The 53003-nt window shown below is 69.4% G+C and carries 63 protein-coding genes (1 of these 63 running past the window's edge); 27 read left to right on the forward strand and 36 right to left on the reverse strand.

What is annotated here, in order from left to right; genetic code table 11:
- Positions 1-580: amidase family protein (locus VKQ35_RS09445; RefSeq protein ID WP_324360876.1), on the reverse strand; the 580-nt coding region annotated here is incomplete at its 3' end.
- Positions 581-735: 155 nt separating this feature from the next.
- Between VKQ35_RS09445 and VKQ35_RS09450 the strand changes: the two genes are divergently transcribed.
- Positions 736-1020: a DUF2061 domain-containing protein gene (locus tag VKQ35_RS09450; RefSeq protein WP_324360878.1), complete on the forward strand. Its 285-nt coding sequence runs from the start codon at positions 736-738 to the stop codon at positions 1018-1020.
- Positions 1021-1024: 4 nt separating this feature from the next.
- On the opposite strand, the gene rsfS is transcribed toward VKQ35_RS09450, so the two are convergent.
- The 3 genes from rsfS to VKQ35_RS09465 are packed head-to-tail and all read right to left on the reverse strand — an operon-like array spanning position 1025 to position 3428.
- Positions 1025-1456, reverse strand: a complete 432-nt coding sequence (gene rsfS / locus VKQ35_RS09455; RefSeq protein ID WP_414692330.1) for a ribosome silencing factor — start codon at positions 1454-1456, stop codon at positions 1025-1027.
- Between the two features lie 54 nt (positions 1457-1510).
- Positions 1511-2098: a nicotinate-nucleotide adenylyltransferase gene (locus tag VKQ35_RS09460; RefSeq protein ID WP_414692331.1), complete on the reverse strand. Its 588-nt coding sequence runs from the start codon at positions 2096-2098 to the stop codon at positions 1511-1513.
- Positions 2099-2135: 37 nt separating this feature from the next.
- Entirely contained in the window at positions 2136-3428 is a 1293-nt protein-coding gene (locus VKQ35_RS09465) for a glutamate-5-semialdehyde dehydrogenase (protein WP_324360884.1), read from the reverse strand.
- Positions 3429-3571: 143 nt separating this feature from the next.
- On the opposite strand from VKQ35_RS09465, the gene VKQ35_RS09470 reads away from it, so the two are divergent.
- From VKQ35_RS09470 to VKQ35_RS09480, 3 genes are all read left to right on the forward strand, one after another.
- Positions 3572-4456 (forward strand): NAD(P)-dependent oxidoreductase, encoded by an 885-nt coding sequence (locus VKQ35_RS09470; RefSeq protein WP_324360886.1) that lies wholly within the window; start codon positions 3572-3574, stop codon positions 4454-4456.
- 69 nt (positions 4457-4525) lie between these two features.
- Positions 4526-5551 carry a phosphotransferase gene (locus VKQ35_RS09475; RefSeq protein ID WP_324360889.1) on the forward strand — a complete coding sequence of 342 codons (1026 nt, stop codon included), beginning with the start codon at positions 4526-4528 and terminating at the stop codon, positions 5549-5551.
- 52 nt (positions 5552-5603) lie between these two features.
- On the forward strand, positions 5604-6911 hold the full coding sequence (locus VKQ35_RS09480; protein ID WP_324360891.1) for a dipeptidase: 1308 nt from the start codon (positions 5604-5606) through the stop codon (positions 6909-6911).
- Here VKQ35_RS09480 and VKQ35_RS09485 read toward each other — a convergent pair.
- The 7 genes from VKQ35_RS09485 to VKQ35_RS09515 form a co-directional block, all read right to left on the reverse strand.
- Positions 6908-8584 carry an MFS transporter gene (locus VKQ35_RS09485; RefSeq protein ID WP_324360893.1) on the reverse strand — a complete coding sequence of 559 codons (1677 nt, stop codon included), beginning with the start codon at positions 8582-8584 and terminating at the stop codon, positions 6908-6910. The genes VKQ35_RS09480 and VKQ35_RS09485 overlap by 4 nt on opposite strands.
- Positions 8585-8661: 77 nt before the next feature.
- Complete coding sequence (locus VKQ35_RS09490) at positions 8662-9585, reverse strand: cytochrome c (RefSeq protein ID WP_324360895.1); 924 nt, start codon at positions 9583-9585, stop codon at positions 8662-8664.
- Between the two features lie 34 nt (positions 9586-9619).
- Positions 9620-10072 (reverse strand): cytochrome c, encoded by a 453-nt coding sequence (locus VKQ35_RS09495; RefSeq protein WP_324360897.1) that lies wholly within the window; start codon positions 10070-10072, stop codon positions 9620-9622.
- Positions 10073-10206: 134 nt separating this feature from the next.
- Positions 10207-10578 carry a c-type cytochrome gene (locus VKQ35_RS09500; RefSeq protein WP_324360899.1) on the reverse strand — a complete coding sequence of 124 codons (372 nt, stop codon included), beginning with the start codon at positions 10576-10578 and terminating at the stop codon, positions 10207-10209.
- Positions 10579-10644: 66 nt separating this feature from the next.
- On the reverse strand, positions 10645-12993 hold the full coding sequence (locus VKQ35_RS09505) for an ATP-binding protein (protein ID WP_324360900.1): 2349 nt from the start codon (positions 12991-12993) through the stop codon (positions 10645-10647).
- Positions 12994-13090: 97 nt separating this feature from the next.
- Positions 13091-14281, reverse strand: a complete 1191-nt coding sequence (locus VKQ35_RS09510; protein ID WP_324360902.1) for an acyl-CoA dehydrogenase — start codon at positions 14279-14281, stop codon at positions 13091-13093.
- Between the two features lie 42 nt (positions 14282-14323).
- Entirely contained in the window at positions 14324-15187 is an 864-nt protein-coding gene (locus VKQ35_RS09515; RefSeq protein WP_324360904.1) for an enoyl-CoA hydratase/isomerase family protein, read from the reverse strand.
- Between the two features lie 121 nt (positions 15188-15308).
- Here VKQ35_RS09515 and VKQ35_RS09520 point away from each other — a divergent pair, with 121 nt between their 5' ends.
- From VKQ35_RS09520 to VKQ35_RS09530, 3 genes are all read left to right on the forward strand, one after another.
- Positions 15309-17810 carry a TonB-dependent receptor gene (locus VKQ35_RS09520; RefSeq protein WP_324360906.1) on the forward strand — a complete coding sequence of 834 codons (2502 nt, stop codon included), beginning with the start codon at positions 15309-15311 and terminating at the stop codon, positions 17808-17810.
- A 2-nt stretch (positions 17811-17812) separates the two neighbouring features.
- On the forward strand, positions 17813-18490 hold the full coding sequence (locus VKQ35_RS09525; RefSeq protein ID WP_324360909.1) for a Fe2+-dependent dioxygenase: 678 nt from the start codon (positions 17813-17815) through the stop codon (positions 18488-18490).
- Between the two features lie 96 nt (positions 18491-18586).
- A complete protein-coding gene (locus VKQ35_RS09530) occupies positions 18587-18841 on the forward strand; it encodes a hypothetical protein (protein ID WP_324360911.1) in 255 nt (84 codons plus the stop codon).
- A 7-nt stretch (positions 18842-18848) separates the two neighbouring features.
- Here the strand turns inward: VKQ35_RS09530 and cysQ are convergent, their stop codons facing one another.
- Positions 18849-19607: a 3'(2'),5'-bisphosphate nucleotidase CysQ gene (cysQ, locus tag VKQ35_RS09535; protein WP_324360912.1), complete on the reverse strand. Its 759-nt coding sequence runs from the start codon at positions 19605-19607 to the stop codon at positions 18849-18851.
- Between the two features lie 117 nt (positions 19608-19724).
- Between cysQ and chpT the strand changes: the two genes are divergently transcribed.
- Positions 19725-20375 (forward strand): histidine phosphotransferase ChpT, encoded by a 651-nt coding sequence (gene chpT, locus VKQ35_RS09540; protein WP_324360914.1) that lies wholly within the window; start codon positions 19725-19727, stop codon positions 20373-20375.
- A 19-nt stretch (positions 20376-20394) separates the two neighbouring features.
- On the opposite strand, the gene VKQ35_RS09545 is transcribed toward chpT, so the two are convergent.
- From VKQ35_RS09545 to VKQ35_RS09560, 4 genes are read right to left on the reverse strand one after another with little or no spacing between them, the layout of a single operon-like run.
- Complete coding sequence (locus VKQ35_RS09545) at positions 20395-20919, reverse strand: hypothetical protein (protein ID WP_324360916.1); 525 nt, start codon at positions 20917-20919, stop codon at positions 20395-20397.
- A 41-nt stretch (positions 20920-20960) separates the two neighbouring features.
- Positions 20961-21905, reverse strand: a complete 945-nt coding sequence (locus VKQ35_RS09550; RefSeq protein WP_324360918.1) for a hypothetical protein — start codon at positions 21903-21905, stop codon at positions 20961-20963.
- Positions 21906-21909: 4 nt separating this feature from the next.
- Positions 21910-22839, reverse strand: coding sequence for a hypothetical protein (locus VKQ35_RS09555; protein ID WP_324360920.1), 930 nt, complete (start codon positions 22837-22839; stop codon positions 21910-21912).
- Positions 22836-23837, reverse strand: a complete 1002-nt coding sequence (locus VKQ35_RS09560) for a hypothetical protein (RefSeq protein WP_324360922.1) — start codon at positions 23835-23837, stop codon at positions 22836-22838. The genes VKQ35_RS09555 and VKQ35_RS09560 overlap by 4 nt, the downstream gene beginning before the upstream one ends.
- A 143-nt stretch (positions 23838-23980) precedes the next feature.
- Between VKQ35_RS09560 and VKQ35_RS09565 the strand changes: the two genes are divergently transcribed.
- On the forward strand, positions 23981-24373 hold the full coding sequence (locus VKQ35_RS09565; protein WP_324360923.1) for a response regulator: 393 nt from the start codon (positions 23981-23983) through the stop codon (positions 24371-24373).
- Positions 24370-25176, forward strand: a complete 807-nt coding sequence (locus VKQ35_RS09570; RefSeq protein ID WP_324360925.1) for a protein-glutamate O-methyltransferase CheR — start codon at positions 24370-24372, stop codon at positions 25174-25176. Before VKQ35_RS09565 ends, VKQ35_RS09570 begins: the two co-directional genes overlap by 4 nt.
- Positions 25177-25241: 65 nt before the next feature.
- Here VKQ35_RS09570 and VKQ35_RS09575 read toward each other — a convergent pair whose 3' ends face one another.
- Genes VKQ35_RS09575 through VKQ35_RS09590 form a run of 4 tightly spaced genes read right to left on the reverse strand, consistent with a single transcriptional unit; the run spans position 25242 to position 27994 of the window.
- Positions 25242-25379: an entericidin A/B family lipoprotein gene (locus tag VKQ35_RS09575; protein WP_324360927.1), complete on the reverse strand. Its 138-nt coding sequence runs from the start codon at positions 25377-25379 to the stop codon at positions 25242-25244.
- Positions 25380-25420: 41 nt separating this feature from the next.
- Positions 25421-27163 (reverse strand): sensor histidine kinase, encoded by a 1743-nt coding sequence (locus VKQ35_RS09580; RefSeq protein WP_324360929.1) that lies wholly within the window; start codon positions 27161-27163, stop codon positions 25421-25423.
- Positions 27164-27200: 37 nt separating this feature from the next.
- Positions 27201-27806, reverse strand: coding sequence for a sigma-70 family RNA polymerase sigma factor (locus VKQ35_RS09585; protein WP_324360930.1), 606 nt, complete (start codon positions 27804-27806; stop codon positions 27201-27203).
- Entirely contained in the window at positions 27806-27994 is a 189-nt protein-coding gene (locus VKQ35_RS09590) for a NepR family anti-sigma factor (RefSeq protein ID WP_324361367.1), read from the reverse strand. Before VKQ35_RS09590 ends, VKQ35_RS09585 begins: the two co-directional genes overlap by 1 nt.
- A 260-nt stretch (positions 27995-28254) precedes the next feature.
- Here VKQ35_RS09590 and VKQ35_RS09595 point away from each other — a divergent pair, with 260 nt between their 5' ends.
- Together VKQ35_RS09595 and VKQ35_RS09600 are read left to right on the forward strand one after the other, a co-directional pair.
- Complete coding sequence (locus VKQ35_RS09595; RefSeq protein WP_324360931.1) at positions 28255-29055, forward strand: response regulator; 801 nt, start codon at positions 28255-28257, stop codon at positions 29053-29055.
- 79 nt (positions 29056-29134) lie between these two features.
- Complete coding sequence (locus tag VKQ35_RS09600) at positions 29135-29308, forward strand: DUF1328 domain-containing protein (protein WP_324360932.1); 174 nt, start codon at positions 29135-29137, stop codon at positions 29306-29308.
- A 74-nt stretch (positions 29309-29382) separates the two neighbouring features.
- On the opposite strand, the gene VKQ35_RS09605 is transcribed toward VKQ35_RS09600, so the two are convergent.
- From VKQ35_RS09605 to VKQ35_RS09620, 4 genes are all read right to left on the reverse strand, one after another.
- Positions 29383-29550 (reverse strand): hypothetical protein, encoded by a 168-nt coding sequence (locus tag VKQ35_RS09605; RefSeq protein WP_324360933.1) that lies wholly within the window; start codon positions 29548-29550, stop codon positions 29383-29385.
- A gap of 13 nt (positions 29551-29563) precedes the next feature.
- Positions 29564-29767 carry a hypothetical protein gene (locus VKQ35_RS09610; RefSeq protein WP_324360934.1) on the reverse strand — a complete coding sequence of 68 codons (204 nt, stop codon included), beginning with the start codon at positions 29765-29767 and terminating at the stop codon, positions 29564-29566.
- A gap of 456 nt (positions 29768-30223) precedes the next feature.
- Positions 30224-30685 carry an OmpA family protein gene (locus VKQ35_RS09615; protein WP_324360935.1) on the reverse strand — a complete coding sequence of 154 codons (462 nt, stop codon included), beginning with the start codon at positions 30683-30685 and terminating at the stop codon, positions 30224-30226.
- A 79-nt stretch (positions 30686-30764) separates the two neighbouring features.
- Positions 30765-31106, reverse strand: coding sequence for a YMGG-like glycine zipper-containing protein (locus VKQ35_RS09620; protein WP_324361369.1), 342 nt, complete (start codon positions 31104-31106; stop codon positions 30765-30767).
- Positions 31107-31264: 158 nt separating this feature from the next.
- On the opposite strand from VKQ35_RS09620, the gene VKQ35_RS09625 reads away from it, so the two are divergent.
- From VKQ35_RS09625 to VKQ35_RS09635, 3 genes are read left to right on the forward strand one after another with little or no spacing between them, the layout of a single operon-like run.
- Entirely contained in the window at positions 31265-31639 is a 375-nt protein-coding gene (locus tag VKQ35_RS09625; protein ID WP_324360936.1) for a hypothetical protein, read from the forward strand.
- A 10-nt stretch (positions 31640-31649) separates the two neighbouring features.
- The gene (locus tag VKQ35_RS09630; protein WP_324360938.1) at positions 31650-32540 is read left to right on the forward strand and encodes a diacylglycerol/lipid kinase family protein; all 891 of its coding nucleotides are present in this window, start codon (positions 31650-31652) and stop codon (positions 32538-32540) included.
- Positions 32537-33331, forward strand: coding sequence for a metallophosphoesterase (locus VKQ35_RS09635; RefSeq protein ID WP_324360940.1), 795 nt, complete (start codon positions 32537-32539; stop codon positions 33329-33331). The genes VKQ35_RS09630 and VKQ35_RS09635 overlap by 4 nt, the downstream gene beginning before the upstream one ends.
- An 18-nt stretch (positions 33332-33349) precedes the next feature.
- Here the strand turns inward: VKQ35_RS09635 and VKQ35_RS09640 are convergent, their stop codons facing one another.
- From VKQ35_RS09640 to VKQ35_RS09650, 3 genes are all read right to left on the reverse strand, one after another.
- Positions 33350-33529, reverse strand: coding sequence for a DUF1328 domain-containing protein (locus VKQ35_RS09640; RefSeq protein WP_324360942.1), 180 nt, complete (start codon positions 33527-33529; stop codon positions 33350-33352).
- A gap of 74 nt (positions 33530-33603) precedes the next feature.
- A complete protein-coding gene (locus tag VKQ35_RS09645; RefSeq protein ID WP_324360944.1) occupies positions 33604-33981 on the reverse strand; it encodes a hypothetical protein in 378 nt (125 codons plus the stop codon).
- Between the two features lie 46 nt (positions 33982-34027).
- The gene (locus VKQ35_RS09650) at positions 34028-34357 is read right to left on the reverse strand and encodes a DUF883 C-terminal domain-containing protein (protein ID WP_324360946.1); all 330 of its coding nucleotides are present in this window, start codon (positions 34355-34357) and stop codon (positions 34028-34030) included.
- 182 nt (positions 34358-34539) lie between these two features.
- Between VKQ35_RS09650 and VKQ35_RS09655 the strand changes: the two genes are divergently transcribed.
- Positions 34540-35961: an HWE histidine kinase domain-containing protein gene (locus tag VKQ35_RS09655; RefSeq protein WP_324360948.1), complete on the forward strand. Its 1422-nt coding sequence runs from the start codon at positions 34540-34542 to the stop codon at positions 35959-35961.
- 217 nt (positions 35962-36178) lie between these two features.
- Here VKQ35_RS09655 and VKQ35_RS09660 read toward each other — a convergent pair whose 3' ends face one another.
- Positions 36179-37384, reverse strand: coding sequence for a CaiB/BaiF CoA-transferase family protein (locus VKQ35_RS09660; RefSeq protein ID WP_324360950.1), 1206 nt, complete (start codon positions 37382-37384; stop codon positions 36179-36181).
- A 130-nt stretch (positions 37385-37514) separates the two neighbouring features.
- Between VKQ35_RS09660 and ggt the strand changes: the two genes are divergently transcribed.
- From ggt to VKQ35_RS09690, 6 genes are all read left to right on the forward strand, one after another.
- The gene (gene ggt / locus VKQ35_RS09665) at positions 37515-39200 is read left to right on the forward strand and encodes a gamma-glutamyltransferase (RefSeq protein WP_324360952.1); all 1686 of its coding nucleotides are present in this window, start codon (positions 37515-37517) and stop codon (positions 39198-39200) included.
- Between the two features lie 40 nt (positions 39201-39240).
- Positions 39241-39921: a fumarylacetoacetate hydrolase family protein gene (locus tag VKQ35_RS09670; RefSeq protein ID WP_324360954.1), complete on the forward strand. Its 681-nt coding sequence runs from the start codon at positions 39241-39243 to the stop codon at positions 39919-39921.
- A complete protein-coding gene (gene maiA / locus VKQ35_RS09675; RefSeq protein WP_324360956.1) occupies positions 39921-40565 on the forward strand; it encodes a maleylacetoacetate isomerase in 645 nt (214 codons plus the stop codon). The genes VKQ35_RS09670 and maiA overlap by 1 nt, the downstream gene beginning before the upstream one ends.
- A 15-nt stretch (positions 40566-40580) precedes the next feature.
- Positions 40581-41201, forward strand: a complete 621-nt coding sequence (locus tag VKQ35_RS09680) for a carbonic anhydrase (protein ID WP_324360958.1) — start codon at positions 40581-40583, stop codon at positions 41199-41201.
- A 136-nt stretch (positions 41202-41337) separates the two neighbouring features.
- Positions 41338-42732 carry a TadE/TadG family type IV pilus assembly protein gene (locus VKQ35_RS09685; protein WP_324360960.1) on the forward strand — a complete coding sequence of 465 codons (1395 nt, stop codon included), beginning with the start codon at positions 41338-41340 and terminating at the stop codon, positions 42730-42732.
- 79 nt (positions 42733-42811) lie between these two features.
- The gene (locus VKQ35_RS09690; RefSeq protein ID WP_324360962.1) at positions 42812-43654 is read left to right on the forward strand and encodes an enoyl-CoA hydratase/isomerase family protein; all 843 of its coding nucleotides are present in this window, start codon (positions 42812-42814) and stop codon (positions 43652-43654) included.
- A gap of 52 nt (positions 43655-43706) precedes the next feature.
- On the opposite strand, the gene VKQ35_RS09695 is transcribed toward VKQ35_RS09690, so the two are convergent.
- The 3 genes from VKQ35_RS09695 to VKQ35_RS09705 form a co-directional block, all read right to left on the reverse strand.
- A complete protein-coding gene (locus VKQ35_RS09695) occupies positions 43707-44594 on the reverse strand; it encodes a sulfotransferase (RefSeq protein WP_324360964.1) in 888 nt (295 codons plus the stop codon).
- A 161-nt stretch (positions 44595-44755) separates the two neighbouring features.
- Positions 44756-45064: a UBP-type zinc finger domain-containing protein gene (locus tag VKQ35_RS09700; RefSeq protein WP_324360966.1), complete on the reverse strand. Its 309-nt coding sequence runs from the start codon at positions 45062-45064 to the stop codon at positions 44756-44758.
- 11 nt (positions 45065-45075) lie between these two features.
- Positions 45076-45738, reverse strand: a complete 663-nt coding sequence (locus tag VKQ35_RS09705) for a nitroreductase (protein WP_324360968.1) — start codon at positions 45736-45738, stop codon at positions 45076-45078.
- A gap of 167 nt (positions 45739-45905) precedes the next feature.
- Between VKQ35_RS09705 and mtgA the strand changes: the two genes are divergently transcribed.
- Complete coding sequence (gene mtgA / locus VKQ35_RS09710; RefSeq protein WP_324361371.1) at positions 45906-46565, forward strand: monofunctional biosynthetic peptidoglycan transglycosylase; 660 nt, start codon at positions 45906-45908, stop codon at positions 46563-46565.
- Between the two features lie 111 nt (positions 46566-46676).
- Positions 46677-47375, forward strand: a complete 699-nt coding sequence (locus VKQ35_RS09715; protein ID WP_324360970.1) for a PEPxxWA-CTERM sorting domain-containing protein — start codon at positions 46677-46679, stop codon at positions 47373-47375.
- 70 nt (positions 47376-47445) lie between these two features.
- On the opposite strand, the gene VKQ35_RS09720 is transcribed toward VKQ35_RS09715, so the two are convergent.
- Positions 47446-48126, reverse strand: a complete 681-nt coding sequence (locus VKQ35_RS09720; protein ID WP_324360972.1) for a lysoplasmalogenase family protein — start codon at positions 48124-48126, stop codon at positions 47446-47448.
- A 128-nt stretch (positions 48127-48254) separates the two neighbouring features.
- Between VKQ35_RS09720 and ald the strand changes: the two genes are divergently transcribed.
- The gene (gene ald, locus VKQ35_RS09725; RefSeq protein ID WP_324360973.1) at positions 48255-49367 is read left to right on the forward strand and encodes an alanine dehydrogenase; all 1113 of its coding nucleotides are present in this window, start codon (positions 48255-48257) and stop codon (positions 49365-49367) included.
- A gap of 203 nt (positions 49368-49570) precedes the next feature.
- Here the strand turns inward: ald and VKQ35_RS09730 are convergent, their stop codons facing one another.
- Together VKQ35_RS09730 and VKQ35_RS09735 are read right to left on the reverse strand one after the other, a co-directional pair.
- Positions 49571-49930 (reverse strand): hypothetical protein, encoded by a 360-nt coding sequence (locus VKQ35_RS09730; protein ID WP_324360975.1) that lies wholly within the window; start codon positions 49928-49930, stop codon positions 49571-49573.
- Positions 49927-50196 (reverse strand): DUF2312 domain-containing protein, encoded by a 270-nt coding sequence (locus VKQ35_RS09735; protein ID WP_293371969.1) that lies wholly within the window; start codon positions 50194-50196, stop codon positions 49927-49929. The genes VKQ35_RS09730 and VKQ35_RS09735 overlap by 4 nt, the downstream gene beginning before the upstream one ends.
- Before the next feature lie 142 nt (positions 50197-50338).
- On the opposite strand from VKQ35_RS09735, the gene folE reads away from it, so the two are divergent.
- Entirely contained in the window at positions 50339-50926 is a 588-nt protein-coding gene (gene folE / locus VKQ35_RS09740) for a GTP cyclohydrolase I FolE (RefSeq protein ID WP_324360978.1), read from the forward strand.
- 1 nt (position 50927) lies between these two features.
- Here the strand turns inward: folE and VKQ35_RS09745 are convergent, their stop codons facing one another.
- Positions 50928-51530, reverse strand: a complete 603-nt coding sequence (locus tag VKQ35_RS09745) for an HAD family phosphatase (RefSeq protein WP_324360980.1) — start codon at positions 51528-51530, stop codon at positions 50928-50930.
- A gap of 22 nt (positions 51531-51552) precedes the next feature.
- The gene (ykgO, locus tag VKQ35_RS09750) at positions 51553-51678 is read right to left on the reverse strand and encodes a type B 50S ribosomal protein L36 (RefSeq protein WP_056735996.1); all 126 of its coding nucleotides are present in this window, start codon (positions 51676-51678) and stop codon (positions 51553-51555) included.
- A 144-nt stretch (positions 51679-51822) separates the two neighbouring features.
- On the opposite strand from ykgO, the gene VKQ35_RS09755 reads away from it, so the two are divergent.
- Positions 51823-53003: the 5' portion of a lytic murein transglycosylase gene (locus VKQ35_RS09755; protein ID WP_324360984.1), read on the forward strand. The gene runs 208 nt beyond the window's last position; only the first 1181 of its 1389 coding nucleotides appear in the window; it begins with the start codon at positions 51823-51825; the stop codon falls past the right edge of the window.

Consider the following 53003-nt stretch of genomic DNA (forward strand, 5'->3'; position numbering starts at 1 on the left):
AGACCCCGCAGAAATGCGCCGGATTGCGGATCGAGCCGCCGATGTCCGACCCGAATTCCAGAGGGATCATCCCGGCGGCCAGCGCCGCGGCCCCGCCGCCGGATGAACCGCCGGGCGTTCGGCTGGCGTCCCACGGATTGACCGTGCGGCCGTAAATCGGGTTCCCGCTCTGGAAGTCGCCCAGCCAGGGCGGCACGTTGGTCTTGCCCAGGATCACCGCGCCGGCGCCCTTCAGCCGCGTGACGCCGACGGAATCGGCCGGCGCGATCCAATCCTTGAAGCCTTCGAAGCCCCAGGTGGTCGCAAGACCTGCGATGTTGTGGCTTTCCTTGACCGTCATCGGCAGGCCGAGCAGCGGGCGGCGCTCGCCGCGGGCCAGGGCCGCGTCGGCGGCGCGGGCGGCCTCGCGGGCCCGCTCGAAGTCGCGCACCACCACCGCGTTGATGGCCTTGTCGCGGGCCTCGATGCGTCCGATGGCCTCCTCGGCCAGCTCCAGCGCGCTGACGCGGCGGGCCGCCAGCGCGGCTGTCAGGTCGGTCGCCGAGGCGTCCAGGGTGTCGCGGCTCAGAGTCTCGGACATGCTCAAATCTCCATTCTCCGACAAGGGGAGCATCCGCGCGGCGGCCTGTCCATGACCGCGATTGCTTAGAAAACCTATCGGCGTGGTCGCGATGATTTGACTGCGGGGACAGCCGCGCCCGTGCCTATGGTGGCGGGCAACAAGGGACGAGACCGATGTTATTCCGCGCGCCCGAAGCTCATTCGCGCTCGTTCATCAAGGCTGTCAGCTGGCGCATGGTCGGCAGCATCGACACCTTCGTGATCAGCTATTTCGTCACCGGCCGGCTGGTGTTCGCCGCGTCCATCGCCTCGGTGGAGACCTTCACCAAGGTGGTGCTGTTCTATGGCCACGAGCGCATCTGGGCCGCGGTGCCCTGGGGCCGCGCCGACAAGATCGCGCAGGCGCCCGCCCTCGAACCTTCGGTGATCGAACCGGCGGTGGCCGAGCAGGCGGCCTAGCGCCTCAGACGACCTGACCGGCGGCCTGGGTGCGGTGCGGGCTGTCGACCGACCAGATCTTCTCGATGTTGTAGAAGCTGCGCACCTCGGGGCGGAAGAGGTGGATGATCACGTCGCCCGTGTCGATCAGCACCCAGTCGCAGGCGGGCAGGCCCTCGACGCGCGCGCGGCCGTAGCCCTCGTCCTTCAGAGCGCGCAGCAGGTGGTCGGCCATGGCCCCGACATGGCGGTGCGACCGCCCGGAGGCGACCACCAGACCGTCGGCGACGGCGGATTTGCCCTTGAGGTCGATGAACACGACGTCCTGCGCCTTGTCGTCGTCGAGACGCGCCAGGATCATGTCTTCCAGGGCGCTGATGCGGGCCTGGATACGCTTCGATGGGTCTTCGGAAGGCGTCTTGCCTCCCCGCGCACGGGGCGCAGCTTCACGGGCCAGCGGGGTGCTCCTTTATCCTCGCAAGGCTCTCCCTAGCACGCCGAAGGCCTCCAGTCAGCCGGCGAGCCGCTTCAGCCGTTCACGAAGCGCCGTGGAGCTCTGGAAATTGAAGCGGCCGAACAGGAAGATCCAGGCTGGCGGCCGGGTGTCCGCCAGGCGCAGCGCCGCGGTCGACGGCAGGCGGAAGCGCGCGAATCGCTGGGCGGCGGGCGAAAACCGGCTCTTCAGCGAAATCCACGGCCGCGAGACGATAGCGACCGGCACCTCGCGCATGATCTGGGTCCAGCCGCGCCAGCGGTGGAAGCTCGCCAGGCTATCGGCGCCCATGATCCAGACGAACTTCACGCCCGGATTGCGCGCCTTCAAAGCCCGGATCGTGTCGATGGTGTAGGCGCTGCCGAGCAGGGTCTCGACGTCGGAGACGATCATGCCCGGCCCCTTGGCCAGGGAGCGCGCGCCGGCCATCCGCTCGGCCAGGTCGGCGGTCTCGTCGCGCGACTTCAGCGGATTCTGCGGCGAGACCAGCCAGATCACCCGATCGAGCCGCAGGCGCCGCTTGGCGGTTTCGGCCACGTGGGCGTGGCCTTCGTGGGCGGGATTGAAGGATCCGCCATAGAGGCCGACGCGCAGGCCGGGACTCAGATGGAATCCGGGCCTGAGCGCGCCTGGGCGTCCCCCCTCAGGGACGCGTCTGGCCGGTCCCGCGGACCACATATTTGTAGGTTGTGAGCTGTTCCGCGCCCACCGGCCCGCGCGCGTGCAGGCGGTCGGTGGCGATGCCGATCTCGGCGCCGAAGCCGAACTCGCCGCCGTCCGCGAACTGGGTCGAGGCGTTGATCAGCACGATGGCGCTGTCGACCAGGGCGGCGAACCGCTCGGCGGCCGCGCCATCCTCGGCGACGATGGCGTCGGTGTGCGCCGAGCCGTACTTGGCGATGTGAGCCGCCGCGCCCTCCACGCCATCCACCACTGCGACGCTGAGGATCGGGGCGAGGTATTCGGTGCGCCAGTCCTCCTCGGTGGCCTCGGCCATGCCCGGGACCAGCGCGCGGGCCCGGGCGTCGCCGCGCAGGGCGCAACCGGCCTCGCGCAGCGCGTTCGCCACCGGCGGCAGCAGGCGCTGGGCGTCGGCGCTGTCGACCAGCAGGGTCTCGGCGGCGCCGCAGACCGAGACGCGGCGCATCTTGGCGTTGACCGCGATGGCGGTCGCCTTCGCCAGATCGGCGCTGGCGTGCAGGAAGACGTGCACCAGCCCCTCCAGGTGACCCAGCACCGCGACGCCCCGCGCCTCGTCGCGCACCCGCGCCACCAGCCCCTTGCCGCCGCGCGGGATCAACAGGTCGATGGCGCCCTCCAGTCCCGTCAGCATCAGGCCCACCGCGGCGCGGTCGGCGGTGCGCACGATCTGCACGCAGGTCTCCGGCAGGCCGGCCGCCGCCAGGCCCTTGGCCACCGCCGCGTGGATGGCGAGGTTGGTCGCCAGGCACTCCGAGCCGCCGCGCAGGATCACCGCATTGCCGGACCGCAGGCAGAGCGCGGCGGCGTCGGCGGTCACGTTGGGCCGGCTCTCGTAGATGATGCCGATCACCCCGATGGGCGTGCGGATACGGGCGATGTCGAGGCCGTTGGGCCGGTCCCAGCGGTCGAGTTCGGCGCCGAGCGGATCGCGGATCGCCGCCACGGTCTCGACGCCCCTGGCCATGGCCTCGATGCGGGCCGCGTCCAACAGCAGGCGGTCGACCATGGCGCCCGCCATGCCCGATGCCGTCGCGTCGGCCACGTCGCGGGCGTTGGCGGCGAGGATCTCGGGCGCGCCGGCGCGGATGGCGGCGGCCATGGCCTTGAGCGCCGCGGTGCGCGTCGCCGCATCGCCCAGACGCAGGACCGCGGCGGCTTCGCGGGCCCCGCGTCCCATTGCGCTCATCTGCCCTGTCAAGCTTGCAGGTGGCAAGCTCGCGCCCGCATCGTCCATTGGTCAGGAGCCCATATGCTCAATCTGAGCCTTACCTAGCCGCATTGCCGGGCGCAGGGCCAGAGCCGATGCGTCGGATGCGCCGTGAACGGAGCGTGGGACGGAGCGTGGCCACGCCCGCCGACGCGGCGTAAAAGCCCGCCATGGACGCCTTCCCCGCCTTCTTCCCGCTGTCCGGCAAGACCGTGGTCATCGCCGGCGCGGGCGAGGCGGCGCAGGCGAAGGTCCGGCTGTTCGAGGGGTCGCCCGCGACCATCCGGCGGCTGGACGGGGCGCAGGCCTTGGACCCGCAGGCCTACGCCGGCGCGGCGCTCGCCTTCATCGCCAGCCCTGACGACGCCTTCGCGGCGTCCGCGGCCGGCGCGGCGCGAGCGGCCGGCGTGCCGGTCAATGTCGTCGACCGCCCGGCGCTCTGCGACTTTACGACCCCGGCCGTCATCGACCGCGGCGAGGTGGTGGCGGCCATCGGCACCGGCGGCGCCTCGCCCATGCTGGCGACCCTGCTGCGCCACGACATCGAGGCCCGGGTGCCGGAGGGCGCCGGGCGGATCGCCGCCCTGTTCGCCAGCTTGCAGGACGAGGTTCGCGCGGCGCTTCCCGATCCGCACCGCCGCCGCGCCTTCCTCCGCGCCGCGCTCACCGGCCCCGCCGCCGAGGCCGCGGCGCGCGGCGACAAGGCCGGCGCGGCCAAGCTGCTGCTGGCGGCGCTGGCTCGCGACGAGCCGGGCGCGGGCATGGTGCAGTTCGTCGACGCGCGCGGCCCCGCCGACCTCCTGACCCTGCGGGCGGCGCGGACGCTCGCCTCGGCCGATGTGCTGGTCTGCGACGAGGCCGCCCACGCCGACGTCCTGGCGCTGGCGCGGCGCGACGCGGAACGCACCGGCCCGCAGAGCGTCGAGCACCTGGCGGCGCTGGCTGCCCAGGGCCTGCGCGTGGCGCGCCTGGTCACCAACCCGGCCTGGCGGAACGAACAGGCGGCGCTGGAGACCGCCGGGGTCGAGACCGAGGTCCTGCCGATCGCCCGGTGATTTTTACCCGGGCAATATTGACGGAAGGTTTTATCCGGGTAAAAGAGCGGCCCGCGTCCGGAGCCGCCCATGTCCAATCCCATTCCCGAGGTCTTGCGGCCCGCGGTGGACCGCGCGCTGCGGGCGGCGTTCGGCACGGCGGAGCTCGACAGCGCCACACCGCTCTCCGGCGGCCTGAGCGGGGCCGGCCTCTGGCGCATCCGCGTCGGCGGCATCCCCTATGTGCTGAAGATCGAGGCGGGTCAGCACGCGGTCATTGACCCGGCCCGCAGCTACGCCTGCATGCGTATCGCCGCTCAGGCGTGCCTCGCCCCGCGCGTGCGTTACGCCGAGCCCGCCGACGGCGTGGCGGTCATCGACCACGTGACGCCCGTCCCGCTGCAGGAATACCCGGCCGCCGGTCACGCCCTGATCGTCGAACTGGCCCAAAGCGCGCGGCTTCTGCATCAGACGCCGGCCTTCCCGCCGCTGGCCGACTATCTCGACGGTCTGAACGACATGGTCGGCCAGTTCCTGGCTCTGGACGTCCTGGAGACCTTGGCCACCGGCGAGCTGTTCGCCCGCTTCGCCGACCTGCGCGGCGCCTATCGCACGCGGCCGGGAGACCTGGTCTCCAGCCACAACGACCTCAATCCCGGCAACGTCGTCTACGACGGGCGACGCCTGTGGCTGGTCGACTGGGACGCCGCCTTCCTGGCGGACCGCTACGTGGACCTGGCGACGCTTGCCAACTGGTTCACCCGCGATGCGGCCGGCGAGGAAAAGTTGCTCACCACCTATTTTCGCCGCTCCCCGGAGCCGCAGGAGCGCGCCCGGTTCGAGGTGATGCGGCTGGTGAACCACGTCTTCACCGGCGTGATCTTCCTGGCCACCGCCGCCGCCGAGCGGCCCGGCGAAAGCCTCGCCGACCGCACCCTGGCGGGCCCCAGCCTGCCGGACCTGCACGAAAGGCTGCGCACCGGCCGGTTCGCCATGCTCGAATGGGAGAACCGGGTGACCTACGGCAAGGCCCGCCTGGCCGCCGCGCTCGAAGGCCTGCGGGCGCCCAAATTCGCCGCCGCGCTCACGCAACTGGCCGCCGGACCACAAGGCTGATTGACGGCGCCCGCCGCGCGGGCATTGTCCGTCCACGGTTGGGGAGATGGCGATGCGCGGATATCGGGTGCTCGGCTTGGCGGTTGGCGTGGCTCTGATGGCGGGGTCGGCCGCGCTCGCCCAACCCACCGAGACGCAGCTTAAGGCCCGCGTCGCCGCGGTGCTGGCGAAGACCCCGCTCATCGACGGCCACAACGACTTCCCGTGGGAGGTGCGCGAGCGCTTCGCCCAGAAGACCGGCGTCTTCGACATGAAGTCCGACCTTAGCCATGCTGCGCCGGTCCCCGGCGGCGAGAGCCAGGGCGGCTTGATGACCGATATCCCCCGCCTGCACGCCGGCGGCGTCGGCGGCCAGTTCTGGAGCGTCTACATCCCGGTCAGCATCACGGGCCCGGCCGCGGTGCAGACCACCATCGAGCAGATCGACATCGTCAAGCGGCTGGCCGCCCGCTATCCGGGCGATCTTGGCATGGCCTACACCGCCGACGACATCGTGCGCCTGCACAAGGAGGGCCGCGTCGCCTCCCTGATCGGGGTGGAGGGCGGCCACCAGATCGACGACTCCATGGCGGTGCTACGCGCCTACTATGCGCTGGGCGCGCGCTACATGACGCTCGCGCACTTCACCGACAACCACTTCGCCGATTCCGCCACCGACGATCCGCTGCACCACGGGCTTTCGCCCTACGGCAAGGCCGTGGTGGGCGAGATGAACCGGCTGGGGATGCTGGTCGATTTGAGCCACGTCTCGGCCGAGACCATGCGCGACGCCATCACGGTCAGCCAGGCGCCGGTGATCTTCTCGCACTCCGGCGCGCGGGCGCTCAGCGACCATCCGCGCAATGTGCCGGACGACGTCCTGGCGCTCGTGGCCAGGAACCACGGCGTGGTGATGGCCAATTTCGCCACCGGCTATGTTTCGGACGCGCGGCGGCGCTGGAACGCCGACCAGGCCGCCGAGACGGCGCGCGAGGCGAGCCTGTTCACCGGCCAGCCCGACCGGCGCAAGGCCGCCATGGCCGCCTGGGAGGCCGCGCACCCGAAGCCGCGGGTGACGCTCGCCCAGGTCGCCGACCATATCGAGCAGATCCGCAAGGCCTGCGGCGTCGATTGCGTCGGCATCGGCTCCGACTTCGACGGCGTCCCCGATACGCCGGACGGCCTCGATGGCGTCGACAAATACCCAGTCCTGCTGGTCGAACTGGCCCGCCGCGGCTGGAGCGACGAGGACCTGGGCAAGCTCGCCGGCGGCAACCTGCTGCGGGCCTTGCGAGAAACCGAGGCCGTGGCCAAACGCCTACAGACCACGCAGCCCTCGGAAGCGACGATCGCCGAGCTGGACGGCGTTGCCAAGCGCTAGTCGTGCAGCGACCGGCGCCTTGTCTCCGGCAGCAGGAAGATCGTCACCACCGCAGCGAGCAGGGTGAAGGCGAACGGATACCAGAGGCCGGAATAGATATCGCCCTTGGCCGCCACGATAGCGAAGGCGGTGAAAGGGACGAAGCCGCCGACCCAGCCGGTGCCGATGTGATAGGGGAGCGACAGCGCCGTGTAGCGGATGCGGGTCGGGAACAGCTCCACCAGGCAGGCGGCGATCGGTCCGAACAACGCGGTCGAGGCGACCACGAAGACCATCAATATGCCGATCGCGGCGGGGAAATTGATCCGCTTGGGATCGGCCTTGGCCGGATAAGCGGCGCGGACCAGGGCCTCCTTGATCTTCACCTCGACGCTGGTCTTGATCGCCTTGGCGACGTCCTTGGGCAGGTTGCGGGCGTCGAGGGAATCGACCGTGGCGTATCCCACCCGCACCATGGCCGCCTGCCCCGGCGTCCCGGCCTGGTTGATGTAGGAGACCCCGGCGTTGGCCAGCACGCTCTTGGCGATGTCGCAGGACGAGGTGAACGACGCCTTGCCCACAGGATCGAACTGCAGGGAGCAGTCGGCGGGGTCGGCGATCACCGTGGCCGGCGAGGCCGCCGTCGCCTCCGCCAGCGCCGGATTGAGCGCGCTCGCCAGCATGTGGAAGCCGGGGAAGTAGGCGAGCAGCATCAGGACCATGCCGAACAGCAGGATCGGCTTTCGCCCAACCTTGTCGGAGAGCCAGCCGAAGAAGACGTAGAACGGCGCGGAGAGCGCCACGATGACCATCATCAAGAGGTTGATGGTCGCCGGTTCGACCTTGAGGAATTTCTCCATGAAGGTCTGGACGTAAAAGAAGGCCGTGTACCAGACGGCGCCCTGGGCAAACATGATGCCGACCAGGGCGATCAGCACGACCTTGAGGTATTTCCATTGCCCGAAGGCCTCGGCGAACGGCGCCGTCGACTGGCCGCCTTCCGCCTTCATGGCCGCGAACTCGGGGCTCTCGGTCAGCTTCATGCGCATGAAGACGGAGACCGCCAGCAGGGCCGACGACAGCAGGAACGGGATCCGCCAGCCCCAGGCGTCGAAGGCCGTCGGGCCGAACAGCTTGCCCAGCGAAAGGCGGGTGACCAGGATCACCAGAAGCGCCCCGAAGAGGCCGAAGGCGGCGGCGGTCTGCACCCAGCTGGTCGAACGGCCCCGCGCGTCGGCGGGGGCGTGCTCGCAAACATAGGTCGCCGCCCCGCCGTATTCACCGCCCAGCGCGAAGCCCTGCAGGATGCGCATGAGCAGCAGGAGGATCGGCGCGGTGATCCCGACCGTCGCGTAACTGGGCAGAAGGCCGATGGCGACCGTCGCGCCGCCCATCAGGGCCACGGTCACCAGGAAGGCGCCCTTGCGCCCCACCCGGTCGCCGATCCGGCCGAAGACCAGCGCGCCGACCGGGCGGAACGCGAAGCCCGCGCCGAACAGCGCCAGGGCGGCGATATAGCCGGCGGTGTCGTTGAGGCCGGAGAAGAAGGTCTTGGAGATGACCTGGGTCAGGCTGCCGAAGACAAAGAAATCGTACCACTCGAAGGTGGCCCCGGTGGCGGAGGCGGCGACGACGGTGCGCAGGCTGGCGGAACTGGCCGGGACCGGAACCCCATCCACCGCGATCTCCGCCATGCCGTCATCTCCCCCGGTTCGTGTGGGGATGGATTAGCACTCGTTGCCGAGCGGTTGGAAGAGTTCGGACCTATCCCTCAGCAGGTCTTGTGCTTGGGGTTGCCGGCGACGGCGGGGAGGGCGTGGATGTATTCGCCGATGGCGGCGTTGTCCGCGTCGGGCAGCTTCGAGGTCGAGGCGATGACCTCCTTCATCCCGTCCGGCTCGTTGAAGCACTTGTCGGTCCCCGACTTCAGGAAGTCGGCGATGTCCTGGGCGCTCCAGTCGCCAAGTCCGTCCTTGTGCGGGGTGATGTTGGAGGCGAAGCGCCCGCCGGCCTCGAGGTTCGGCGCGCCGGCGTAGAGCTTGTCGGTCTCCATGCCGCCCAGCGCATTGCGCGGCGTATGGCACTCGGCGCAGTGCGAGGGGCCCTCGGCCAGGTACATGCCCCGGTTCCAGGCCGCCGACTTCTTCGGATCGGCGGCGAATTCGTGCGGATGGAAATAGAGCAGCTTCCAGCCGCCGACCGCGAGCCGGATGTTGAAGGGGAACTTCAGCTCATGCGGCGCGGTCGGCCTGGCGACGGCCGGCAGGGTCTTCAGATAGGCGAAGAGATCGCGCACGTCCGACGTCTTCATCAGGCTGTAGGACGCGTAGGGGAAGGCCGGATAGAGGTGCTCGCCGTGGCGACCCGTGCCGCGCTTCATGGCGTTGAGGAACTCGGCCTCCGTCCAGCCGCCGATGCCGAACTTCGGGTCCGGCGAAATGTTGGGCGTGACGAACGTCCCGAACGGCGACTTCAGCTTCAGGCCGCCGGCCAGCTGGGTGCGGTCGGTCTGGCCGGGCGCGGTGTGGCAGGCCGAGCAGTTGCCGGCGGTGAACATCAGCTGGCCGTTGGCGACGTCGGGGTGATAGCCGGCGGCGAGCTCGGAGGCGGGCAGTTTCTGCGGCCGGGTGATGAACAGACCGGCGCAAACGCCGACCACCACCAGCACGATGAGCCAGATCAGAATCCGCCGCATGATCGTCCCCCTTTGGGCCGCCGTCGCCTAAGGCTCAGGACTTCTTCTTCATGCGATAGACGTCGTGGCAGCTCTTGCAGGTCGCGCCGACCGCCGCATAGGCCGGCTTGAAGGCGGCGGCGTCGGCCGCCTTGCCGGCGGTGGACGCAAGCGTCGCCATCTCGGTCAGGCGCTTGTCGAAGTCGGCCTTGTTTTCCCAGACCTTCGGGTCGGCCTCGGTCTTCGGGTCCGCGCCGCTGCCGGCCGGATAGAGGCCGTGCAGCTTCTTGGCGTTGGCGGCGACGCCATCCATCAGGGCCTTGGCCTTGGCCGCGTCGAAGGTCGCCGGCGTGTTGATCGCCGCGGCTTCCTTCATCGACTGGCCCACCGCCTTCATCGTGGCCTGGCGGTCTTCCACGGGATTGCCGGCCGAGACAGCCGAGAAAGCCATGCTCAGCGCCAGGCAGGCGCCGCTCGCGGCCAAAAGAACAGTCGAAGCGCGCGTCATCCCAAAGCTCCCAGCAACATGAGTTATTCCGCTATGTCAGCGACCTACCGCGACCGCGCGGACGCGACAAGGGGCTTGGCCTAGCGGAAGCGGGCCGTACCGAAAATTCGAAAATGCCGACGCGCGAGGCCTTCTCAGGGCTTCAGGGTCATCAGGTAGTCTGCGATCTGCTTGGCGGTGGCCGCGTCGGCGCCGGAATAGTCCATCTTGTTGTTGGGGATGGATTTGTTGGGATCGGTGATGAAGGCGGTCAGCGTGTCGGCGTTCCAGACGATCGTCGAATTCTTCATGGCGTCGGAATAGTCGAAATCCTTGGCCGTCCCGGCCTTGCGCCCGCCGACCGCGAAAAGGTTCGGGCCCACCGACGGCGCGGCGCCGGCGGTGCTTTCGTGACAGGCTTGGCAGACCGCGAACAGCGGCGGGGCGGCGGCCGGTTGCGCGGCGGCGGCCGAGGCCAGCGAAGCGGCGGTGAAGAGGACAGCGGCGGCGGCGATTCGATTCAGCATGGGAACTCCGGCATGGGTCGCCGGAACCACTAGCATCGCTCACCGTCGGCCTGGAAGGCGCCTTCGCTAGGCGACCTGCGCGACCTCGGCCTCGCCCGGCGCCGGCGCGCTCAGGCGGGCGATCTCGCGCAGCAGGGTGCCGGGCGAGATCGGCTTGCCGACCACCCCGTCCATGCCCGCGTCCAGGTAGGACCGCCGCTGGTGGGCCAGCACATTGGCGGTCAAGGCCACGATCGGGGTCTCGGCCGCGGCGCCGCCCAGCGCGCGGATGCGGCGCGCCGCCTCCAGCCCGTCGATTCCCGGCATCTGCACGTCCATCAGGATCAGGTGGAAGTCGCCGGTCTGCGCGGCCTCGACGCCAAGATACCCATCCGCCGCCGTGGCGACCTGCGCCCCAAGGCTTTCCAGAAGCTTGGTGGCGATCATCCGGTTGGTGGCGTTGTCCTCGACCACCAGCACGCGCAGGCCGTCGAGCACCGGCTCCAGGCTTTCATAGGTCTCGGCCACCGCCTCGGTGACCGGCGCCTCGATCTCCAGCCAGAAGTTGGAGCCCAGGCCTTCCTCGGAGGAGAAGCCCACGGCGCCGGACATCATCTCGGCCAGCTTCTTGGTGATCGCCAGGCCGAGGCCCGAGCCGCCGAACTTGCGGGTGGTGGACGCGTCCCCCTGGTCGAAGCGCTGGAAGATGCGGTCCTGGGCCTCCGCCGGAATGCCGACCCCGGTGTCGATCACCTCGAAGCGCAGGAAGCCCGCGCGGGGGCTCGTGCAGCGCACCGTCACCGAGCCGCGCTCGGTGAACTTCACCGCATTGCCCACCAGGTTGAACAGCGCCTGGCGCAACCGCACCGGGTCGGAGCGCACCCAGCCCAGGTTCGCGTCGGCGTCGAGGCGCAGCAGCAGGCCCTTGGCGTCGGCCTGCGGTCGCAACAGGCGCACCACGCCCTCGACGACGCCGCGCGGATCCAGCGGCTCGTCGGCCAGCTCCAGGCGCCCGGCCTCGATCTTGGAGAAGTCGATGACGTCGTTCAGCAGCTCGGCCAGCATCTGGCCACAGGAGAGCGCCTCCTCCAGCATGTGGCGGCCCTCCTCGGTGAGCTTCTCGCCCTTGAGCAGGTGCAGCACGCCCATCACCCCGTTCATCGGGGTGCGGATTTCGTGGCTCATATTGGCCAGGAAGGCCGACTTGGCCTCGCCCGCGGCCTCGGCGGCGCGCTGCGCCTCCAGGAGCGCGATCTCCTGGCGCTTGCGTTCGTCGAAGTCCTGGATCAGGCCCACCGCCTTCAGCCAGCGGCCGTTGCGGCCCACCTTCAGGTGGTGCGAGATGCGGACCCAGCGGGTCTCGCCGTCGGCGCGCACGATGCGCGCGTCGAAGGCGCCGGCCTGGCTATTGCCGGTGTGCAGCCGGCGGAACGACTCGCGGACGTGGTCGAGGTCGTCGGGGTGGAAGCCCGGGAAGCGCAGCTGTGTGGCTTCCTGATAGGTGGCGTTGTCCTGGCCGGTGATCTTCACGAATTCCGGCGAGGCCCAGAAGCTCTTCGACACGTGGTCGATCTCATAGACCCCGGCCTCGGCGGCTTCGAGGGCGACGGCGAGGCGCTGGGCGTTGGCCTCGGCGTCGCGCTGGGCCTTCTTCATCTTCAGCTCGCCGCGCCGGGCGGCGTCGCGGGCGGTGGCGAGCTCGGTGATCTCTTCGGAGATGCCCTTGAGCGCGAACACCCCGCCGGCGCGCGGCAGGGTGCGGAAGGTGGCGCGCCAGTGCGTCCAGCGGCCGCCCACCTTCATCCGGTGCTCGAGCGTCGTCCCCTCGCCGGTCATGACGGCGTGGGCCATCAGGGCGCGGGTGTGCTCGCGGTCGCGCGGGTGGACCCGCGAATAGAACTTCTCGGGAGCGTCGATGTCCTCGATGTCGAAGCCGGTGAGGCCGAGCAGGTCCTGAGACCACTCGATACGGTCGTCCAGCGGCTCGTAGAGCCAGGTGCCGATGCCGGCCGATTCCGAAAGCTCGCGGCGCAGGCGCCGCGTCTCCTCCAACTCTTCGCTGCGGGCGCGCTCCTCGGTGGCGTCGCGCATGGTCACGATAAGTTCGCCGTCGGGCATCTTCTGGGTGCGCGAGGCGAACCAGCCCCAGGTCTCGTCTCGGCGCCGCACCCGCATGGGATTTTCGGCCACCTCGCCGGGCGCGAGCCCGCGGATGTGGTCGCGCACGACCGCGATGTCCTCGGGATGCAGGAAGTCCAGCGCGCGCTCGCCGATCAGGTCGGCCTCATCCCAGTCGGTGAGCACCTTCCACGCGCCATTGACGAGCTTGAAGCGGCCATCGGCGCCGATGACCTGCATGAGATCGCGGCTGTTCTCGAACAGCCAGCGGATCATCTCAGCCTTGTTGGCCGCGCCTGACGCGCTTTTTCCGGCCATGTACGGTTCCCCCCGAGGGCGAGCGGACCGTAACGGCCAGTCGTAAACATTCCCTTGGCCGCTGCGGCGGCCGGATGACGCGGTTCGGTGGGCGCTTCTAGAAGGCGTTTTCGCCGGTGATGGCGCGACCGAGGATCAGGGCGTGGACGTCGTGGGCGCCCTCGTAGGTGTTGACCGTCTCCAGGTTCGCCGCGTGGCGCATCACGTGGTACTCGCCCGAGATGCCGTTGCCGCCGTGCATGTCGCGGGCCTCGCGGGCGATGGCGAGCGCCTTGCCGCAATTGTTGCGCTTCATCATCGAGATGGCTTCCGGCACCCAGGCGCCCTCGTCGATCATCCGGCCGAGCGCCAGGGCGCCTTCGAAGCCGAGCGCGATCTCCGTCGACATGTCGGCGAGCTTCTTCTGCACCAGCTGGCGCGAAGCGAGCGTCCGGCCGAACAGCTTGCGGCTGGAGGTGTAGTCGCGGGCCGCGTGCATGCAGAACTCGGCCGCGCCCATGGCGCCCCAGGCGATGCCGTAGCGCGCCTTGTTCAGGCAGGAGAACGGGCCGCGCAGGCCACTGACGTTGGGCAGCATCATGTCCTCGGGCACGAAGACGTCGTCCAACGCGATCTCGCCGGTGACCGAGGCCCGTAGGCTGAGCTTGTTCTGGATCTTCGGCGTCTCGAAGCCCTTGGCGCCGCGCTCCACCAGGAAGCCGCGGATCACGCCGTCGAGCTTGGCCCAGACCAGCGCCACGTCGCTGACCGGCGAATTGGTGATCCACATCTTGGCGCCCGACAGCGAATAGCCGCCGGCGACCTTCTTGGCGGTCGTGCGCATCGAGGCCGGGTCGGAGCCGCCGTCGGGCTCGGTCAGGCCGAAGCAGCCGATGATCTCGCCCTTGGCCATGCCGGGCAGGAACTTCATCCGCTGCTCTTCCGAGCCAAAGGCGTAGATCGGGTACATGACCAGCGACGACTGCACGCTCATCGCCGAGCGGTAGCCGCTGTCGACCGCCTCGATCTCACGCGCGATCAGGCCGTAGGCCACGTGGTTGACCTCGGCGCAGCCGTACTTCTCCGGCAGTGTGGGACCTAAGAACCCCAGCGCGCCCATCTCGGTCATGATCTCGCGGTCGAACCGCTCCTCGGCATAGGCCGAGACCACGCGGGGCAGCAGCTTGTCGCGGGCATAGGCGCGGGCCGCCTCCCAGATCATCCGCTCGTCCTCCGACAGGCGCGAGGAGAGGTCGAAGGGGTCTTCCCAGCGGTAGGTCTTCTGCTCGGCGGCGGTGTCGAGGGCCATGAAAATGTCTCCAGAAAGAATGCCGGGGCTTATGGCCGGATTTCAGGTGCCTGTGTAGACGCCATCGCGCTTCTCCATGAACGAGGCGCGGGACTCCTTGACGTCGTTGGGCGCGCGCCGGGCGTAATAGAGGCCGGCGGTCTCGTAGCGCAGCGCCGCCTCCAGCTCGGCCTCGGTGTTGTGCTGCAGCACCCGCTTGGCGGCGCGCATGGCGATCGGCGGCCAGCGGGTCATCTCGTTCGCATAGGCGACCGCGGCGTCGATCAGCTCGGCCGCGGGGACGAGGCGGTTGAGCAGGCCCAGCGTCTTGGCCTCCTCGGCGCCGACCGCGCGCGAGGTGAAGATCAGGTCGGCGGCGGCGGCGTAGCCCACGATGCGCGGCAGGAAGAAGCTCATGCCGCTGTCCGGCGACAGCGAGCGCTCGATGAAGACAGTCTTGAAGCGGGCGTGCTCGGAGCCGATGCGGACGTCGCAGGCGAGCGCGGTGGACATGCCGGCGCCCGCCGCCACGCCGTTGATCGCGCCGATCACCGGCTTGTCGAAATCGGCCCACATCATCGCCCAGCGGCCGACCCAGCCCATCTCGTCCAGCCGCTCGAACTGGCTCTTCGGCTCCGGCGCCGTGCCGCTGATCGCCTGGCCCGCGCCCATCAGGTCGGCTCCGGCGCAGAAGCCCCGCCCCGCGCCGGTCACCACCAGGGCGCGGACCTCGTCGTCGGCTTTCAGCGCCGCCACGGCTGCGGGGACCTCGGCCATCACCTCGCGGTTGATGGCGTTGAGCCGGTCGGGCCGGTTCAGCGTCAGGATGGCGACGTGGCCGCGCCGCTCCACGGTGATGGTCTGATAGTCGACGGCTTCATAGGCCATGGCGCGTTCCTCGCTGTCCGGGCTCGTTTTCCAGAGCATCGCGCCGATCCGCCCGGGCGTCGAATCCTCGGGATCTCAGTTGCAACTCATTCTCATTGCTAAGTCGCAACTCTACAATTAAGAACGATTCTCAATTGCAGATAGAGAGTTGGGACGAGCGATGCATAGCGGGGTGTTCGGCGTGGTCGCCTATCGCAGGGCGCGGCCGGCGCGGCCGGCGCGGGTGGGCCTGGCGACCATGGCCGGCGTCGCGAGCCTGTGCGGCGCCGCCCATGCGGCCGACACCGCCGCCGAGACCACCGCCGACGCGGACGCGGGCGTCACCGTCTCCAGCGTCACCGTGACCGGATCCGACCGCCTGCTGGACCACGCCACCGGCCTCGCCGTCCTGCAGTCCAGCCTGCAGGACACACCCCAGGCGATCAGCGTGGTCACCGGCGAGCAGCTGAAGGCCCAGGGGATCGCCAGCCTGGAGGGCGCGCTTCGGAACGTGCCCGGCATCACCATCGCCATCGGCGAAGGCGGCACGCTTTCCGGTGACCAGTTCAAGATCCGCGGCTTCGACGCCAAGGACGACGTCTATGTGGACGGCCTGCGCGATTTCGGCGCCTACACCCGCGACAGCTTCAACTACGAGGAAGTGCAGGTGCTGAAAGGCCCGTCCGGCGCCCTGTTCGGCCGCGGGACGACCGGCGGGGCGATCAACACCATCTCCAAACAGGCCAGGCTCGACGATTTCACCAGCGTCGACGGCTATGTGGGCGGCGGCCGCTACTACCGCGCGCTCGCCGACATCGACCGCAGGATCGGCGACAGCTCGGCGGTGCGTCTCACCCTGATGGGCAACTCCACCGGCGTGGTCGACCGCGACCTGATCTATTCCGACCGCTGGGGCGCGGCGCTGACCGCCGGCTTCGGCATCGGGACCGACAATCGCCTGTCGGTCAGCTACCTGCACCAGCACGACCACCAGCGGCCGGACTATGGCGTCGTGGTGGTGCAGAAGCCCGGCGACATCATCGCCCTGCCCGCCACCGAATACGGCGTGGGCGTCGAGCGTTCGAGCTTCCTGGGCTACCGCAACGATATCGACCGGTCGGACACCGACATGCTGACCGTGCGCTTCAGTCACGACGTGAACGACAAGGTGACGATCACATCGGACACCCGCTACGCCATCTATTCCCGCTACTTCCAGTACTCCACGCTCGACCAGTGCACGGCGGCCTGCACCGCCGCCCTGTTCGACGGCGATCCGGCGACCGAGGCCTTCGGCGGCAACGGCGGCCAGGGCCCCTACGACATGGACGCCTGGGGCCTGCAGAACATCTCGACGGTGACGCTCAACCACGACGTCGCCGGTCACAGGAACCAGCTGATCGGCGGCTTCGATGTCTCGCGGCAGGAGAACGACAAGACGATTTTCGCCTACGTCCTGCCGGCGGGCTTCACGACCCGGCCGGCGATCCCGCGGCCGCTGGTCAACCCGGACCCCAATTTCCCGGCGGGCTATTCCGTGTTCCGCGCGGTCCCCGGCCAGAACATCGCCTGCCCCTCGGCCACCGCTAACTGCACCACGGTGGTGAGCGGCGTGACCCTCTTCACCAACACGCTGGGGAGCGCGACGCAAAAGAGCGACGGGTCGTCCACCGACGCCGGGATCTTCGTCACCGACCGCTTCTGGCTGAACGAGACCCTATCGGTGATCGGCAGCTACCGCGTCGACGCCTATGCCGCCGACCTGGACTCCACCTTCTTCAACGCCGGGACCTCAAGCCTGAAGGTCAAGCCGACGCTGAAGAGCCCGCGGGTCAGCCTGGTCTGGGAGCCGGCGTCCGACCAGACCTACTACGTCTCCTGGGGCAAGTCGCAGACGCCGCAGGGGACCTCGGTCGTAGGCGCCGCTGCGGCCTTCACGGTCACCACCAAGGACCTCGCGCCCGAAGACAGCGAGATCGAGGAAGTGGGCGCCAAGGTCCAGATCCCGCACACCCGCCTCGCCTTCACCGCGGCGGCCTTCGACATCAGGAAGGACAATGCGTTGCAGACCGATCCGGCCACCGGCTTCCTGCAGGCACAGTCCGGCGAGCGGCAGGAGGTGAAGGGCTTCGAGCTCGGCCTTACCGGCAAGGTCACGGGCGCCTGGACGGTCAGCGCCGGCTACACCTACCTCGACGACCGCATCAAGCAGTCGTTCGCCAACTGCGCGGTCCCGACGACCACCATGGGCGCCCCGACCGCCGTCGTCTGCCCGGTCGGCGTCGCCGCCGCGATCCCCGTGGTCAACACCGTGGCCATCGGCCAGCAGGTGGTGTTCGTGCCGAAGCACTCGGCGAGCCTGTTCACCACCTACGACCTCTCCAGCTGGATCGACGGCCTGTCGGTCGGCGGCGACGTCACCTACCAGAGCCGCCAGTTCCTCGGCTACACGGCCCGCAGCGTCAGCTTCACCGACCGCACCGACCTCACCGCGCTGAGGATCGCCGAAGCGCCGGAGAACCTCACCTTCGACGCCTACGCCAGCTACAAGGCCGGCCCCTACCGGTTCGCCGTCAACGGCTACAACCTGGCCGACCGGCTGAACTACACCCAGGTGTTCGGCACGCGCGCCACCCCCTCGCCCGGCCGCACGATCATCTTCTCCGTCGGCGCGAGCTTCTAGCCATGCTGCTGCACATCGAAGGCGTGCTCACCCCCGACCAGGTGGCCCATTGCCGCGAGACGCTCAGCGCCCAGGCCTGGGTCGATGGGCGGGTGACGGCGGGCGAGCAGTCGGCGCTGGCCAAGCGCAACCTGCAGGTCCCGGAGGACGCCCCGGCGGCGCGCGAACTGGGTGAGATGATCCTGACGGCCCTCGGCCGCAATCCGCAGTTCGTCTCCGCCGCCCTGCCGCTTCGGGTCTTCCCGCCGCTGTTCAACCGCTACGACGAGGGCATGGCCTTCGACACCCACGTGGACAACGCGATCCGCTTTGCGGGACCCGTGCGGCTCCGCACCGACGTCTCGGCGACCCTGTTCCTGAGCGATCCCGGCGACTACGACGGCGGCGAACTGATCGTCGAGGACGCCTATGGCGAGCACGCGGTGAAGCTCGCGGCGGGCGACATGATCCTCTATCCGGCGAGCAGCCTGCACCGGGTGGCCCCGATCACCCGGGGCTCGCGCTGGGCGGCCTTCTTCTGGGCCCAGTCGATGGTCCGCGCCGACGCGCAGCGCAGCCTGCTCCACGACCTCGACAACGCCATCCAGGCGATGAGCCTTAAGGTCGGCCAGGGCGACCCCGCCGTGGTCAGCCTGACCGGGACCTACAACAACCTGTTGCGCATGTGGGCGGACGTCTGAACGGCGTCACTTTTTCGCGTAACACGGTTAAGCTTCCGGCAACCCAACGCATCTGACGGTGTTGGTCATCCGTAGAGTCCAGCAGGAGCTCGAACGATGACCGCCGCCGACTTTCACCTTCCCGCACGCCCGCTGTCGCTGCTGGAGTTCGTGCGGCCGTTCCTGCTGCTGGCGGTCCTGGCCTTCCTGGCCGGCTTCGGCGGCTACCTGATCCTGGGCCCGCCCAACGTGATGGGCCTGACGCCCGCGACGCAGACGACCGCGGCTGTTACGGCCCCGACGCCCGCTTCGGAAATCACCGCCTCGGCGCCGGCCGCCACCGGCGACTGGAACGCCCCGAAGCAGATCTAGCGCGGGCCTAGGCGCCTCTGGCCACGAACCAGCCGTTCTTGAAGCCGTCCTGCGCCTTGCCGTAGAGGAATGGCTCGCCCTCCGGCGTCGTGAACCGCCCACCGGCCGCCTCCAGCACCGCGTGCCCCGCGGCGGTGTCCCACTCCATCGTCGGCCCATGGCGCGGGTAAATGTCCGCCGTCCCCTCGGCGATCCGGCAAAGCTTGATCGAGCTGTCCATCGGCTGGCGGATGTCGAAGCCATATTCGGCGGCGAGCTTGTCGGCGGTCTCCGGCTTCATGGTGTGGCTGATGAGCGCGATGGCCGCGCCCTTCGGCCAGGGCCTGGCCCGCACCGGGTGGGCCGCGACGCCCGCCAGCCGCTTCAGCGTCTGGCCGCCGGACGTGTACCAGCTCTCGCCGGACGGCGGCGCGGTCACCGCGCCGGCCACCGGGCGGCCGTGCTCGATCAGGCCGATATTGACCGTGAAGTGAGGGTCGCCGCGCACGAAGGCCTTGGTGCCGTCCAGGGGGTCGACCAGGAAGAAGCGCGGGCCGATGGCGTCGGGAGTGCCGAACTCCGACGCGTCCTCCTCCGAGATCACCGGAATGTCGGGAAAGCGCTCGGCCAGGCGCTTGAGGATCAGCGCCTCGCCCTTCTGGTCGGCCTCGGTCACCGGGCTCTCGTCGGCCTTGTGGGTCACCGCCAGGCCCGAGCGCCAGAGCGGCAGGATGAGCGCCGCGGCCGCCTCGCAGATTTCGGCCAGCTCGGCCCCGATATCGTTCATGCCTGCCTCGTTCGACCCTCTTAATGCTTTGGAGGGCGGGCTGTCTTACGGACCCACAACGGTTTTCCAAAGACTCAAATCACGACAAGGTCCCGCGCCATGAGCGAAGCGCCCTCCATGACTCCCGACACAGCCGCCCCGATCCGTCCCGCCGAACTCGCCGCCTATCTGGCGGCGCGGATGTGCCACGACTTCATCAGCCCGGCGAGCGCCATCGTCTCGGGCCTGGACCTCTTGGAAGACCCGACCGCGCAGGACATGCGCGAGGACGCCATGGGCCTGATCGGGACCTCGGCGCGCAAACTGGCGGACCTCTTGGCCTTTACCCGGGTGGCCTTCGGCGCCTCGGCCTCCGCGGAGACCTTCGACACCCGCGAGCTGGAAAAGCTCGCCCGCGGGGTCTTTTCCCACATGCGCGCCGAACTCGACTGGCAGGTGGAGCTGGCGGGCGTCAACAAGCCGGCGGCCCGCACGCTCCTGAACCTCGCCCAGATCGCCGGCGCCGCGCTGCCCACCGGCGGCAGCGCCCGGGTGCGCGCGGTCGAGGAAGGCTCATCCATCGCCATCGCCATCGAGGCTGTCGGCCCGCGTGCGCGGCTGCGCCCCGAGGTGCTGGGCGGCCTGCTGGGCGAGGGCCCGGGCGAGGGCCTGCACGGCCACTGGGTCCAGGCCCGCTACGTCCACCTCTTCGTCACCGACGCCGGCGGCCGCGTGTTCGCCGATGTGGCCGAAGAGAAGGTCACGCTGGCGGCGACGATCCCGGCCTAACCTCCGAGAGGGGCGCGCCTCAGTCGTGGACGCCCGCCAGCATGACGCAGCTCGGCGGCTTTCCGGCGTGGACCATCACGGTCGCTCCGTGGCCGATGCCCGGCTCGAAATAGGTCGTGCGCCCGCCGGCCGTCACTGCGAGCCCGCCCGGCGCGTCGAACTGGCAGACCGGGAAGGTGACCTTGGTGAACAGGCTCTTCTCCGGCACCGGCGCGCAGGCGACGTCGCCGATCTGGAAGGCGAAGCCCACGCCCTTGTAGACAAAGGGCCGGGGCGGCTTGGCCCCGCGCGCCGCGGGCGATAGCGCCACCACTACCGGACAGGCCTTCCCCGCCGCGATCCATTCCTTGCGCAGGCCCCGGTTGGTCGACCAGGCGGCGTAGCCCTCGGACAGTGGGATGCTGGCGATCGCCAGCAATAGGGCGACGATGCCCAGGTCCTGCAGCTGGCGGAACAGTTTCGCGCGCGCCGGGTTGCCGCCGGTGTCGATGGTGAGAACCAGGCCCTCGGCCGGCGGCGTGCGCTGGGGTTTGCGGAAGATCATAAACTACAGATGTAAATTACATCTGCAGGCTTGGCTAGCCCTTAGTGCGCCTCGGCGGCGCTCGCCTTGCGGATCGCGCTGGCGATGCTGGCGCGCTGCTGCGTGCCGAATTCGCGGGGGTCCACCGAATAGAGCCCCGACAGCAGGGCGATATCCTGTGGCGTCGCGGCCTGCGGCGCGCCTTCGCGGTCGCAGCCGTCGGCCATCAGGTTGAGGATGGTCGGGATCGCGTTGCAGCGCGCCAGCCCCTGCCAACGCGCGAGCGCCAGCACCGCCACATAGTCGGCCACCGCGCCGATCTTCTCGTCCGCCACCTTGTTGGCGTCGGCCAGGATCAGGCTGTGCACGATCTCGGCGCTCATGCCGTTGGCGAGGCGGCTGCCGGCCCGTCCGGAAGGCGGCTCCTTGTTCTGAGCCGGGTCGAAGCGGTCGGGGTCCCAGACGTCGAGCTGGCTGCGGCCGTTGTCGCCCACCGTGCGGGTGACATAGCGGGCCTCGATCGGGCGGGTGACCTTCGACAGGCGCTGCAGCTGCGGCATGAACTGGTAGCCGATCAGGATGTCGCGGCGCTTGGCGATATCGCTGAGCTGCGCCTGAGGATGGGCGCTGAAGATCACATTGACGTTGGGCGTGCAGTCCGCGGCCTTGGCCACCGGCGCCCGGACCTCCGCGGCGAGCTCGACGATCCGCTTGGCGACGAAGGCGTCGAACTCCGCCGGCAGGCCCTGCACCTGCACGCAGATCTCGTCGTGGAAGCGCGGGAACTGCAGGGCGTGCGGCCCTTCCGGCAGATGCTCGCGCACATATTGGGTGGTCGGATCGACCAGGGGGTTGGCCTTCGGGGCCGGCGTCACCGTGACGCCGCTCAGGCTGGAGCCGGCCGTCTTCGCCGCCGGTGCGGGGTCGCCGCCCGTAGCGCGTGCGGAACTCGCGGCGAGCAGGGCTGCGGCGGCCACGCCCGTCAGGACGAAGGACAGGCTTTTCATCGGCTCATCTCTCCAAAGTGGCGGCCGCGTCGCTGGCCTTGCGCATGGCGCTGGCGATGGAGGCCCGTTGCGCGGCCCCATCCTCCCGCGGATCGACGGAATAGAGCCCGGTCAGCAGGGCCAGGTCGGCGGGCGTCGCGGCCTCGGGGCGGTTGTCGGCGTCGCAGCCGTCGGCCAATAGATTGAGCACTGTCGAGACCTGGGTGTTGCAGCGCTCCAGGCGCGTCCACCGCGCAAGCGCCAGGACGGCGATATAGTCGGCGACCCCGCCGATCTTGGCGTCGCTGACCTTGTTGGCGTCGGCGATGACCAGGCTATGCACCACCTCGGCGCTGACCCCGTGCGACAGGCGGCTGCCGGCGCGCCCGGCCGGCTTTTCGGCCCAGGAGACCAGTGCGTTCTCGACCTCCAGGAAGCTCTCCCCGTGATCGTCGCGCGTGCGGGTCAGGTACCAGGCCTGGATCGGCCGGTCGAAGGTGGTGACGCGCTTGACCTGCGAGTGGAAGCGGAAGCCCAGCAGGATGTCGCGGCGGCGGTAGATGTCGTCGATCTGCGCCTGGGGCGTCGGGCTGAAGACGATGTTGACATTGGGCGTGCAGTCGCCGGCCCTGGCCACCGGCGCGCGGACCTGATCGGCCACCGCGATCACCCGCGCCTTGATGAAGGCGCCGAACTCCGGCGGCAGGCCCAGCACCCGCACGCAGACCGCGTCGCGGAACCGCGGATACTGGTCGGTGAAGACGTTTTCCGGCAGGTGCTGGCGCACGAACTGGGTGGTCTTGTCGACCAGCGGATCGGGCTTCTCGCCGGTGACCGTCACCCCGCTGACCGTGCCGGACGGCGGCGCCTTCTCAGGCGGACCGCCGGTCGCCAGCGCCGGGGCGGCGAGCAGCACGGCCGCCGCGGCGAGGATGCCAGCGCCGGCGCGGCTCACCGCCGGTCCCCCTCGGCCGCATCCTTCTTGACCGCGGTCTCCATCCGGCCAGCGATGGTCATCCGCTGCTGCGAGCCGGATTCGCGCGGGTTCACCGTGTAGAGGCCTTCGAGCAGGCCCAGGTCGCCGGGTGTGGCGGCCTCGGCAATGGCGTCGGCCTCGCAGCCGTCCGCCATCAGGTTGAGGATCGTCGGAAGCGCATTGCAGTGCTCCAGCCCCTGCCAGCGGGCGAGCGCCAGGACCGCCACATAGTCCGCCACCGCGCCGATCTTGGCGTCGGCCACCTTGGTCGCGTCGGCCAGAATGAGCGCATGCACCAGCTCGGTGCTCATGTCGTTGCCGAGCCGGCTGCCCGCCTTGCCCATCACCGCCGGAGCCTTGATGTCACAGGGCGGCGCACCAGGCGCGCCGGAGCCGACGCAAGGCGGGGTTTCCAGCAGCTCCAGGATGTTGTTGCCCAGCGTGTCGCGGGCCCGGGTCAGGTACCAGGCCTGGATCGGCCGGGTGAAGGTCGTCACCTTCTTGGTCTCGGCCTTCAGGAAATAGCCGAACAGGACGTCGCGCCGCTTGGCGATGTCATCGAGCTGGGCTTGGGGCTTGGGTGAGAAGATCACGTTCACATTTGGCGTGCAGGCCGGCGACGGATCCACCGGCGCCTTCACTTCCTCGGCCAGCTCCACGACCCGCTTGGCGATGAAGGCGTCGAACTCGGGCGGCAGACCCAGCACCCGCACGCAGATCGGGTCGCGGAAGCGGGCGTATTGCTGGTTGCGGTTCTCCGCCAGATGGCCGCGCACGAACTGGCTCTCAGGGTTGACCAGCGGGTTGGGCTTCTCCGGCGCCGTGACGGTGACGCCGCTGACGTTGCCCACGGCCGGCGGAGCCTTGGTCGCCTGCGCCGGCTCGACGCCGGTCGCGAACGCCGGGCTTGCCGCCCACATGGCCGCCAGCACGGCCGCGCCCGCAATTCCCACCAGCCTCCGGCTCAGCCCGGCCATCCGCGCCACTCCGCGTCTTCGTGCAGTCGCCTTTGACTATAGCGGCGGTTCGCCCCGGCGCGACCGCAAAGATAACCCGTTCGCCGAGGCGCGCCGCGGTTCCCCTCACCGGTCCTTAACCATCCCGGGGCGAGAACCTAGGCATGGTTAAGAGCGACTCCGCCACGGGCGTGAAGCTGTGCCTGGTCGTCGATGATAGCCGGGTGGTGCGCAAGGTCGCGCGCCGCATCCTGGAGGACCTGGGCTTCGAGGTGGCGGAGGCCGGCGACGGCGCCGAGGCGCTCGCCTGGGTGCGCACGGCCATGCCCGACGTCGTCCTGCTCGACTGGAACATGCCGGTGATGAACGGGATCGAGTTCCTGCGCCGCCTGCGCCAGGAACCCGGCGGCGAGGCGCCCAAGGTGATCTTCTGCTCGGTGGAGAACGACCTCGACCGCATCCGCCAGGCGCTGGACGAAGGCGCCTGCGAATACATCATGAAGCCCTTCGACGGGGATATCGTGGCCTCCAAACTGATGCTGGCGGGCGCGCTGTGACCCCGCAGGACCGCGAGCTCATCGCCCGCCTTTGCGCCGAGCGCGCGGGGCTGAAGGTCGACCCGGAGAAGGCCTATCTGCTGGAGAACCGGCTGGCCCCGGTGGCGCGGCGCGAGGGCTTTTCGTCGGTGCACGATCTGGTCGTGGCGATCCGCGACCGCGACGACGACCGGCTGGCCTGGGCGGCGGTGGAGGCCATGTCACCCGCCGAGACCGCCTTCTTCCGCGATCCGGAGACCTTCGACCAGATTGTCAGCGAGATCCTGCCGGACCTGGCCATGCGGCGGCAGGGCGACACCCTTCGCCTGTGGGCGGCGTCCTGCGGCACGGGCCAGGAAGTCTATTCGCTGGCCATGGCGCTGGAGGAACAGGCGCCGGCCGGGGTGACGATCGAGGTCTTCGCCTCGGACCTTTGCGAACGGCGCCTGGAGAAGGCCCAGGTGGGCGTCTACAGCCAGTTCGAGGTGCAGCGCGGACTTTCCGCCCGCCGCCTGGTGCGGCATTTCGAGGGGCTGGACGAAGGCTTCGCGCTCTCGCCGCGGGTGCGCCAGATGGTGCGCTGGCGGCGCGTCAACCTGATGGAGGACCTGAGCCGGCTTGGCCAGTTCGACGTCGTGCTCTGCCGCAACCTGATGGGCTACCTCCTGGAAGACGCCCGCGCCCGGGTGCTCGGCAACCTCGAACGGACCCTCAAGCCCGGCGGCTGGCTGGTGCTCGGCGCCGGCGAGACCGCGCCCTGCTTAAGCCCCATCGCCGACCGCCCCGGCTTCCACGGCCGCCCCGCCACGGCCCGGGCGGCGTAGCGAAGGCGCATAAGAAAACCCCGCCGCTCGCGCGACGGGGCTCTCCGACTTCAAGTCTGGAATAGCTAGTGCTTGGCGTCGTCGGCGGTGTTGGTCACGGCGTGACCGGCGTCCGAGACGTCCTTGCCGGCGCCGGCAACAGTGTTGCAGGCGGAGACGGCCAGACTGGCGGCGAGGACGGCGAGCAGAACGATCTTACGCATGGGGTTTCTCCGGGGGTGTAAACTTGCCCCGCTAAGAACCCCTATGCTGCCGCTTGGTTCCCCGCGCTCGTCTCATCGGGTTGCGGGAGGCTGGCGGCCGGGGTCGGGAAAATCAGCCGCGCGGTCACTCCGCCCTGGGCGTTGCGCACCAGATCGGCGCGGCCGCGAAGCTGGCGCGCGAAGGCGGTCATCAGGACGCGCCCGACGCCGGACGAGGTCAGGGCGTTCTCGCCGCACTGGCCGTCGTCGGAGATTTCCAGCTGCGCCTCGTCGCCGTTCACCTTGAACGACAGGGTCAGCATGCCGCCGCGGGCCGCAAAGGCGTGCTTCTGGGCGTTGGTGATCGCCTCGACCGCGAACAGCGCCAAGGGCGCCAGGCGGTCCGGGTCGATTACCAGGGGCTCGACCGAGAGCTCTGTGCGCACCGGCGGCCCCGAACTGATCTCGCCGGTCACCAGCTGGGCGGTGAGTTCCTCCAGGAACGGCCGCAGGTCCACGCGGTTGAGGTCCGGTCCCTGATAGGAGGCCCGGTAGATCAGCGCCAGCGCGGTGATCCGCTGCCGCGTGTCGCTCAGCGCCGCGCGCGCCGCCGGGTCGGTGAGCGCCCGTTGCTGCATGTTCAGCAGCGAGGAGATGACCTGCAGGTTGTTCTTCACCCGGTGATGGATCTCGCGCATCAGCGCATCCTTCTGGGCGAGGCTGTCGCGCAGGCTCGCGTCGCGCCCGACGATGGCGTCGGCCATCTGCTCCAGCGTCTCGGCCAGTTCGCGAATCTCCGGCGGCGCCTGCTCGGCCTGGATCGGCCGCACCGAGAACCGGCCGCGGGCGTAGAGCGAGGCGATCCGCTGCAGATAGGCGATCCAGCGCAGCATCACCCGGTCGGTGACCCAGAGCACCGCGCCCAACGCCAGGACGAAGCTTATCAGCGGGAAGGCGATGCCGGAGAGCGGGTTCAGCCACGCCCAGGACAGGATTCCCGGGGACTGGGCGGAGAGCACCACATAGACCTCGTCGCCGGCCACCGGCGCGGCCGAATAGACGCGGCGCTGGCCCCGCGCATCGGCGCCGTACCAGATCATCGCCCCATTGGTGCGGACCTGATCGCGCCAGCCGGCCGGCAGCGCCGGGAAGGCCTTGCCATCGGTCTCGCTGATATAGTGGCCGCCGGCGTCGACCAGCGCCACGTCGGCGTGCGCCGGGAGCGTCGGGTCGCTCGCCGAGGGCTGCAGGCTGGCCAGGGTGATCACCGCGGCGAAGGCGCCGTCGAAGGTCTTGGGCGCATCGGCGCCCGGGCCGGCGGACTCTGCGCGGACCGCCGCCAGCACTGACGGCTGACTCGCCAAGGTCGCGCCTGGGTCGCGGGTGATCACCAGCTGGTCGCCGCTTTGCAGCCGCTGAAACCAGGGCTTCAGCACCCGCTGCGGATCGTAGGGCACGTCGCCGGCGGCGCAGGCCACCCGGCCGCGCCGGTCGAACCGCACCAGGTTGGCGTAGCCGGGGATGCGGCGGGCGACCTCGGCCAGGCGGTCGGCGCACTGGTAGCCGATGGCGCCGGGCGCCAGCGTCTGCAACAGGATGCCGGCGCCTTCCATGCGGCTGCGTGCGGTCGCCGCGCTGCGCTCGGCGGCGAAGCCCAGGTTCTGGCGCAGGGCCACGCGCTCGCGGTTGAAGGCGATGGCCGATTGCACGACGCCCAGGATCAGGACCGGCAGCAAGGCGGCGACCAAGGCTGCGGTCAGCCGCACCCGGATCGTGCTGAGCGCGCCCCAGTTCGGGCCGGTCATAGGAGTGGGCCGGTCATGGAGCGCCGAATTCCATCCTTTAGCGGACGGTGCTTAGCCGCTCCGCATCCGCCAGGATAGACCGCATGGCGTCTCCCGCCGACCTGCCGTCGCGGTCGTAGGACCCGTCCTCCAGGATCGCGTGCAGCGCGCGCCGCGCCCGGCTGACCCGGCTCTTCACCGTGCCCACCGCGCAGTCGCAGATCTCGGCCGCCTCCTCGTAGGCGAAGCCGCCGGCGCCGACCAGGATCAGCGCTTCGCGCTGTTCGGCCGGCAGCATGGCCAGGCCCTGGCGCAGCTCGTCCAGCGCCACCGGCGCCTCCGGATCGTCCACCGCCACCAGGGTCCGCTCGGCGGCCTCCTGGTCCAGCTGGCTCTGGCGCCAGGAGCGCCGCTTCTCCGAATAGAACTGGTTGCGCAGGATCATGAAGGTCCAGGCCTTCATGTTGGTGCCCATCTGGAAACTGGCGCGCGCATCCCAGGCCTTCATCATGGCGTCTTGCGCCAGGTCGTCGGCCGCGGCCGGATCGCCGCAAAGGGTGCGGGCGAAGGCGCGCAGGTGGGGGATGAGTTGCACAAGCTCGCGCTTGAACCCCTCATCGTCCGAGCCGGAGCGAGAGGGACGGGCCGTGCTTTCGCCGTCCATTATCCCTGCTCCGCGGACTTGCTGTCGGCGCGGCGCAGGATGTCCAGGAACTCGTCGGGGACATCCTCGTTGACCACTTCGTCGAACATCTGGCGCAGGCGCACGCCGATCGCCTGCTGGCGCAGGCGCGCCTCGTCCAGGGCGGCGGAAGGTTTGCGCGGATCCGGTTCGGGCATGTTTTCGATCATATTGTCGGCGTTGCGCTTTCGCGTCGGCCGCCCCCTCTTAGCATCCTCGTCGTGCATCAACGCCCGGCTCCGCTTCGGGTTCCATCCCGCCGCGTGCAAGATGCTGAAAACCCCTCGATTTGGGAACAAGTTCCAACAAGCCGCGTTTTTGTTCCATGATGGGGTCACGGTCGGGGGAAATCCCTCCGAATGCCTGGCCTGGGTTGAGGTCGGTGCGTCCAAAGCTTGGGATGCGCCAATATCTAGGGAGGGGTCACCCCTTGAGTCTTTTAGCTCGTCTTGCTCCGCATTTGCCCTATGTCCGCCGCTATGCGCGCGCGCTGACCGGGGATCAGACGACCGGCGACCACTACGTCCGCGTGGCGCTTGAAGCGCTGGCGGCGGGCGAACGCACCCTGGAGGCGAACCTCACGCCGCGGGTGGCGCTCTATCACGTGTTCCACGCGATCTGGTGCTCCTCCGGCGCCCAGCTGGAGAACCCGCAGGACGACTATTCCAGCGCCGACGATACGACGCGCCGGCTGATGCGCATCGCGCCGCGGTCGCGCCAGGCTTTCCTGCTCACCGCCCTCGAAGGCTTCACGCCCTCGGAAGCCGCTCAGATCCTCGACGCCGACTTCGGCGAGGTCGAGCAGCTGATCGCCGAGGCGCAGCAAGAGATCGACGCGGAACTGGCCACCGACGTCCTGATCATCGAGGACGAGCCGGTGATCGCCGCCGACATCGAGGCCCTGGTCAAGGAACTGGGCCACACCGTGGTCGACATCGCCGCCACCCGCACCGAGGCGGTCGATGCGGTCGCCCGCAAGACGCCCGGCCTGGTGCTGGCCGACATCCAGCTGGCCGACGGCTCCTCGGGCATCGACGCGGTGAAGGACATCCTGGCGCGCTACAACGTGCCGGTGATCTTCATCACCGCCTTCCCGGAACGCCTGCTGACCGGCGAGCGCCCGGAACCCACCTTCCTGATCACCAAGCCCTTCCAGCCGGAGACGGTGAAGGCCGCCATCGGCCAAGCGCTGTTCTTCCATCCGCGCAAGGCGTCGAAACAGGCCGCCTAGCGGGGAACAGCCGATCTAGCTTCCCGTTGGAGAAGGGCGCCGCATCTGGGGCGCCCTTTTTCATGTGGAGAGAAAAGCCATGCTCGGTTGGGCTCTGGTGTTTGCGGTCCTGGCGATCCTCGCGGGCTTCCTGGGCTTCGTCAGCCTGGCGGGCCTGGCGGCGACCATCGCCAAGATCTGTTTCGTGGTCTTCCTGGTGCTGCTGGTGGTGGGCTTCGTCGTCCGCGCCTTCCGGGGCCAGTCGGTGGTCTGAACGAGGCTTCCGCCCACGGAGAAGGCCGCCGGCGATCCGGCGGCCTTTTGCGTTCCGGCGCCTTGACTCTGCGCTCAGATCGCCTGCCAGCCCCAGGCGATCGCCAGCGCGACCGCCGCCAGCAGCGTACTGATCACCAGGACCCAGAACACCGGCCGGCCCAGGCGGCCCTGGCGGGCAGGGGTCGCAGCGACGACCGGGTGATGGTCGGCGGCGTCTTGCGGTTTCGCGGGGCTGGCCACGGGCGGGCTCCTTTTACTCAGACGGGAAATAGCTGAACGGACCGGTGGCGATCCGCGGGCTCGACGCCGGCTGGGTGAGCGCGCCGATCAGCGCGCTGGCCAGCGCCAGCGCCACGACGCCGGCTGCGACGGCGAAGCGTCTTCGGCCGGCCTGTTGTCGAGAGTTCGGGGTCTTGGTCAGCAACGGACCTCGGCCGACCGCGTAGTCCGAGCGCATGGCGGAACGCTCCCTTCTGAGCGACCAAGCGACGGGGTCGCCGGCCGATCTGAACAACGTTTCCAGGTCCCGCCCGTTCCAGGCGTCATCTCCAATCCGGGCCAAGCTGGCGCCAAATCTAAATGGAAACAGCATCTTACCGAGCCCGCTCCGACCCTCCTCGGCGGCCGCGAAAAAAGTTCGAAAAAAGTTGGCGCCAGCGCGGAACGCTTTTCCCGGAATTGGGTTCTTCAATCTGCGGAGGCGGCGACGCCCCCCCCGACTTGAGACTGGCGAATGCCAGTCTGCCGTCTCCGCACCCCTTTTCTCGATGATGCACAAACTCGGGCGGACCTTCGGGTCCGCCCGATCTCTTGGCGCGTGCAGATGGCGGACCTTCGGGTCCGCCCGATCTCTTGGCGCGTGCAGGGGGCGAACCTTCGGATCCGCCCGATCTCTTGCGTATCGATCCTGGGCTTAGCTCGGCGCCGACAGGTGCACCACGATGTCCGCGCGGCGGCGCAGCGGCCTGGAGCGCCCGTCGGCGGTGGTCGAACCGGTCTCGCCGACGGCGGAGACCTTGAACTCCCCGGCCGGCAGGCCGACCGAGGCCAGGGCGGCGGTCACCGCCTGGGCGCGCTTCTTGGAAAGGTCGAGATTGCTGTCGGGGGTGCCGCCCACATTGTCCGCCAGGCCCAGCACCTCGACGCTGGTGACCTTGCAGGGCTTGCTCTGAGCCGCGGCGGCGGCCAGCACCGCGCGGCCTTCCTTGGTCACCTCGGCGGAGAACTGCTCGAAATAGATCTGCACCGTCTGGTCGGAGCAACGGGGCGCCGCCTTGACGACGCGGTCGCGGCCGCCGGTCATCGTCGAGCAACCGGCCAGCCCCACCGCCAGACCGAGAGCTGCGAAGCCGAGTGTTTTGCGGCGAATGGTCATGGTCTTAGGCCCCTTCAACCCATGACAAAGGCGGCCGGACCATTCCGACCGCCCTCGCCAGCTCTTCGTTCAGGCGGCCTTAGCGAGGGCTGCCGTCTTCCCAGAAATACCGGCCGGTGGCGGAGTCGAAGTAGTAATACCGCCCGGCCTGTTCGTCATAGTACTGCTTGTGGTTGGCGTGGACGGCGCCGCAGCCGCCCTGATCGGCGCAGCCCTTGGCCGCGCCCAGCAGGCCACCGGCCGCGGCCCCGATCAGGGCGCCGCTGGCGGGATTGTGCGCACCGACGTTGTTGCCGATCACCGCCCCGGCCACAGCGCCGAGCGCCGCGCCGCCGAGGGCGGTGTTGGTGGTGTGCGGATCGTCAGCGCAGGCGCAGCACAGCGCGCCGGCGCCAGCGAGGGCGATCAGTGGTTTGAGCAACATCAAAAGCTCTCCTTGCTTGTCCCCTGCGGCCCCAAACGCCGCGCCGCCGGGGGCAGTTCCTGCGGGACGGCCGGGAGCGCGGCGGGTGTGGCCTCACGGAACCGCGGTCGCCGCCCGCCGTTCAGTCCCCGCAACGAACCCATGGAGCACTTCCGATGGTCGGCGGACGCCTCAATCCCGATGATCCCACCTCAGCCCTGAATCGAGCCGAAGCGCTCGATCTCAAGGAGGTGCAGGCCGACGTCCGCGAGGCCTATGAGCGCGGCCGCCGCGACGAGCGCGCCAGCCGCCGGCGTCATCCGATCTTCATGACGCTCACCTTCGTCGCCGCGATCTGCGGGGTGGCGCTCCTGGCGCTGGCCGCGGCCAACGGTTCGTTCAGCGCGGGCGGCAGCATCGCCGACCAGAACCTCACCGCCGCGGTCAACAAGGCCGAGCCGGAGGTGCGCGGGGCCGCCAGCCAGGCCGGTCAGAGCTTGCGCGACGCCGGCCAGGCTGCGAAGGCCAAGGCCACCGGCTCCTCTAGCTAGGACCTAAGGTTTGGGGGCGAAGCTCAAGACCGTCGAGGTTGTGGCCAATGTGGCGTCCGGCAGCGTCGGGAAAACCGCGCCCGCCGAGATCGAGGCCATGCTCACCGCGGCGGGCCTGACGCACCAGGTCTGGTCGCCGGAGCCGCACGATATCCTCTCCTGTCTGAGCGCGGCGATCGCCCGCGCTCCGGATCTGCTCATCGTGCTGGCCGGCGACGGCACGGCGCGCGCGGCGGCTGAGCTGGCCGGTCCCGGCGGCCCGCTGATCGCGCCCCTGCCCGGCGGGACCATGAACATGCTGCCGCACGCGGTCTATGGCGTGCGCCCGTGGCCGGCGGCGCTGAAGCTCGCCCTCGAGCACGGCTTCGAGCAGCCGATCGGCGGCGGCACGGTCGAAGGGCACAGCTTCCTGGTGGCCGGCATCTTCGGTTCGCCCGCGCTCTGGGCGCCGGCGCGGGAGGCCGCGCGGTTCGGCCAGGCGCGCCTCGCGTGGCTGCGGGCGCGGCGGGCCATGCGCCGCACCTTCCACGGCCGCCTGCGCTATATCCTCGACGAAGGGTCACGCGAAAAGGCCGAGGCGCTGATCTTCATCTGTCCCCTGACCTCCAAGGCGATGCAGAACGATGAGATGGCGCTGGAGGCCGCCGCCCTCGACGTGCACGGGGCCGGCGACCTGGTGCGGCTGGGCCTGCACGCGGTGACCGGCGACTGGCGCGACACGCCGGGCGTCGAGGTCTCGCGCTGCCAGGTCGCCCACGTCTGGGCCTCGCACGGCATCCCGGCGATCCTCGACGGCGAGACGGTGCAGCTGAAGACCATCGCCGAGGTCCGCTACAAGCCCAAGCTCGCCCGCATCCTGGCGATCCCGAAGGAGCTCATGGCCAAGGACGCCAAGGCGTGAGCGTCCGCCTGGCCCACCTCTCCGACATCCATTTCGGCGGCGAAAACGCCGACGCGGTCGCGGGCGCCCTCAGCTTCGTCAATGATGGCCGCTTCGACCTGGTGGTGGTCAGCGGCGACCTGACCCGCTTTGGCGAGGTCGACGAGTTCAAGAGCGCGGCGGCCTGGCTGGCCAAGATCCGCGCGCCCAAGCTGGTGACGCCGGGCAATCACGACGCGCCCTACCTGGCCTGGGGCGAGCGCATCTTCACGCCCTTCCGCCGCTACGAGGAGATGATCGGCCCGGCGCCGGCCCAGACCCACCTGGGCGGCGGCTTCGCGGTGAGGGGCCTGAACACAGCGCGCGGCGTGCAACCGCGCGCCAACTGGTCGAAGGGCCAGATCTCCAAGCGCCAGGTGGCCGCCGCGGTGAGCTGGTTCGAGCACTCCCACGCAGAGTGCGTGCGCATCGTCGCCTGCCACCACCCGCTGACCGAGATGATCGGCGGGCCGATGACCGGCCGCGTCTGGGGCGGACCGGCGGCGGCGCGGGACTTCGCGCAGGCCGGCGTCGACCTCGTCCTTTCCGGCCATATCCATGCGCCGTTCACCTGGCCCTACCCGTTCGGCGACGGGAAAACCTATGCTGTCGGCGCGGGCACGCTATCGGTCCGCGAGCGCGGCGGCGTGCCGCCAAGTTTCAATGTGGTGGACATAGAAGGGGCGGCGATCCGCATCGCCGCCCTGGGGTGGAAGGGCTCGCACTATGAGCCCTACCGAACTTGGTCCGTGGACCGTCGCTTGCGCGGCTAGGGTCCGTGGACCGTCGCCCTAGAGCGACGTGCCTCGTCCGCCGCGCACGAAGTTCATGATCAGCGAGACCACGAACAGCACCAGGAAGACGTAGAAGGCGATCTTGGCGATACCGATCGCGGCGCCCGCGATGGTGGTGAAGCCGAGAACGCCGGCGATCAGGGCGACCACCAGGAAAGTCAAAGCCCAGCCGAGCATTGGGGTTTCTCCATCCGCGCCGTGATTGGCGCCATTGGCAAACCAACGCTCGGACTTTCGCCGTGTTCCGAACCCTACTTCCTGGGCGGTGGCGGCGGGGCGAACAGGCCCGCGATGATGGCGGTCAGGATCTTCGGGTTCTTCAGCGCCAGGGTGACGGCGGCGGCGGCGGCGACCGTGGCGGCGCCGGCGGCGATTACCGGCCGTTCGCGGGCGAGGTCGATCAGTTTGGCGGTGAGGCTCGGCGGCTCACCCTTGGCGGGCTTCGGCGGCTTGGCCTTGGCGGTGACGATGAGCGCGATGACAAGCGCGATCAGGGCCACGATCCCGGCCGTCGCCGCCGCCGCCCAGGCGGGACCGATCACGTCGCGCAGCCCCGCGTAGATCGCGAAGGCCAGGGCGACCATGCAAATCGCCGCCGCCGCCGCGATGGCGGCGAGCGCGGCGATCATGCCGACGAACTTCGAAAAAATGACAGCCCCCGAGGTGCTTTAGGGGCTAGCGGCGCGACGAGGAGGCCGCGGCAAGCAACAGGCCGATCAGCACGCCCACGCCGAGCGCGGCGCCGGTGGCGGCCAGCGGCCGTTCCTTGACCCGCTCGGTAACGTATTGCTGCGCCTGGTCGAGCTGTTCGCCGGCGGTATCGGTGTAGGCGCGGGTCTGGGCGCGAATCTGTTCGATCCCTTCGCTCACCGCGCGCTCAAGACGCTTGGCGGCTTCGGCGAAGGAACGCTGGGCGTCGGCGGAGGCCTTGGTGGCGGCTTCAGCGGCCGAATTGACCGCTGCCTTGGTCTCGTCGGCGGCGTAGTCAACGCTGTTCGCGGGCATGGGAAGTCTCCGAAAGGTGGGGCCCAGACGCGCAGCCGGGGCGCACGATGGGGATGTCCAAGGCTAACGCCGCCTACCCTAGCCGGTTCCAGCGACCGCCGCAAAGCTGCGCCGCGACGGTTCCGCCAAGCTTCCGCACGGTTGTGGTCGCGCTCTCGCGCGCGCGACCCTATGTTGGCGGGATGACGTTGGGTGACCTTGGCCATAGCGAGGCGCACCGCCGGCTCGAGCGCACACTTGAGGTGGCGGGACTGGGCGAGTTCGAATGGGACCGCGCCCGGGGCCAGTTCGTCGTCAGCCCGCGCATGTCGGCCATCACCGGTCTGCCCGCAGGCGCCATGCCGGCCGAAAACATGAAGGCGTTGGAGCCCTTCATCCACCCCGACGACCTCGCCGACTTCCGCGCCAGCGTGGCCAGCCAGCGACCGGCCGGCGGGGTCTATGAGTTCGAGTTCCGCCATGTGCGGCCGGACGACGGCCGGGTGGTCTGGGTGCGGGTGGCCGGCGTCATGGCGCGCGGCCCGGACGGGCGGCCGCTCAGCATCACCGGCATCGTCCAGGACATCACCGCGCGCAAACTGGAGGAGGACCAGCGCCAGACCCTGATGGCCGAGCTCGACCACCGGGTGAAGAACGTGCTGGCGACCGTCCAGGCCCTGGCCGTGCAGACGGCCAGGCGGACCACCTCGCTCGAGGGCTTCCTCGCGAACTTCGCCGGCAGGCTGAAGGCCATGGGCTCGGCCAACGAACTCCTGACCGCCGCCCGCTGGCGCGGGGCCGCCATCGACCACCTGGCGGCCGCCGAGCTGGGCGTCCTGGCGCCGGGCCAGACCGGCTGGGAGGGTCCTGAGCTGTTCCTCACCCCGCGCGCGGCCAATGCGCTCGCGCTCGGCCTGCACGAACTGGCCGCCAATGCGGTGAAATATGGTGCGCTGTCGCTGGAGACCGGCCGGGTGAACCTGCGCTGGGTGCGCCTGGCCGACGGCGGCTTCGAGCTCACCTGGACCGAGAGCGGCGGCCCGACCGTCGCGCCGCCGACCCGCCGCGGCTTCGGCTCGACCCTGCTGGAGCAGGTCACCGGTCGCGAACTCAACGGGAGCACGTCCATCGACTACCGCCCGGCCGGCGTGGTGGCGAAGCTGCGGGCCGGCGCCGCCGCCGTCGCCCCACGTCCGGAGACGGTGCCCGAGGCGCCCGCGCAGCGCATCGCCGAGACGGTGATCACCTCGTCGGGGCCGACCAACCTGAGGGGCGCCCGTGTGCTGATCGTCGAGGACGCGGTGCTGCTGGCCATGGAGCTGGAGACCGGCCTCTCCGACGCCGGCGCCCAGGTCATCGGGCCCGCCTATGAGCTGGAGGAGGCCATGGGCCTGCTGGACCAGCCGATCGACGCGGCCGTGCTCGACGCCAACCTCAACGGCCATTCGGTGACGCCGGTCGCCGAAGCGCTGAGCGCGCGGGGCGTGCCCTTCGTCTTCGCCACCGGCTATGGCGAGGCGGCCGGCGCGCCGGGCGGCTTCGACGCGCCGGTGATCCGCAAGCCCTACGACGTGACCCAGGTCGCCGCCGCGGTCGCCGAGCTGCTGCGCGACCGAAGCGCCTAAGGCCCGATTGGCGACAGGCTAAGAGGTCGCACCCGGAAAGCGTTGCCTGAGACAAGGCGCCGCCTCCCCGACCGGCCGCCCGAGGGATAGACAGATGGCCAGGGGGGCCTGCGGACTTCGCAGGGGCCGGACCGGCGGCCCACGGACTTCGCCCGCGTCAAGCGAGCCTCAACTCCCTCGTGCGGTCCGCGGCATAGGTCGCGGACCGAACGCTCCCTCAGATGATCCCCTTCCCTCTGAGCTCCGCCAGCCGCTCGGCCGAACAGCCGGCCCGCTCGCCCAGCACCTCATCGGTATGCTGCCCCAGCGCCGGCCCCGGCCAGCGGACTGACCCTGGCGTGCGCGAGAGCTTGGGGAAGGCGTTCTGCATGCGGATAGGCCCGAACACCGGATGCTCCGTGGTCACGATGGACTCGCGCGCCGCGTACTGCGGGTCCTGCAGCATGTCGGGCGCCCGGAACACGCGGCTCGATGGTACGCCCTTGGACTCCAGCAGCGCGAGCAGGTCCGGCAGGGTGAAGCCGGAGGTCCAATCGGCGATGATGGCGTCGAGCTCGTGCTGGTTCACGCCGCGCGCGGCGTGGTCGACGAACTTCGGATCGGTCTTCAGGTCGGGCCGGCCCATGGCCTCGGTCAGCCGCGCATAGACGGTGTCGCCGTTGCCGCCGATCAGGATCAGCTCGCCGCCCTGGCAAGGATAGGCGTTCGACGGCGCGATCCCGGGCAGCACCGAGCCGGAGCGCTCACGGACATAGCCGGTGATGTCGTACTCGGTGACCAGGTTCTCCATAACCGCCAGCACGCTCTCGTAGAGCGCCGCGTCGATCACCTGGCCCTTGCCGGTCCGTTCCCGCTCGTGCAGCGCCATGGTGATCCCCATCACCGCATGCATGGCCGCCAGGCTGTCGCCGATGGAGATGCCGGCCCGCGCCGGCGGGCGGTCCGCCTCGCCGGTCACGTAGCGCAGGCCGCCCATGGCCTCGCCGATCAGGCCGTAGCCGGCGCGTTCCGCATAGGGGCCGGTCTGGCCGAAGCCCGAAACGCGGGCCATCACCAGCTTAGAATTGTCCTTCGAGAGGACCTCGTAGGAGAGGCCCCACTTCTCCATGGCGCCCGGACGGAAGTTTTCGATCACCACGTCGGCCTGGGCGATCAGCGCCTTGGCCAGCGCCTGCCCCTCCGGGGTGCGCAGGTCGAGACCCACCGATTTCTTGTTGCGCCCGATCACCGGCCACCAGGGCGAGTGGCCCTTGGGCAGGCTGCGGCCCCACTGGCGCATGGGATCGCCCACCTTGGGGTCCTCGATCTTGATCACCTCAGCCCCGAAGTCGCCGAGGATCTGGCCGGCGAAGGGGCCGGCGATCAGCGAGCCCATCTCGATCACCACGAGGTCTGAGAGCGGGCCTTGGTTGGGGACAGGCATGGAAACTCCAGGTCGTGGGCGCCGAGCGGCAGGCAAAGCCGGCCAAGCCTCGCCTTGTCAACGACGCGGGCTTGTCAAGCGCGGCGCACACGGTCCATCTCGCGGCGACAATGCGATGGGGAGGCTGAATTTGCGATCCTGGAACCTGCTGCGGGCGCTGAGCGCCGCCGTCCTGCTCGCCGCCGGCCCTGCCGCCGCCGCGCCGCCGGCGCCCATCCGGGCGCTCAGCGCCGGCGCCGTCGCCTCGCCCGACCGCTACGGCGCGCTCGCCGCCCAGGAAATCCTCGGGGCCGGCGGCAATGCCGTCGACGCCGCCGTCGCGACCGCCTTCGTGCTGGCCGTCACCTATCCGGAAGCCGGCAACCTCGGCGGCGGCGGCTTCATGACCCTCTATGTCGACGGCAAGCCCTACTTCCTCGACTACCGCGAGACGGCGCCGGCCAAGGCCAGCGCCGGCATGTACCTCGACGCCAAGGGCGCTCCGATCGTCCAGGCGAGCCTGGTCGGGCCGCTCGCCGCCGGAACGCCGGGGACGGTGGCCGGAATGGCGGCGGCGCACGCCAGGTTCGGCAAGCTCGCCTGGGCGCGCGACCTTGGCCCCGCCATCCGCCTCGCCCGCGACGGCTTTGTGGTCCCAGCCGGCGAGATCAAGGAGCGCGACGCGGACCGCAAGGCCTTCGGCGCCACCAACTTCGACCACTATTTCGCCGGCATGGCGGCGGGGAAGCCGTTCCGGCAGCCCGAACTCGCCGCCACCCTGCAGCGGATCGCCAGGGACGGCGCCAAGGGCTTCTACGAGGGCCAGACCGCCGACCTGATCGTCGCCCAGATGAGCCGCGGTCCCGCCCACGGCCTGATCAGCCGCACCGACCTCTCCGGCTACAAGGTCGCCTGGCGCGCGCCCATCGAGGGCGAGTGGAAGGGCTTCCACGTGATCACAGCGCCGCCGCCCAGTTCGGGCGGCATCGCGCTGCTGCAGATGCTGGCCATGAAGGCCGACGACGAGGCGTTGTTCAAGGGCGTCCCGCTCAACAGTCCGCAGTATCTGCACCTGATCTCGGAGATCGAAAAACGGGTGTTCGCCGACCGGGCGGAATATCTCGGCGATCCGGATTTCTGGAAGGTGCCGGTCGCGGCGCTCACCGATCCGGCCTACATCGCCCGGCGCGCCCGCGAGGTGGACCCGGTCAGGCCCTCGCCCACCAAGGCCGTGAAGCCCGGCCTCGAAAAGCCGCAGACGACGCACTTTTCCATCGTCGACCGCTGGGGGAACGCCGTCTCCAACACCTACACCCTGAACGGGTCCTTCGGCGCCGGCGTGGTCGTCGAGGGCGCGGGCTTCCTGCTCAACGACGAGATGGACGATTTCTCGGTCAAGCCTGGCGCGCCCAACCTCTACGGCGTGGTCGGCGGCGACGCCAACGCCATCGCCCCCTTCAAGCGGCCGCTGTCGTCGATGACGCCAACCATACTGACCAAGGACGGCAAGCTGGCCATGGTGATCGGCACGCCGGGCGGCTCGCGGATCTTCACCTCGGTCTTCCAGGTGCTGGCCGATGTCTACGACTTCGGCCTGCCGCTCCCCAAGGCCATGGCCGCGCTGCGCTTCCACCACCAGCTCCTGCCGGAGAACACCATCTTCACCGAGCCCTACGCGCCGCTCCCGGCCCCGCTGGAGGCGGCGATGAAGGCGCGCGGCTACAAGATCGAGGGCCAGGGCTTCAACGGCGACATGGCGGCGATCCAGGTCACAGGCGGGGCGCCGCAGCCGGCGTCCGACCCCCGCGCGCGCGGCGTCTCCCTGGTCGTGCGCTGAAAGGGTTCACTTAAGCCGGGCTGAGGCGTAAGCGGGCGCCATGACCGCCTATCTCTTCGATCCGCCCCCGACCGTGACCGTGCCCATCGAGGGCCGCGCGGAGGTTTTCCCGGTACGCCGCATCCTCTGCGTGGGCCGCAACTACGCCGCCCACCGGCGCGAGATGGGCGGCGACGACCGCGATCCGCCGTTCTTCTTCGCCAAGCCCGCCGACGCGATTGTCCCGCCGGGCCAGGACGCCGCCTATCCGCCGAAGACGTCGAACCTGCATCACGAGATCGAACTGGTGGTGGCCTTGAAGGGCGGCGGCAAGGACGTGCCGGTCGCCAAGGCCCTGGACCTGGTGTTCGGCTATGCGGTCGGCGTCGACATGACCAGGCGAGACCTGCAGAACGCGGCCAAGGACAAGGGCCAGCCCTGGGACGCGTCCAAGGGCTTCGACGAGTCGGCGCCGATCAGCGCCATCAAACCCTGGACCGGTCCCGCGCCGCAGGGCCGCATCTCGCTCTCGGTCAACGGCGAAGCCCGGCAGGACGCCACCGTCGCCGACATGATCTGGGCGGTCGACGAGATCGTCGCCGAGGCTTCCAAGCTCTGGACGCTCAAGCCCGGCGACCTGATCTACACCGGAACGCCCGAGGGCGTCGGCCCGCTGGCGCGCGGCGACACGGTCACCGGCGCGATCGAGGGCGTGGGTGCGCTCAGCTTCAAGGTGGTCTGATGAGCTTCACCCTCTATTCGGCCTGGCGGGCGACAGCGCCCTACCGGGTCCGCATCGGCCTGCAGCTGAAGGGCGTGCCGTTCGACTATTCGGCCCTGGACCTGATTAAGGGCGACCAGCGCAGCCCAGAGTACGAGGCGGTGAACCGCCAGAAGCTGACCCCCGCGCTGGACCTCGGCGGCGGCCGGGTGCTGACCCAGAGCCTGTCGATCCTGGAATGGCTGGAGGAGGAATATCCCGATCCGCCGCTGCTGCCGGCGACCTCGCTGGAGCGCCAGGCGGTGCGCGCCATGGCGCTGATCATCGCCTGCGACATCCACCCGCTGAACAACACCCGGGTCGGACGCAAGCTCAACAAGATGGGCATCGACCAGGCCGGCATCCTGGAGTGGACCCAGGGCTGGATCCGCGACGGCTTCGACGCGCTGGAGCCGATGGTGGCGCGCTACGGCCAGGGCTACGCCTTCGGCGAGACGCCGACCCTCGCCGACTGCTGCCTGATCCCGCAGGTCTATTCGGCCAACCGCTACGAGGTGGACCTGAGCCCCTATCCTGCCATCCGCGCGGTCAATGAGCGTTGCGCCGCCCACCCGGCCTTCCAGGCCGCCCATCCCAACCAGCAGCCCGACGCGGTCCCCACTTAAGAGTAAGAGCGCCTGATGCTTGACGACCTGAAGTCCAACAACCGCGCCTGGGCCGCGCGCAAGACCGCCGCCGACCCGGGCTTCTTCAAGCGCCTGGAGGGTCAGCAGGCGCCGGAGTATCTGTGGATCGGCTGCTCCGACTCCAGAGTGCCGGCCAACGAGATCGTCGACCTCGATCCGGGCGAGCTGTTCGTCCACCGCAACGTCGCCAACCTCGCCCCGCCGCAGGACGCCAACTATCTGTCGGTGCTGCAGTTCGCGGTCGACGTGATCAAGGTCAAGCACATCATGGTCGTCGGCCACTACGGCTGCGGGGGGATCGCCGCGGCCATCGACGGCAAGCGCCGCGGCCTCGTCGACCACTGGCTGCACCCGATCCGCGAGGTCTGCCACGACCACCGCCACGAGCTCGACGCCATCCCTGAGGAGCGCGCGCGGCTGGACCGGCTGTGCGAGCTCAACGTCATCCGCCAGGTGCGCAATGTCGCCTCCGACGTCTTCGTGCAGGACGCCTGGGCGAGGGACCAGCAGCTCTGCGTCCACGGCTGGGTCTATTCGCTCTCCAATGGCCTGGTCACAGACCTTAACGTGACGGTCGGCGGCCTCGACGACCTAGCGACGCTGGACGGTTGCTGAGCCGCAAGGGCGGAAACAGGGTTGTCGCCCGTTCATCATATCCTTGCTGAATCAAAGATTTACCCTTCTTCGTAACTGATTCCTTTACGCTGATGGGGTCATCCTCCACCCGTTGAACTCGGACTCGGGTGACCAGATGCGAAATCTTTTCAGCCAATCTCGCCTGCTTAAATTCCTGGCCAGGACCGCCCGCGACAAGCGCGGCGTGACCGCCGTGGCCTTCGCCATCACCTTCGCGGTGCTGGCCCCCATGTCGCTCGGCATCTTCGATGTCTACACGATGACCGAACAGCACGGGAAACTGCAGGACGCGCTCGACGCGGCGACGCTCTACGCGGCGCGCTCCAACGCCTTCACCTCCGCCGACGTCAATACGATCGGCCAGAAGGCGCTGACCGCGAACCTGCAGCTCATCCCCGGCGCCACCCTGCAGTCATCGAGCTTCGCCCTGGTGGCCTCCGGCGGCGACACCAAGGTCGTGGCCAACGCCGCCGTGGCGTTGCCCGCCTTTGCGCCGATGGAATTCAACCACGACCCGGTCTCGGTGACCTCGGAAGTCACCCGGCCTGGCAACAACCTGGAAGTGGCGATCGTGCTGGACAACACCGGCTCCATGCAGGGCTCGCCGATGACCAGCCTGCAGTCGGCGGCCAACCAGCTCATCGATCTGGTCGTCTCCGACACCCAGACACCCTACTATTCGAAGGCGGCCATCGTGCCCTATTCGAACTCGGTGAACGCCGGCGGCTTCGTCAACAGCGTGCGCGGCGCAGCGACCGTCGGCACCCTCACCGACGCCGTCGGCGACACCAAGGAGAAATTCACGCCTGATTCTGGCAGCACCAAGCCGACCTTCAATGTCAGCAACTGTGTGAGCGAGCGGATCGGCGCCCACGCCTTCGACGACGCCAGCTACGCCACGGCGACCGTCGGCTGGGTCTATCCGCCCACGGATGGCAACAACAACTGCATCACCGCGGCCATCCAGCCGCTGACCAGCAACAAGACCACCCTGCACAGCGAGATCGCCACCCTGACGGCGGCCGGCTCGACCGCGGGCCACATCGGCATAGCTTGGGGCTGGTACATGATCTCGCCCAACTGGGCGCCCTTGTTCCCCACCGCCAGCCAGGCCGTCGCCTACGGCACGCCGCATACGATCAAGGCGATGGTGCTGATGACCGATGGCGCCTTCAACACCACCTACTGCAAGGGCGTGATCGCCGGGCCGACCTCGGCCGCCAACAACGGCGCCGGCAACGCCACCGACATGTCCCTCTGCGCTTCGCCCAACGGCGACTCCTTCACCCAGGCGCAGAACCTGTGCAACGCCATGAAGGCCGCGCCGAACAATGTGGTGATCTACACCGTGGCCTTCCTGCACGGCGGCGCCGACCCGCAGGCGCAGGCGATCCTCGCCAACTGCGCCACCGACGCCAAGCACGCCTATGTGCCGACGGACGGCACGTCGTTGCAGGCGGCCTTCCAGTCGATCGCGGCGGACCTCAACAAGCTGCGGATCTCGCACTAGGCGGAACAAGGCTTGCCTGACTTAGCGGCGGGGGGCGTAAGCTCCTCGCTTCTTTTATTGTCCGGCGAGGATGGTCCAGATGAGCGAGACCCTGGCGAAAGCCCCCAAGGATGCAGGCGCCGAGACCGCTCCCGAGGTGCTCTATGAGGTCGCGGACGGGATCGCGACCATCACGCTCAACCGGCCCGAGCGGATGAACGCCATCTCAGGCCCGATGCTGGCCAAGCTCAGCCAGGACCTGCTGAAGGCCAATGCCGATCCCAAGGTGCGGGTGATTGTGCTGACCGGCGCCGGCCGCGCCTTCTGCGTCGGCCTGGACCTGGTGGACGCCACCCAGGGCTCCGGCATCGGCTCGGCGTCACAGGCGCAGAGCGTCTCAGTGAACCTCGACCTGCGCAACACCCCACCGACCATCCTGTTCAACCTCGACAAGCCGACCATCTGCGCGCTGAACGGGGCGGCGGCCGGCTACGGCCTGGACACGGCGCTCGGCTGCGACATCCGGATCATGGGCGAGAGCTCGAAACTGGCCGCCGCCTTCGTCAAGCGCGGCGTGGTGCCGGAAAGCGGCGGCACCTGGCTCCTGCCCCGCCTGGTCGGCTGGTCGAAGGCCGCCGAGCTGATCTTCACCGGCCGCACCCTGTCCGCCGCCGACAGCCTGGCGCTGGGGCTTACGAGCGAGGTGGTCCCCGACGCCGAGCTGCAGGCCCGCGCCCGCGCCGTCGCCGCCGAGATCGCCGCCAATGCGCCCCTGGCGGTGCAGTCGGCCAAGCGGCTGATGCGCATGGGCATGGAGGAGACGTTCAACGACCACGTCCACCACGTCTATCTGCAGTTCCTGCAGCTGGTCCGCACTCAGGACTTCCGGGAAGGCATGACCTCGTTCCTGGAAAAACGCCCGGCGGATTTCCACGGAAGGTAGGCGGCGCCTCGAGGCCGGGGGGCTGACCCCGAGACGCCGTCCGGCCCCAGGGTCAGGCGGCCTGGGGCGTCTCGTTCGCCAGGGCGTGGCTGAGCGCCGGCTCGGCGAGGTTGACCAGGGTCGCGTAGCCGAAGGCGTGGCGCAGGTGGCGGTGCAGGCGCCGTTGCAGGAGCGCCGCGTCCCGCTCCGCGTAGCGGCAGGCCAGCCGCGCGCCACGATCGGGCGCGATGTCCTCGCCATAGGCCGGGTCCAGATGCGCGCGCACCACCGCGTGCGAGGAGACCGCCATGGCGGCCTGCAGGTCGGCGTCGCCGAGCTCGACGCCCCAATGCGCCCAGATCCGCCGCACCCAGGTCTGCGGGTCGCGCTCCACGTCCTCGTAGCGCACCACCATCACCTCGCGCGGGAAGACCCGCTTGAGCGCGCCCCAGCGGTTGAAGAAGCGGATGAACCACCAGACGTCGACGCCTTGGGCCGAGGGCTGGCGCGCCACAAAGCGGTCCAGCTCGCCCAGCCCCTTGGCCTCGCGCCATTTGAAGAAATAGGAGAGCAGGGAATCGGGGATGTGCCGCACCAGCAGCACCACCGGCGGCAGCCGCAGGATTCGCGCCGCGCCCAGCATCGCCACCAGGCGGGACGGCATGTGGTGCGAGCTGCCGATCTTCGGCGCATGCGGATAGCGGCGGCGATGCCGCGCGTGGCCGATATAGAGGTCGCTCTCCGGCCCGCTGGAATAGGCCGGCCGCGGCAGCCCCAGCCGGCTGGCGATCGCCGCGCTCAGCATGAAGCGCAGCCAGTGGGTGCCGGAATTGTGGCCGCTGATCAGGAAGCCGTCGACGCGGTCGCCGTAGTGCAGCAGATGAAAACGGGAGAGATCGTCGCGGACGTCGGCGGCGAGCAGCGCCAAGCCTTCTTCTCGCCGGCCGAACTGATCGTGCATGGGACGCCCCGGGCCAATTCCGGGAATCACATGAACAGATTTTTATGCCGTTCTTATATCGCTACCGTGTCAGTGCGTTTCAGTAACGCAACTATGCCGAGCGCCTTTAGGGAGCTTCACCCCATGGGACACCGTTGTCAAACCGACCGCCGATCGCCGGGTCAGTAGTAGCGCGGAATCGGTCCGCGCTGCGGCGTGCGGCGCTCGGCAAGATCGAAAAACACCTCGTCCAGGTAGCACCAGCCCCAACCCTCGGGAGGGTCATAGCCCTCGATGATCGGATGGGCGGTGGCGTGGAAATGGGCGGTCGCATGGCGATGTGGCGACTGATCGCAACAGCCGACGTGGCCGCAGGTTCGGCACAACCTCAGGTGCAGCCACACCGAACCGATCCGCAGGCACTCCTCGCAGCCGAGCGCGCTTGGCGTCACGTCGCGGATGCCGCGGGTGTGGGGGCAGGCGTCTTCCATGGGGGGCTCCTCTAGTCGAATCCGCGCAGTTCGCCCCAGAGCTCGAACGCGTCGCGGCTGGCCCTCAGGGTGTTGATCGGATGATCCTCCTGACGGTGGCCCAGGGCCATGCCGGCGAACAGCATGTGATCGTCTGGCAGACCCAGGAACTCGGCCACGGTCTTCGGATAGCGCGCCCAGTATTCCTGCGGACAGGTGTCCAGCCCCCGCTCGACCGCCAGCAGCATCACGTTCTGCATGAACATGCCCAGATCCGCCCATTGCGGCGGTCCAAGCTTGCGGTCGAGGCAGAAGAACAGGCCGACGGGCGCCCCGAAGAAGTCGCCGTTCTTGGCCAGCTGCCGCAACCGGGCCGGCTTGTCTTCGCGGGGAATCCCGATGGTCGCATAGAGGTCTTCGCCGTTCTGGAACCGCCGGGTGCGGAAGGGCTCCCACAGGTTCGGCGGATAGACGTGGTATTCCGGCTCCTCGCCAAACGGATTGGCCGCGACCTTGGCCTTGAAGGCGGCCAGCGGCTCGCCGGCCAGGCCATAAACCCGCCAAGGCTGCAGGTTCCCGCCGCTGGGCGCCTGAGCGGCGCGGGCCAGGATCTCGGCCACCACGTCGCCGGCCACCGGGTCGGGGCGGAAGGCGCGGATCGAGATGCGGCGGGCGACGGCGTCCGAGACGTCCATGGGGAACCTGCTCCGGCTTGACCTTGAGGGGCGGCGCACGCCAGCTATCGCTGCGGCCCCTAAGTCAGGCAAGGGGCGGGTTGGGGACAACCATTCCTTTGGCCAGACGCGCAGGATCGCAGCGACAGGGCCGGCGCGGCGGGCTCATCGGCCGGCTGTTCCGCTGGATGCTGATCGCCGTGCTGATCTTCGGCCTGGCCGGTCCGGTGCTGGTCGTCGCCATCTACCGCTTCGTGCCGCCGCCGATGACCTGGCTGATGGTCGAGCGGATGTTCGAGGGGCACGGTTTCGACCGGCGCTGGGTGCCGCTCAGCCGCATCTCGCCGCAATTGGTGCGCAGCGTGATCGGCGCCGAGGACAGCCGCTTCTGCGAACACCACGGCTTCGACTGGAACGCCATCCAGAAGGCCATGGATCACAACGCCGACGGCAAGAAGCTGCGCGGCGGCTCGACCATCAGCCAGCAGACCGCCAAGAACATCTTCCTGTGGCCGCACCGCGATTGGGTCCGCAAGGGACTGGAGACCTGGTTCACCGTCCTGATCGAGGGGATCTGGGGCAAGCCCCGGATCATGGAGGTCTATCTGAACTCCATCGAGTGGGGCCCCGGCGTCTATGGGGCGGAAGCCGCCGCCCAGGCCAATTTCCACATCAGCGCCGCCCAGCTGAACCCGGCCCAGGCCGCCCGGCTGGCCGCGATCATTCCCAAGCCCCTGGCCTGGAAGGCCTCCAGGCCCGGCCCCTACATCCAGAAACGCCAGGGCCACATCACCGCCGCCGCCGGCACGATCCGCCGCGACGGCCTGGCCGACTGCGTCCTGAAATAGCCGCCGTAGGCCGGCGAACGCGTCTGGCGCGCGAGTTGCACCGTACCTGAGCAATAGGGGGAGCTGTGCCGTAGCGGTACGGAGCCCTCGCTCTGGACACGAGGCTTACCTTTGAAAACCTTTTTCGCCGCCGGCGCCGCCGCCATCGCGCTCGCCGCCGCCGGCTCCGCCTCGGCCACCGAGCTCCTGACCAGCGGCGACTTCAGCGCCGGCAATGTCGGCTTCAGCAGCGGCTATGCCTATTCGCCGCCGAACGGCTTCGGCAACAACCTGTGGCCGGAAGGGACCTACGACGTCACCACCAATCCCAATCTGGATCACCCGCTGTTCTCCTCGTTCGGTGACCACACCACCGGCGAAGGCGAGATGATGGTGATCAACGGCTCGGGTACGCCCGACACGATCATCTGGTCGGAAGGCACGAACGCGAACCCGCTGCTGGGCGCCGCCAACACCGCCTACGACTTCAGCTTCTTCCTGCGTTCGGTCTATCCGGCGAGCCCGGCTCACTTGCAGCTGTGGATCAACGGCGCCGCCGTCGAGGGCGCAACCTTCCAGGCCACCAACGACACCAGCGCCTGGTATCAGTTCAGCTATTCCGGCGTCACCGGCGCCGGCGGCCTGAAGAGCATCTCGCTCACCAACCTGAACCTGGAGCCCAGCGGCAACGACTTTGCGCTGGACGACATGCACCTGGGCGGCACGGCCGTTCCGGAACCGGCCAGCTGGGCGCTGATGATCCTGGGCTTCGGTGGGGCCGGCGCCCTGCTGCGTCGCAATCGTAGGCGGATGATTGCCCTAACCGCCTGATCCCGAAGAGACCTCTCCAGCTCTTCGGGCGTGTAGAGCGCCGCCGGGTTCCCCGACCCGGCGGCGCTTCTCATTTGGGCGCAGCCCGCTGGACCTCGTCCGCCGCCAGCGTCCGCGTGACGCCCAGGCAGATCAGCGCCTGGCCGGCGAAATAGAGGCTCCAGACCAGAAAGCCGACCACCGCCGTCGCCTGCCCCGCCAGCGGCCCGGCGCGGGCAAAGATCAAAAGGTCGGAGACCAGGAACATCAGCGCGCCCAGCGCCACTCGCCCGCGCGGGAAGCGGCTGAGACCCGCGCTCGCCGCCATCGCCGACAGCCCCAGCGCATAGGCCGCCACGCCCGCCGCGCCCGCCCGGTCCGCCGGCAGCAGCCAGGCGGCGGTCACCGTCGCCGGGATCAGCAGCAGGCCCGAGACCCAGTCGCCGCGGCTGAGCCCCGGCCGCCGGTTCCTGAGGTAGAGCCAGATCGCCACGAGGTGCCCGAGCAGAAACATCCCGCCGCCGACCACGAACCCCGCCGCGCCCAGCAACACATCGCCCGCCGCGCCCAACGCCATCACCGCCGCCAGCAGCCAGCCGTCGAAGCTCCTGGCCCGAAGCGCCGCATAGACCGCCAGCAAGCCGACGCCCGACCCCTTCCAGGCCAGACCCGCCGCCACCGTCAGCGGCAGATAGTCCGCCGCCAGATAGCTCACGCCGCCGACGATCGCGGCGGCGAGCGCCAACCGCGCCCACAAGCTTTCGGACCTCATCAACCTGCCCCCGTTTCCGTCCCAAGGTCGACGCTTGGCGCCGGCGAGGCAACGCCCCATCGACTTCCGCGAGCCCATGCCCTAAACCCGCGCCAAATACGCAAAAACCAGCCTCCCAGGAGCCTCTCATGCGCGTCGGTGTGCCTCGCGAGATCAAGCCTGACGAATACCGTGTCGGGCTTACGCCCACCGCCGTGCGCGAATACGTCAGCCACGGCCACCAGGTGATCGTAGAAAAGGGCGCGGGCGTCGGCGCCGGCTATCCGGACAGCGCCTACACCAAGGCCGGCGCCTCGATCGTCGCCGACGCGGAGGCCGTCTTCGCCGGCGCCGAACTGATCGTGAAGGTCAAGGAGCCGCAGCCCGTCGAATGGGCGCGGCTGACCGACAAGCATATCCTGTTCACCTACCTGCACCTGGCGCCCGACCCGGCCCAGGCTGACGGCTTGCTGGCCTCAGGCTGCGCGGCCATCGCCTATGAGACGGTGACCGACGCGCAAGGCGGGCTGCCGCTGCTCGCGCCGATGTCGGAAGTGGCCGGGCGGATCGCGGTCTTCTCCGCCGGCGAAACCCTGCTCAAGCACAACGGCGGCATGGGCCTCCTGCTCTCCGGCGTGCCGGGCGTCGCGCCCGCCCGCGTGGTGGTGCTGGGCGGCGGCGTGGTCGGCATGAACGCCGCGCGCATGGCCGCGGGCCTGGGCGCCGAGGTGGTGATCGTCGAGCGCTCGATCCCGCGCATGCGCGAGCTCGACAACATGTTCCAGGGCCGGATTCTGACCCGCTACTCGACACAGGATGCTGTGGAAGAAGAGATCCTCAAGGCCGACGTGGTGGTGGGCGCGGTGCTGACCGCCGGCGCCAGCGCGCCCAAGATGATCCGCAAGGACGACCTGAAGCGGATGAAGCCGGGTTCGGTGCTGGTGGACGTCTCCATCGACCAGGGCGGCTGTTTCGAGACCAGCCGGCCCACCACCCACGCCGACCCGACCTATACCGTCGACGGCGTCGTCCACTACTGCGTGGCCAATATGCCGGGCGCCGCGCCGCGCACCTCGTCGGAAGCCCTGGTGCACGCCACGCTCAGCTTCGGCCTGGCGCTCGCCAACCACGGCCTGGACGCGCTCAAGAAGGACAAGCACCTGGCCAAGGGCCTGAACGTGCTCAAGGGCCAAGTGACCCACCCCGCCGTCGCCGAGGCGCTCGGCAAGCCGTTCGTGGACGCCTACGGGGCTTGGAAATAGCTCAAGGCCAAGAGAAGAAAACCACGAACCCGCACAAACGGACACGAACGCGCCCTGCCGGCTGAAAGCCCGAAGGGCCATCTCTCGATAGGCCACGCCTTAAGATCAGATGGCAAGCTCCGCTCGCGGCGCGCACGCCCCGTTCGTGTCCGTTTGTGTGGGTTCGTGGTTGAATCTTGAAAGCTGCTGACGCGCCGAAGGCCTCAGCTATCTCGGGCCTTCCGCCGAAACGGCCGGCGCTTGAGTTCCTTCTTCTCGCCCTTGGCCTTGGCCGTGATCTCCTTGAGTTTCACGGTCTGGAGCGCCGAGAGCGCCTGGCCCGGCGCGCCCTTTTCCGGGTCGCCGAAGGCGCGGCCGTAGGTCTTCAGGCGGTCGGAAACGCTTCCCAGGAACTCGCCCTCCCACTCCGAGAGCTTGACGCCCGCGCGGTCGGCCTGGCGCTGGGCGCGCTTCAGGGCGTTCAGGGCAGCTCGCTTGGCGACCGCCTTGGGATCGGGCGGCTTGCGGTTGGACCCAAAGCTGCTGCGCTTCGGCCCGGTCCTATCTGGCGGTTTTCGGTTCAAATCTCTCCGATGGCCGAGAGATAGAGGTCGAGGATGGCGTCCTCTTCCAGGCGCTTGGCGCGGTCCTGTTTGCGGATGCGCACCACCTTGCGCAGGATCTTGACGTCGAAGCCGTTGCCCTTGGCCTCGGCGAACACTTCCTTGATCTGCTCGGCCACCTCGGCCTTCTCGACCTCCAGCCGCTCGATGCGCTCGATGATCGACTTGAGCTGCCCCTGGGCGGCCTGATTCAGCACATCGGGATGGGCGGAGGCGTCGTCGGCCATGGGAAGTCTCTTCGGTACGGGAACGGAAAGCTGGCCGGGACCCTAGCCACGCGCCCGGCTCCTGTCATGGTGGCCAAGAACCTTGCCTGTGGATAAGCGCCCATACGGTAAGAGGTGGGCGGCGCAACGACGCGGAGGCTGCATGAGCAGGAAGTCCGAAGTCACCCAGTCCGACGCCGAGGCTGCGGTCCGCATCCTGATCGAGTGGGCCGGCGACGACCCCGACCGCGAGGGCCTGCTGGAAACCCCGGCCCGGGTCGCGCGGTCCTACCGAGAGCTGTTCGCGGGCTATGAGAGCGACCCCAAGGACTACCTCGCCAAGACCTTCGAGGAGGTGGCCGGCTACGACGAGCTGGTGATCCTGAAGGATATTCCGGTGGTCAGCTTCTGCGAGCACCACATGCTGCCGTTCATCGGCCGCGCGCACGTGGGCTATCTGCCGTCGAGCCGTGTGGTCGGCATCTCCAAGCTGGCGCGGGTGGTGCGCGGCTTCGCGCGGCGCCTGCAGATCCAGGAGAAGCTAACCGCCGAGGTGGCCGGCGCCATCCAGGAGATCCTCAAGCCCAAGGGCGTCGGCGTGGTGATCATCTCCGAGCACAGCTGCATGACCATGCGGGGCGTCAACACGCCCGGCACGCGGCTCACCACCAGCCACTTGCTGGGCGAGGTCCGCGACGACCCCCGCACGCGCCAGGAGTTCTTCGACCTGGTCCGCCAGCCCGACCGCTAGCTCAGATCAGGCCCGCCGCCTCCAGGGCGGGCGCAAGCGCCGCCGGGTCGGTGAAGTGGTGCGTCTGGAAGCCCAGGGCGCTGGCCGCCGCGATGTTGGTCGCGCTGTCATCGACGAACAGGGCGTCCGCCGGCGCAAAGCCGAAACGCTCGCAGGCCAGGCGGAAGATCGCCGCATCGGGCTTCATCACCCCTTCTCGCCCGGAGACGATCCGCCCGTCGAGCCTGGCGAAGGCCGGGCTCATGGCGAAGGTCGCCTCTTCGGTCTCGTGGCTCATGTTGGTCAACGCATACTGCTTCACGCCCCGCGCCTGCAGCGCGGCGATGGCCGCTTCCGTCTCGGGGATGGCGCCGGAGAACATCTCGCCCCAGCGGTGCTTCCAGGCCCAGATCGCCTCGCGGTGCTCAGGAAACCGGGCGCTCAGCGCCGCGCAGTTGTCGTCGAAGGTGACGCCGCGGTCGGTGGGCGCGTGCCATTCCATGGTGCAGACGTCAGACAGGAACCGGTCGCATTGCGCCGGATCGTCGAAAATCCTCGAATAGAGCGTGCGCGGGCTCCAGCGCACGATGACGTTGCCGACGTCCCAGATGACCGCCTTTGTCACCTGCGGGACGCTCAGACGGTCGTCAGCCCTGCTTGGCCTTGAAGCGCGGGTTCGTCTTGTTGATCACATAGACGACGCCCTTGCGGCGCACGAGCTTGCAGTCGCGGTGACGCGTCTTGAGCGACTTGAGCGAGCTTCTGACCTTCATGACCTAATTCTCGGGCGCGCGGACGGTGGCGTCCGGGGGTTTTACAAGGAGCGCGCGGATATACGGAAAGGCCCCGGCGAAGTCAATGTCGCGAGGCAACGGTTCCGATTGAGTGGGACGCAGGCGCTCGCTAGACTCCGGCCGATGCGCTTTCGCCATCTCTCGCTCGTGCTGTTCGCCGTGCTGGCCGCATGCGCGAGCCCCTACGCCAAACCGCCGGCGCCCCAGCCTCTGCCATCCGCTCCGCCGCCGAGCGCCGCGCCGCCTGCGCCAGCTGCGCCCGCGCCGAGTCCGGAGGCGGCGCCGGTGTCGCCGGTGACGCCGCCGGCGGTCAGCGGCGACATGATTTTCGACGCCTGGGCGTCCGCCTTCTATCCCAAGGCGCTGAAGGCTGGGATCCGCCGCGACGTGCTGGACCGCGAGATGGCCGGTTTGACGCCCGACCCGCGCGTCGCCCAGCGCGACAGCCGCCAGCCCGAGTTCTCCCAGCCGATCTCGGTCTACATCAAGGGCGCGGTGACGCCCGGCACGGCGTCCAAGGGCGAGCAGGAGCGGGCCGACGTGCCGCAACTGCCGGAGATCGAGCAAAAATACGGCGTGCCGCGCGAGATCCTGATCGCCGTCTGGTCGCGGGAGAGCGCGTTTGGCGCCATCCAGGGCGACTTCGACGTCATCCGCTCCATGGCCTCCCTGGCCGCGCAGGGCCGCCGCCGCGACTGGGCGGAAGGCGAGCTGATCGCGGCCTTGAAGATCATCCAGTCCGGCGAGGCCAGCCGCGCCGAGCTCAAGGGCTCCTGGGCCGGCGCCATGGGCCAGACCCAGTTCATCCCGTCGGCCTATCTGTCGACCGCCGTGGACGGCGACGGCGACGGCAAGCGCGACATCTGGGCGTCCAGCGCCGACGCGCTGGCCTCAGCCGCCAATCTGCTGGCCAAGGGCGGCTGGCGGCGCGGCGAGAGCTGGGCGCGGGAGGTCACCGTGCCGAGCGACTTCGATTTCGCGCTCAGCGAGGGCCCCAAGCTGACGCCGGACGCCTGGACGGCGCTGGGCGTGCTGCGCGCCGATGGCCTCCCATGGAGCGACGCGGACAGGGCCGCCGAGGCGCAGCTCCTGGCGCCGACGGGCGCGCAGGGGCCGATCTTCCTGCTGTTCCCCAATCACTTCGTGATCCGCAAGTACAACAACTCTGTGGCCTATGCGCTGGCGGTCGGGCTGCTGGCCGACCGCATCGCCGGCGGCGGGCCGCTGGTGCGGGCGTGGCCGCCTGAGACGCCGCTGTCGCTGGCCGACCGGATGACCGCGCAGCGGGCGCTGGCGGCGCTGGG

The sequence above is a fragment of the Phenylobacterium sp. genome (assembly GCF_035309685.1).
Taxonomy (GTDB): domain Bacteria; phylum Pseudomonadota; class Alphaproteobacteria; order Caulobacterales; family Caulobacteraceae; genus Phenylobacterium.

Bases quoted from the DNA above. Each gene is read 5' to 3' on its own strand.
- VKQ35_RS09575 (WP_324360927.1), bottom strand. From the start codon at position 25,379: ATGCGTAAGATCGTTCTGCTCGCCGTCCTCGCCGCCAGTCTGGCCGTC.
- ykgO (WP_056735996.1), bottom strand. From the start codon at position 51,678: ATGAAGGTCAGAAGCTCGCTCAAGTCGCTCAAGACGCGTCACCGCGAC.
- VKQ35_RS09560 (WP_324360922.1), bottom strand. From the start codon at position 23,837: ATGGCCGGGCTGAGCCGGAGGCTGGTGGGAATTGCGGGCGCGGCCGTG.
- VKQ35_RS09735 (WP_293371969.1), bottom strand. From the start codon at position 50,196: ATGGCCGACGACGCCTCCGCCCATCCCGATGTGCTGAATCAGGCCGCC.
- VKQ35_RS09600 (WP_324360932.1), top strand. From the start codon at position 29,135: ATGCTCGGTTGGGCTCTGGTGTTTGCGGTCCTGGCGATCCTCGCGGGC.
- VKQ35_RS09670 (WP_324360954.1), top strand. From the start codon at position 39,241: ATGACCGCCTATCTCTTCGATCCGCCCCCGACCGTGACCGTGCCCATC.
- VKQ35_RS09705 (WP_324360968.1), bottom strand. From the start codon at position 45,738: ATGGACGTCTCGGACGCCGTCGCCCGCCGCATCTCGATCCGCGCCTTC.
- VKQ35_RS09610 (WP_324360934.1), bottom strand. From the start codon at position 29,767: ATGCGCTCGGACTACGCGGTCGGCCGAGGTCCGTTGCTGACCAAGACC.
- VKQ35_RS09450 (WP_324360878.1), top strand. From the start codon at position 736: ATGTTATTCCGCGCGCCCGAAGCTCATTCGCGCTCGTTCATCAAGGCT.
- VKQ35_RS09545 (WP_324360916.1), bottom strand. From the start codon at position 20,919: ATGATCTTCCGCAAACCCCAGCGCACGCCGCCGGCCGAGGGCCTGGTT.
- VKQ35_RS09490 (WP_324360895.1), bottom strand. From the start codon at position 9,585: ATGCGGCGGATTCTGATCTGGCTCATCGTGCTGGTGGTGGTCGGCGTT.
- VKQ35_RS09690 (WP_324360962.1), top strand. From the start codon at position 42,812: ATGAGCGAGACCCTGGCGAAAGCCCCCAAGGATGCAGGCGCCGAGACC.
- VKQ35_RS09615 (WP_324360935.1), bottom strand. From the start codon at position 30,685: ATGACCATTCGCCGCAAAACACTCGGCTTCGCAGCTCTCGGTCTGGCG.
- VKQ35_RS09580 (WP_324360929.1), bottom strand. From the start codon at position 27,163: ATGACCGGCCCGAACTGGGGCGCGCTCAGCACGATCCGGGTGCGGCTG.
- VKQ35_RS09515 (WP_324360904.1), bottom strand. From the start codon at position 15,187: ATGCTCTGGAAAACGAGCCCGGACAGCGAGGAACGCGCCATGGCCTAT.
- VKQ35_RS09530 (WP_324360911.1), top strand. From the start codon at position 18,587: ATGACCGCCGCCGACTTTCACCTTCCCGCACGCCCGCTGTCGCTGCTG.
- maiA (WP_324360956.1), top strand. From the start codon at position 39,921: ATGAGCTTCACCCTCTATTCGGCCTGGCGGGCGACAGCGCCCTACCGG.
- VKQ35_RS09700 (WP_324360966.1), bottom strand. From the start codon at position 45,064: ATGGAAGACGCCTGCCCCCACACCCGCGGCATCCGCGACGTGACGCCA.
- VKQ35_RS09640 (WP_324360942.1), bottom strand. From the start codon at position 33,529: ATGCTCGGCTGGGCTTTGACTTTCCTGGTGGTCGCCCTGATCGCCGGC.
- VKQ35_RS09500 (WP_324360899.1), bottom strand. From the start codon at position 10,578: ATGCTGAATCGAATCGCCGCCGCCGCTGTCCTCTTCACCGCCGCTTCG.
- VKQ35_RS09495 (WP_324360897.1), bottom strand. From the start codon at position 10,072: ATGACGCGCGCTTCGACTGTTCTTTTGGCCGCGAGCGGCGCCTGCCTG.
- VKQ35_RS09550 (WP_324360918.1), bottom strand. From the start codon at position 21,905: ATGAAAAGCCTGTCCTTCGTCCTGACGGGCGTGGCCGCCGCAGCCCTG.
- VKQ35_RS09590 (WP_324361367.1), bottom strand. From the start codon at position 27,994: ATGATCGAAAACATGCCCGAACCGGATCCGCGCAAACCTTCCGCCGCC.
- VKQ35_RS09510 (WP_324360902.1), bottom strand. From the start codon at position 14,281: ATGGCCCTCGACACCGCCGCCGAGCAGAAGACCTACCGCTGGGAAGAC.
- VKQ35_RS09625 (WP_324360936.1), top strand. From the start codon at position 31,265: ATGGTCGGCGGACGCCTCAATCCCGATGATCCCACCTCAGCCCTGAAT.
- VKQ35_RS09585 (WP_324360930.1), bottom strand. From the start codon at position 27,806: ATGGACGGCGAAAGCACGGCCCGTCCCTCTCGCTCCGGCTCGGACGAT.
- VKQ35_RS09480 (WP_324360891.1), top strand. From the start codon at position 5,604: ATGCGCGGATATCGGGTGCTCGGCTTGGCGGTTGGCGTGGCTCTGATG.
- VKQ35_RS09695 (WP_324360964.1), bottom strand. From the start codon at position 44,594: ATGCACGATCAGTTCGGCCGGCGAGAAGAAGGCTTGGCGCTGCTCGCC.
- chpT (WP_324360914.1), top strand. From the start codon at position 19,725: ATGACTCCCGACACAGCCGCCCCGATCCGTCCCGCCGAACTCGCCGCC.
- cysQ (WP_324360912.1), bottom strand. From the start codon at position 19,607: ATGAACGATATCGGGGCCGAGCTGGCCGAAATCTGCGAGGCGGCCGCG.
- VKQ35_RS09660 (WP_324360950.1), bottom strand. From the start codon at position 37,384: ATGCCTGTCCCCAACCAAGGCCCGCTCTCAGACCTCGTGGTGATCGAG.
- VKQ35_RS09485 (WP_324360893.1), bottom strand. From the start codon at position 8,584: ATGGCGGAGATCGCGGTGGATGGGGTTCCGGTCCCGGCCAGTTCCGCC.
- VKQ35_RS09505 (WP_324360900.1), bottom strand. From the start codon at position 12,993: ATGGCCGGAAAAAGCGCGTCAGGCGCGGCCAACAAGGCTGAGATGATC.
- VKQ35_RS09520 (WP_324360906.1), top strand. From the start codon at position 15,309: ATGCATAGCGGGGTGTTCGGCGTGGTCGCCTATCGCAGGGCGCGGCCG.
- VKQ35_RS09645 (WP_324360944.1), bottom strand. From the start codon at position 33,981: ATGATCGCCGCGCTCGCCGCCATCGCGGCGGCGGCGGCGATTTGCATG.
- VKQ35_RS09565 (WP_324360923.1), top strand. From the start codon at position 23,981: ATGGTTAAGAGCGACTCCGCCACGGGCGTGAAGCTGTGCCTGGTCGTC.
- VKQ35_RS09475 (WP_324360889.1), top strand. From the start codon at position 4,526: ATGTCCAATCCCATTCCCGAGGTCTTGCGGCCCGCGGTGGACCGCGCG.
- folE (WP_324360978.1), top strand. From the start codon at position 50,339: ATGAGCAGGAAGTCCGAAGTCACCCAGTCCGACGCCGAGGCTGCGGTC.
- VKQ35_RS09685 (WP_324360960.1), top strand. From the start codon at position 41,338: ATGCGAAATCTTTTCAGCCAATCTCGCCTGCTTAAATTCCTGGCCAGG.
- VKQ35_RS09465 (WP_324360884.1), bottom strand. From the start codon at position 3,428: ATGGACGATGCGGGCGCGAGCTTGCCACCTGCAAGCTTGACAGGGCAG.
- VKQ35_RS09470 (WP_324360886.1), top strand. From the start codon at position 3,572: ATGGACGCCTTCCCCGCCTTCTTCCCGCTGTCCGGCAAGACCGTGGTC.
- ald (WP_324360973.1), top strand. From the start codon at position 48,255: ATGCGCGTCGGTGTGCCTCGCGAGATCAAGCCTGACGAATACCGTGTC.
- VKQ35_RS09650 (WP_324360946.1), bottom strand. From the start codon at position 34,357: ATGCCCGCGAACAGCGTTGACTACGCCGCCGACGAGACCAAGGCAGCG.
- VKQ35_RS09680 (WP_324360958.1), top strand. From the start codon at position 40,581: ATGCTTGACGACCTGAAGTCCAACAACCGCGCCTGGGCCGCGCGCAAG.
- VKQ35_RS09525 (WP_324360909.1), top strand. From the start codon at position 17,813: ATGCTGCTGCACATCGAAGGCGTGCTCACCCCCGACCAGGTGGCCCAT.
- VKQ35_RS09655 (WP_324360948.1), top strand. From the start codon at position 34,540: ATGACGTTGGGTGACCTTGGCCATAGCGAGGCGCACCGCCGGCTCGAG.
- mtgA (WP_324361371.1), top strand. From the start codon at position 45,906: ATGCTGATCGCCGTGCTGATCTTCGGCCTGGCCGGTCCGGTGCTGGTC.
- VKQ35_RS09720 (WP_324360972.1), bottom strand. From the start codon at position 48,126: ATGAGGTCCGAAAGCTTGTGGGCGCGGTTGGCGCTCGCCGCCGCGATC.